At 56.2% G+C, this 52,060-nt stretch carries 47 protein-coding genes; 26 read left to right on the top strand and 21 right to left on the bottom strand.

Going from position 1 to position 52,060, the window contains the following annotated elements; genetic code table 11:
- Positions 1–18: 18 nt before the first annotated feature.
- The 5 genes from AB1644_13625 to AB1644_13645 all read left to right on the top strand — a co-directional run bounded on the left by AB1644_13625 (position 19) and on the right by AB1644_13645 (position 10,003).
- Complete coding sequence (locus AB1644_13625; protein ID MEW6052087.1) at positions 19–1,824, top strand: S8 family serine peptidase; 1,806 nt, start codon at positions 19–21, stop codon at positions 1,822–1,824.
- Between the two features lie 242 nt (positions 1,825–2,066).
- Entirely contained in the window at positions 2,067–3,050 is a 984-nt protein-coding gene (locus tag AB1644_13630) for a substrate-binding domain-containing protein (GenBank protein MEW6052088.1), read from the top strand.
- Positions 3,051–3,075: 25 nt separating this feature from the next.
- Positions 3,076–4,557, top strand: coding sequence for a sugar ABC transporter ATP-binding protein (locus AB1644_13635; protein MEW6052089.1), 1,482 nt, complete (start codon positions 3,076–3,078; stop codon positions 4,555–4,557).
- Entirely contained in the window at positions 4,554–5,903 is a 1,350-nt protein-coding gene (locus AB1644_13640; GenBank protein MEW6052090.1) for an ABC transporter permease, read from the top strand. The genes AB1644_13635 and AB1644_13640 overlap by 4 nt, the downstream gene beginning before the upstream one ends.
- 44 nt (positions 5,904–5,947) lie before the next feature.
- Positions 5,948–10,003 (top strand): glycoside hydrolase family 38 C-terminal domain-containing protein, encoded by a 4,056-nt coding sequence (locus AB1644_13645; GenBank protein MEW6052091.1) that lies wholly within the window; start codon positions 5,948–5,950, stop codon positions 10,001–10,003.
- A gap of 11 nt (positions 10,004–10,014) precedes the next feature.
- On the opposite strand, the gene AB1644_13650 is transcribed toward AB1644_13645, so the two are convergent.
- The 8 genes from AB1644_13650 to AB1644_13685 all read right to left on the bottom strand — a co-directional run bounded on the left by AB1644_13650 (position 10,015) and on the right by AB1644_13685 (position 16,083).
- A complete protein-coding gene (locus AB1644_13650) occupies positions 10,015–11,247 on the bottom strand; it encodes a hypothetical protein (GenBank protein ID MEW6052092.1) in 1,233 nt (410 codons plus the stop codon).
- A gap of 155 nt (positions 11,248–11,402) precedes the next feature.
- Positions 11,403–12,092 (bottom strand): aromatic aminobenezylarsenical efflux permease ArsG family transporter, encoded by a 690-nt coding sequence (locus AB1644_13655; GenBank protein MEW6052093.1) that lies wholly within the window; start codon positions 12,090–12,092, stop codon positions 11,403–11,405.
- A complete protein-coding gene (locus tag AB1644_13660) occupies positions 12,092–12,562 on the bottom strand; it encodes a nitrophenyl compound nitroreductase subunit ArsF family protein (protein MEW6052094.1) in 471 nt (156 codons plus the stop codon). Before AB1644_13660 ends, AB1644_13655 begins: the two co-directional genes overlap by 1 nt.
- Positions 12,563–12,577: 15 nt before the next feature.
- Positions 12,578–13,069 (bottom strand): nitrophenyl compound nitroreductase subunit ArsF family protein, encoded by a 492-nt coding sequence (locus AB1644_13665; GenBank protein ID MEW6052095.1) that lies wholly within the window; start codon positions 13,067–13,069, stop codon positions 12,578–12,580.
- 42 nt (positions 13,070–13,111) lie between these two features.
- Complete coding sequence (locus tag AB1644_13670) at positions 13,112–13,345, bottom strand: thioredoxin family protein (protein MEW6052096.1); 234 nt, start codon at positions 13,343–13,345, stop codon at positions 13,112–13,114.
- Between the two features lie 10 nt (positions 13,346–13,355).
- Positions 13,356–14,657 (bottom strand): permease, encoded by a 1,302-nt coding sequence (locus tag AB1644_13675; protein MEW6052097.1) that lies wholly within the window; start codon positions 14,655–14,657, stop codon positions 13,356–13,358.
- A 60-nt stretch (positions 14,658–14,717) separates the two neighbouring features.
- Complete coding sequence (locus AB1644_13680) at positions 14,718–15,044, bottom strand: metalloregulator ArsR/SmtB family transcription factor (GenBank protein ID MEW6052098.1); 327 nt, start codon at positions 15,042–15,044, stop codon at positions 14,718–14,720.
- Positions 15,045–15,222: 178 nt separating this feature from the next.
- Positions 15,223–16,083: a hypothetical protein gene (locus AB1644_13685; protein ID MEW6052099.1), complete on the bottom strand. Its 861-nt coding sequence runs from the start codon at positions 16,081–16,083 to the stop codon at positions 15,223–15,225.
- Positions 16,084–16,460: 377 nt separating this feature from the next.
- On the opposite strand from AB1644_13685, the gene AB1644_13690 reads away from it, so the two are divergent.
- The 9 genes from AB1644_13690 to phoU all read left to right on the top strand — a co-directional run bounded on the left by AB1644_13690 (position 16,461) and on the right by phoU (position 25,748).
- Positions 16,461–17,153, top strand: a complete 693-nt coding sequence (locus AB1644_13690; protein ID MEW6052100.1) for a response regulator — start codon at positions 16,461–16,463, stop codon at positions 17,151–17,153.
- The gene (locus AB1644_13695) at positions 17,150–18,934 is read left to right on the top strand and encodes an ATP-binding protein (GenBank protein MEW6052101.1); all 1,785 of its coding nucleotides are present in this window, start codon (positions 17,150–17,152) and stop codon (positions 18,932–18,934) included. Before AB1644_13690 ends, AB1644_13695 begins: the two co-directional genes overlap by 4 nt.
- 206 nt (positions 18,935–19,140) lie before the next feature.
- Positions 19,141–20,394, top strand: a complete 1,254-nt coding sequence (locus tag AB1644_13700; protein ID MEW6052102.1) for a porin — start codon at positions 19,141–19,143, stop codon at positions 20,392–20,394.
- 23 nt (positions 20,395–20,417) lie between these two features.
- A complete protein-coding gene (locus AB1644_13705; protein MEW6052103.1) occupies positions 20,418–21,269 on the top strand; it encodes a phosphate ABC transporter substrate-binding protein in 852 nt (283 codons plus the stop codon).
- Positions 21,270–21,445: 176 nt separating this feature from the next.
- Positions 21,446–22,297 (top strand): phosphate ABC transporter substrate-binding protein, encoded by an 852-nt coding sequence (locus tag AB1644_13710; protein MEW6052104.1) that lies wholly within the window; start codon positions 21,446–21,448, stop codon positions 22,295–22,297.
- A 35-nt stretch (positions 22,298–22,332) separates the two neighbouring features.
- A complete protein-coding gene (gene pstC, locus AB1644_13715) occupies positions 22,333–23,292 on the top strand; it encodes a phosphate ABC transporter permease subunit PstC (GenBank protein ID MEW6052105.1) in 960 nt (319 codons plus the stop codon).
- An 83-nt stretch (positions 23,293–23,375) separates the two neighbouring features.
- Complete coding sequence (gene pstA / locus AB1644_13720; GenBank protein ID MEW6052106.1) at positions 23,376–24,239, top strand: phosphate ABC transporter permease PstA; 864 nt, start codon at positions 23,376–23,378, stop codon at positions 24,237–24,239.
- Positions 24,240–24,309: 70 nt separating this feature from the next.
- Entirely contained in the window at positions 24,310–25,059 is a 750-nt protein-coding gene (gene pstB / locus AB1644_13725; GenBank protein MEW6052107.1) for a phosphate ABC transporter ATP-binding protein PstB, read from the top strand.
- 14 nt (positions 25,060–25,073) lie between these two features.
- Positions 25,074–25,748 (top strand): phosphate signaling complex protein PhoU, encoded by a 675-nt coding sequence (gene phoU, locus AB1644_13730; protein ID MEW6052108.1) that lies wholly within the window; start codon positions 25,074–25,076, stop codon positions 25,746–25,748.
- A gap of 57 nt (positions 25,749–25,805) precedes the next feature.
- Here the strand turns inward: phoU and AB1644_13735 are convergent, their stop codons facing one another.
- Positions 25,806–26,411: a hypothetical protein gene (locus AB1644_13735; protein MEW6052109.1), complete on the bottom strand. Its 606-nt coding sequence runs from the start codon at positions 26,409–26,411 to the stop codon at positions 25,806–25,808.
- A gap of 178 nt (positions 26,412–26,589) precedes the next feature.
- On the bottom strand, positions 26,590–27,147 hold the full coding sequence (locus AB1644_13740) for an RNA polymerase sigma factor (protein ID MEW6052110.1): 558 nt from the start codon (positions 27,145–27,147) through the stop codon (positions 26,590–26,592).
- Between the two features lie 115 nt (positions 27,148–27,262).
- Between AB1644_13740 and folE the strand changes: the two genes are divergently transcribed.
- From folE to AB1644_13755, 3 genes are read left to right on the top strand one after another with little or no spacing between them, the layout of a single operon-like run.
- Positions 27,263–27,832 (top strand): GTP cyclohydrolase I FolE, encoded by a 570-nt coding sequence (gene folE, locus AB1644_13745; protein ID MEW6052111.1) that lies wholly within the window; start codon positions 27,263–27,265, stop codon positions 27,830–27,832.
- Positions 27,833–29,065: a 6-carboxytetrahydropterin synthase gene (locus tag AB1644_13750; protein ID MEW6052112.1), complete on the top strand. Its 1,233-nt coding sequence runs from the start codon at positions 27,833–27,835 to the stop codon at positions 29,063–29,065.
- The gene (locus AB1644_13755; protein MEW6052113.1) at positions 29,050–29,742 is read left to right on the top strand and encodes an SDR family oxidoreductase; all 693 of its coding nucleotides are present in this window, start codon (positions 29,050–29,052) and stop codon (positions 29,740–29,742) included. Before AB1644_13750 ends, AB1644_13755 begins: the two co-directional genes overlap by 16 nt.
- On the opposite strand, the gene AB1644_13760 is transcribed toward AB1644_13755, so the two are convergent.
- Positions 29,739–30,257 carry a flavin reductase family protein gene (locus tag AB1644_13760; GenBank protein ID MEW6052114.1) on the bottom strand — a complete coding sequence of 173 codons (519 nt, stop codon included), beginning with the start codon at positions 30,255–30,257 and terminating at the stop codon, positions 29,739–29,741. The genes AB1644_13755 and AB1644_13760 overlap by 4 nt on opposite strands.
- A 204-nt stretch (positions 30,258–30,461) precedes the next feature.
- On the opposite strand from AB1644_13760, the gene AB1644_13765 reads away from it, so the two are divergent.
- Genes AB1644_13765 through AB1644_13785 form a run of 5 tightly spaced genes read left to right on the top strand, consistent with a single transcriptional unit; the run spans position 30,462 to position 34,965 of the window.
- Complete coding sequence (locus AB1644_13765; GenBank protein ID MEW6052115.1) at positions 30,462–31,595, top strand: branched-chain amino acid ABC transporter substrate-binding protein; 1,134 nt, start codon at positions 30,462–30,464, stop codon at positions 31,593–31,595.
- A gap of 3 nt (positions 31,596–31,598) precedes the next feature.
- Positions 31,599–32,495 (top strand): branched-chain amino acid ABC transporter permease, encoded by an 897-nt coding sequence (locus AB1644_13770; GenBank protein MEW6052116.1) that lies wholly within the window; start codon positions 31,599–31,601, stop codon positions 32,493–32,495.
- Between the two features lie 2 nt (positions 32,496–32,497).
- On the top strand, positions 32,498–33,478 hold the full coding sequence (locus AB1644_13775) for a branched-chain amino acid ABC transporter permease (GenBank protein ID MEW6052117.1): 981 nt from the start codon (positions 32,498–32,500) through the stop codon (positions 33,476–33,478).
- A 15-nt stretch (positions 33,479–33,493) separates the two neighbouring features.
- Positions 33,494–34,237, top strand: coding sequence for an ABC transporter ATP-binding protein (locus AB1644_13780; protein MEW6052118.1), 744 nt, complete (start codon positions 33,494–33,496; stop codon positions 34,235–34,237).
- 5 nt (positions 34,238–34,242) lie between these two features.
- Positions 34,243–34,965: an ABC transporter ATP-binding protein gene (locus AB1644_13785; protein ID MEW6052119.1), complete on the top strand. Its 723-nt coding sequence runs from the start codon at positions 34,243–34,245 to the stop codon at positions 34,963–34,965.
- Positions 34,966–35,042: 77 nt separating this feature from the next.
- On the opposite strand, the gene AB1644_13790 is transcribed toward AB1644_13785, so the two are convergent.
- Positions 35,043–37,274 (bottom strand): T9SS type A sorting domain-containing protein, encoded by a 2,232-nt coding sequence (locus AB1644_13790; protein MEW6052120.1) that lies wholly within the window; start codon positions 37,272–37,274, stop codon positions 35,043–35,045.
- 426 nt (positions 37,275–37,700) lie between these two features.
- Here AB1644_13790 and AB1644_13795 point away from each other — a divergent pair, with 426 nt between their 5' ends.
- Complete coding sequence (locus AB1644_13795) at positions 37,701–38,258, top strand: TlpA disulfide reductase family protein (protein ID MEW6052121.1); 558 nt, start codon at positions 37,701–37,703, stop codon at positions 38,256–38,258.
- A 76-nt stretch (positions 38,259–38,334) separates the two neighbouring features.
- On the top strand, positions 38,335–38,523 hold the full coding sequence (locus AB1644_13800) for a hypothetical protein (GenBank protein ID MEW6052122.1): 189 nt from the start codon (positions 38,335–38,337) through the stop codon (positions 38,521–38,523).
- Between the two features lie 79 nt (positions 38,524–38,602).
- On the opposite strand, the gene AB1644_13805 is transcribed toward AB1644_13800, so the two are convergent.
- From AB1644_13805 to AB1644_13845, 9 genes are all read right to left on the bottom strand, one after another.
- Positions 38,603–39,694: a VWA domain-containing protein gene (locus tag AB1644_13805; GenBank protein MEW6052123.1), complete on the bottom strand. Its 1,092-nt coding sequence runs from the start codon at positions 39,692–39,694 to the stop codon at positions 38,603–38,605.
- Entirely contained in the window at positions 39,691–41,166 is a 1,476-nt protein-coding gene (locus AB1644_13810) for a magnesium chelatase (protein ID MEW6052124.1), read from the bottom strand. The genes AB1644_13805 and AB1644_13810 overlap by 4 nt, the downstream gene beginning before the upstream one ends.
- A gap of 153 nt (positions 41,167–41,319) precedes the next feature.
- A complete protein-coding gene (locus tag AB1644_13815; GenBank protein ID MEW6052125.1) occupies positions 41,320–41,562 on the bottom strand; it encodes a S4 domain-containing protein in 243 nt (80 codons plus the stop codon).
- On the bottom strand, positions 41,562–42,866 hold the full coding sequence (locus tag AB1644_13820; GenBank protein ID MEW6052126.1) for a peptidylprolyl isomerase: 1,305 nt from the start codon (positions 42,864–42,866) through the stop codon (positions 41,562–41,564). The genes AB1644_13815 and AB1644_13820 overlap by 1 nt, the downstream gene beginning before the upstream one ends.
- A complete protein-coding gene (locus tag AB1644_13825) occupies positions 42,866–44,614 on the bottom strand; it encodes a peptidylprolyl isomerase (protein ID MEW6052127.1) in 1,749 nt (582 codons plus the stop codon). The genes AB1644_13820 and AB1644_13825 overlap by 1 nt, the downstream gene beginning before the upstream one ends.
- A 144-nt stretch (positions 44,615–44,758) precedes the next feature.
- Complete coding sequence (gene hprK, locus AB1644_13830) at positions 44,759–45,769, bottom strand: HPr(Ser) kinase/phosphatase (protein MEW6052128.1); 1,011 nt, start codon at positions 45,767–45,769, stop codon at positions 44,759–44,761.
- A gap of 50 nt (positions 45,770–45,819) precedes the next feature.
- Positions 45,820–46,968 carry a 3-oxoacyl-[acyl-carrier-protein] synthase III C-terminal domain-containing protein gene (locus AB1644_13835; GenBank protein MEW6052129.1) on the bottom strand — a complete coding sequence of 383 codons (1,149 nt, stop codon included), beginning with the start codon at positions 46,966–46,968 and terminating at the stop codon, positions 45,820–45,822.
- Between the two features lie 203 nt (positions 46,969–47,171).
- Positions 47,172–47,453: an RNA-binding protein gene (locus tag AB1644_13840; protein MEW6052130.1), complete on the bottom strand. Its 282-nt coding sequence runs from the start codon at positions 47,451–47,453 to the stop codon at positions 47,172–47,174.
- Between the two features lie 342 nt (positions 47,454–47,795).
- The gene (locus AB1644_13845; protein ID MEW6052131.1) at positions 47,796–49,904 is read right to left on the bottom strand and encodes a prolyl oligopeptidase family serine peptidase; all 2,109 of its coding nucleotides are present in this window, start codon (positions 49,902–49,904) and stop codon (positions 47,796–47,798) included.
- Positions 49,905–50,635: 731 nt separating this feature from the next.
- Between AB1644_13845 and AB1644_13850 the strand changes: the two genes are divergently transcribed.
- Both AB1644_13850 and AB1644_13855 read left to right on the top strand, forming a co-directional pair.
- Positions 50,636–51,688, top strand: coding sequence for a hypothetical protein (locus AB1644_13850; GenBank protein MEW6052132.1), 1,053 nt, complete (start codon positions 50,636–50,638; stop codon positions 51,686–51,688).
- A gap of 19 nt (positions 51,689–51,707) precedes the next feature.
- Positions 51,708–51,923: a hypothetical protein gene (locus AB1644_13855; protein ID MEW6052133.1), complete on the top strand. Its 216-nt coding sequence runs from the start codon at positions 51,708–51,710 to the stop codon at positions 51,921–51,923.
- Positions 51,924–52,060 lie beyond the last annotated feature (137 nt).

Genomic DNA, 52,060 nt, shown 5'->3' on the forward strand with positions numbered 1-52,060 from the left:
AAGGAATGGAGGTGTAGAATGAGGGTCGAGAGGTTCATCTGTTACTTGTCGGTCGTGATAGTAGTACTTGCGGCTGGCATTCGCGCGCAGTTCTATCACGGTACTGATGGAATGGTACCATTGGGGATCGACTCGACAAAAGTGGTCGTCAAATTCGATGCTGGGGCATCGCCGCAAGACGTGTCGTCACGGATTGCCCGAATTGTTGTGATAGTCCAGGATACCAACATGCTTCCGGGATTTGTGGCGTGTTCGTTGTCCGTTACAGATGGTTACATGGCATTCGTGGATTCGCTAAACAATGCCGAGGGGATTTACCTTGGCGAGCCATATTACTACTTTCCGAGTGGTCTGCCAGCGACGGTCGGCGAGACGTTTGTCGCGGCCTTCAACCTCGAACTGTCGGCATTTCAGATTGACAGCATCAACCTTCGGTATCGAGTTGTGATTGACCATGCCTTGGAGGGGATAGAGAACGTATTCATTCTCAGAAATACCGATTCTTCCGGCTATCGGCTTCTGGACATTACTAACCTTTACTACGATCTGCCGGAGACCCGCTATGCAGACCCACAGTTTGGCATCCGCGTACAGGCGATGTCTTACAAGCTGTTCGATTACTATCATCTATACCAGCCGCACACCAAGAAGGTGATCGGTACGTTCAATAGCACTTCGGTCTGGGATTTTGCAGGACTGAACAATCCCGATACAGTGGCCGTGATAGATGACGGTGTCGACACACATGAGGACTTGCCTGCATCCAGAATTCTTGCGGGGCGCGATTACTTTCCCCCAGATTGGGATCCCCGACCCGGGTCGCAGCAAAACCACGGTCAGTCAGTCGCCGGAACAGTTGGCGCTTCTCACACGACAGACAGCGTGTCAGGCTTACAGACAAGCAGCGGGATATTCTCGCTTAACCCAGGTGTAAAGATTCTGCCAGTGAAAATATTCTCCGATTTAGGACAGGGCATGCTCCCGGAAGAAATCGCTCCGGCCATCATTTGGGCATATGAAAATGGCGCAGACATTCTGTCCAACAGTTGGGGGTTACCACCTGGCTATATGGATGATCAGACGTTAAATGAGGCGCTTCAGGAGGCGAATACAATGGGGCGTTTTGGACGAGGCTGCCCTGTGATATTCAGTTCGGGAAATTGGGGAGGCAAATTCGCGGGCGTGGCATATCCGGCCAGATTACCTTATTGCTTCGCTGTCGGCGCGACGCATTTGGACGACACCCGATGGGAGTACAGCAGCTATGGGGCTGACCTTGACCTCATGGCGCCAAGCGGAGATACCGACTATCGCGGGGATGTCTGGTCACTGGACCGAATGGGGTCCCTGGGAAAGAACCCGAACGAGTACGGTGATTGCCCGCCGGTTGCCAACGATTTCGACTACAACTGTCATTTCGGCGGTACCTCCGCGGCTTGTCCGGTTGTGTCCGGCACGGCCAGCCTCCTTCTATCTCGCGATTCCATGCTGACCGCTGACGTAGTCTATGAAATCCTTCGCTACTCGGCAGTTCCCATCGGTGCCACGGTGCCGAACGACACGTTTGGTTATGGGCGGGTGGATGCCTTCAGGGCTGTGCTTTCCATCGCGCACGGCGATGCAACGAACGATGGGGCAATTGACATATCTGATCTCACCGCAGTTTACGAATTCCTTTGTTGCAGCGGGCCGGATTTCTTCCCTAGCCACCTGCTGGGAGACTGTGACTGTGACGGCTTTGTAGATATTTCGGATGTCGTGTGGCTTGTGGATATGCTCTTCGAAAACGGCCCAGCTCCGGTCAAGCCGTGCTATGAGTTCTGATTCTGGGCCTCCACTGGTGACGTGCCCTATTGCTCGCGCGAGGCGGCTATGGAATCCAACCTGCTGCGCTTCGTACTGCACACCTTCGGCGAGTTGCTTGCAGGATGCAGGGAAGGGGATCTCTGGGACTCTGACATAGGAACGCAAGCGTCTTCAAATCAATTGCTTCCCCGTGCAGATAGCCGTACCTTGCAGGCACGTACAGAAGATAAAGGCGTCCGTATGGATCGCACGAGGAAACCATGTCTCCAACCCGTTCTTTCTCGTGGGCGATTAGCGCCCTGACGGCGTGCGCCGTCCTGTGCGTCCCAGTCCTTCTCCCGGGCTGTGGCCAGAAAAACGAGTCGACCGACCAACCGGCCGATGCACGTCAGGCATCCGAGTTAACTATCGGCGTCTCTCTTCTCACCCGAACGCATCCATTTTACCAGGACCTTGAGGCGGGACTTCAGCACGCGGCGGCCTCCAATGGCTACAAGCTGCTCATCACGGCCGGGGAGTTCGATGTCGCCAAACAAAAAGATCAGCTTCAGGATTTCATCGTCCGGAAAGTGAACGCAATCATTGTCGCGCCGTGTGACTCCCGTTCGATTGGGACCTCGATTGCAGTGGCTAACGATGCCGGTATCCCGGTGTTTACGGCAGACATTGCCTGTCTGGCGGAAGGGGTGAAGATTGTCACGCACGTTGCTTCTGACAATGTTACGGGCGGGCGCCTGGCGGCGCAGGCGGTGGCGAGCGCGATCAACGGCGTTGGGAAAGTGGCCATAATCGACCACCCGGAAGTTGAGTCGGTGATTCAGCGAGTGAAGGGGTTTGAGGAAGAGATCGCCTCGACGCCCGGGATCACAGTAGTCGCAAAGCTTTCGGGGCATGGGACGAAAGACCAGGCGTTTCGCACGGCAGAAGATATGTTGCAGGCGCATCCGGATTTGGCGGCGATTTTCGGGATAAATGACGACTCGGCGCTGGGGGCACTGGCGGCGGTCGAGAAGGCTGGTAAGCTGGGGAAGGTGAAGATAATCGGATTCGATGCCGTCCCGGAAGCGCGCGAGGCGATCAAGGCGGGAAAAATCTACGCCGATGTAATTCAGAAACCGCACGAGATTGGGATGAAGACGATCGAGGCGGTGAAGGCATATATGTCCGGCAGTGTCGTGCCGCCGGCAACCCTTATTCCATGCGCGTTGTTCACGCAGCAGGATGCGACCAACGCAGCACAGTAATGCGCATCAAGGTAATCAGCCGGCCGTGAATCGTCCGATGCTGCTCAACATGAGCGGCATCCGTAAGGCGTTTCCGGGAGTGCTGGCGGTCGACGGCGGCTCGTTGGAGTTGGCGGCGGGGGAGATTCATGCCTTGGTCGGAGAGAACGGGGCCGGCAAAAGCACGCTCATCAAAGTACTCAGCGGCGTGCATGAGCCGGACGCGGGGGAGATTTCGTTCAATGGGGTGGCGGTTAGGTTTAAGTCACCGCTCGAGTCGCAACGAGCGGGGATTGCGGTAATCTATCAGGAGTTCACCCTCGTCCCGGCGCTTCCGGTGCACGCCAATCTGTTTCTGGGTCACGAGCCGATACGGCGAGGGATGATCGATGCCGACCATGAGCGGCGCGAATCGCAAAGGCTGTTGAAGCGACTTGGTGTCGAGATCAATCCTGATGTTCTCGTTGCCGAGCTCAGTGTAGCGCAACAGCAACTGGTGGAGATCGCTCGTGCACTGACTCGTGAAGCACAGATACTGGTGATGGATGAGCCTACGGCCGCACTGGCGCCGCAGGAGGTTGACGCACTGTTTATCGTACTCAGGGAACTCACCAGTCGCGGGATGGGAGTAGTTTTTATCAGTCACCGTCTCGATGAGGTGCTCGCAATTGCTGACCGGATAACGGTGATGCGGGATGGCCGGACGGTCGGTATGTGGAATGCGAATCAGTTATCCCGCGCGCAGTTGATTGAGCAGATGGTGGGGCGGCCGTTGGAGAGAGAGTTTCCCAAGGTGAGATTGCCTTCGGGCGACACAGTCCTTGAAGTGCGCAAGCTATGCTCCGATCGCGTGTACGACATTTCTCTTAGCGCGCGACGGGGAGAGGTGCTCGGTATTGCCGGGTTGATGGGGGCGGGGCGCACGGAGACGGCGAGATTGATTTTTGGGGCGGACAAGAAAACGGGAGGGGAGATACTGGTGGATGGAAATGTTGTGCGGGTCAATACTCCGCGCGACGCGATACGGAGCGGAATCTGTTTGCTCACCGAAGATCGCAAGCTTCAGGGTCTTATTCTCAAGGCGGCAGCGCGGGACAATTTTTCACTGCCGAATCTGGCGCGCTGGTCGCGTCTGGGATGGGTGCGGCGAAGTATGGAGCGGGCGCGATTTGAGAAGCGCATTGCTGACCTCAGGATCCGACTGTCCGGTCCTGAGCAGCCTGCCGAGGATTTGTCCGGCGGCAATCAGCAGAAACTGCTCGTAGCGCGTTGGCTGGAGACAAATTCGCAAATTGTCATATTCGACGAGCCGACGAGGGGTATCGACGTAGGGGCGAAGTACGACATGTATCTGCTCATCAATGAACTGGCGGCGCAAGGCAAGGCAATCATTATGATATCATCGGAACTGCCGGAACTGCTCGGCATGTGCGGCCGGATTCTGGTGATGCGCGAAGGGCGCTTATCCGGCGAGATTACGGAAGTGTCATCCGCATCGCAACAGGAGATCATGGTGTTAGCGGTATGAAGCAGACTGATATCAGAGCCACATTGATGCGACTGTTGGTCGAGTACGGCATGTTGATCATACTGCTCCTTCTGTGCTTGTTGTTCACGGTGTTGACCATGTCTAAGCAAGTACCGACCGGGCGGAATGCAGCCGAGGGGGTCACCGAGATACTGCATGAGCGACTTAAGCCCGGTGACAACCTGCTCATCGTCATACCCGATAACCCGGAGGATCATCAGTTTGTGGCCGGGCTGTCTGAACCATCGCCGTGGAGGGTGGCGGTGCTGTCCGGGGATCCGGTCCGAGTGCGTAGTATGCTCGGGCCGATCGTCGACACGCTACCGGTTGGGAGCGTACTGGTCACGACACGGACCTATGCGCCGCTGGTACAGGCAGTGCTGGCGGAATTTGGAAAGTCTGACGCGGTCGAGATTATCACGCCGCCTACCTATCGCTGGCCCACGTTTCTACTTGCCGAGAATATCAAGAATGTCGCTAACCAGATCACGGTGATCGCCATAATTGCGATTGGGATGACGATGGTGATTATCACGGCAGGGATTGACTTATCCGTCGGGAGTCTGGTGGCGCTGTCGGCAGTAGTCGTGGCATGGCTGATAGGCTGGTTTGGAGGGGATGGCGCATCGACAACATTGATGATCGCGGCGTGTTTAGGAGGGATAGTTCTGTGCGGAGTGATCGGTGCGTTCAGCGGCCTGATGATTACGGGGTTCGGCATTCCGCCGTTTATTGCGACGCTCGCAATGATGCAGGTGACGGCGGGGATTGCGTATATCATTTCGCAGGGGAAACCGATCTATCAGGTCCCGGAAGGATTCATCTGGCTTGGACGCGGCGCCGACCCACTGCTGGGGATTCCCATTGCAGTTATCCTCATGGTTATGTTGTACGTTGTCGCGCATCTGCTGATGTCTCGCACGACACTGGGGCGTTATATCTACGCCGTTGGCGGCAATGCCGAAGCGGCACGGCTGGCGGGAATTCGCGTGAAGCGAGTGCTGTTTTTCGTGTACGCGGTGTGCGGAATGCTGGCCGGGCTCGGCGGTGTGGTGATGGCCTCACAACTCAAGAGCGGCGCGCCAACTTATGGTCTTACCTATGAACTCTACGTGATTGCGGCTGTCGTAGTGGGTGGCACGAGTCTGAGCGGAGGCCAGGGACGGATACTCGGCACACTTATCGGGGCGTTTATAATCGCGGTGATTCAAAACGGCATGAATTTGACCAATGTCGAAAGCTATACACAGAAAGTTGTCCTGGGACTGGTGATCCTTGGCGCGGTGATGCTCGACCGACTCAAACAGCGCGGGCTGCACCGTCGCAAAAAGGCAGCGCCTGTGTGATCAATGGCGAACGAAACGCGAATGGTGGATAAGGGAACAGTGTCATGAAAAGAATGATCGTGGTTGTTGCGCTGATGACCGCAGCCTGCTTTGGGGCTGCGTTTGCCCAGGCGCCGACAGAAGAAAAGGCAAAGAAATTGTATGTGGTGGGGACATCGCACCTCGACACGCAGTGGCGATGGACCATTCAGAACAGCATCAACGAGTATATACCATCGACGTTTCGGGACAATTTCAAGCTATTGGAATTGTTTCCCAAGTACGTGTTCAGTTTCGAGGGGGCATTCCGGTATTCGCTGTTCAAAGAGTATTTTCCGGAGGAATACGCGAAAGTGAAACCGTATATTGAGGCCGGACGCTGGCGGGTGACCGGCAGTTGGTGGGATGCGGTGGATGTCAATGTGCCGTCGTTTGAATCGTTGGTGCGGCAGACGCTCTATGGCAACGGCTATTTCAAGCGGGAGTTCGGCAAGACGAGCCGCGATATCTTTCTGCCGGACTGTTTCGGGTTTGGTTATGCGCTGCCATCGATTGCGAGGCACTGCGGACTGGAGAGTTTCTCCACACAGAAACTGACCTGGGGTTCGGCGTATGGTGTGCCGTTCGATATCGGCAAGTGGCAGGGGGTGGACGGTTCCACCATTTTCGCGGGGATTCGACCGGGCGACTATGTCGCCAAGATTGGCGGTGATTTGAGCCGCGACACGCTGTGGGATGGGCGCATCACGCGGCAGGGGGACAGTACGGGTTTGTACGGCGCTTATATGTATTTTGGTACCGGGGATATTGGCGGGGCGCCGGAATCGCTATCGGTGGCATGGTTACAGAAATCGGTTGAGAGCGATGGCCCCATCGAAGTGAAGTCAGTCGGTGCGGATGATCTGATAGGACTGGCGAACTCATGCGACACCTCGCGATTGCCACGTTACAACGGGGAATTCCTTATGACCCGGCACGGAGTTGGTTGCTATACCTCGCAGGCGGCGATGAAACGATGGAACCGCAAGAACGAGCAGCTTGGGGACGCTGCCGAGCGGGCGTCGGTGATTGCGTACTTGGTGGCAGGACTGCCGTATCCGCGCGAGGAATTACGTGACACGTGGCAGCGATTCTTGTGGCATCAGTTCCACGATGATCTGACCGGCACGAGCATTCCGCAGGCGTATGAGTTCTCGTGGAGTGATGAGGTGCTCTGTCAGAACCGGTTTGCGCAGATACTGGAGAATGCGGTCGCGGCGACGGCGGTGCAATTGGTGACTCAGGTAAAAGGTACGCCGTTGGTGCTATTTAATCCCCTATCAATCGACCGGGCCGATGTGGTGGAGGCAACAATTGCGTTTCCTGAAGGTGCACCGAAGTCGGTGAAAGTGTTCACGGACAGAAAGTCTGAGGTCCCATCACAGGTCGTCACGCGATGGCCGGAGAGTCTGAAGGTTGTATTTCAATCGATCGTGCCCTCGGTTGGATACGCGGTTTACGATGTCCAAGGATCGAAGAAACCATCCGCGTTGCCGACTAATGTGAAGGCAACCGACCGGACACTTGAGAATGAGCGATATGTTGTGACGCTCAACGATGACGGCGATGTCTCATCGTTATTTGACAAGAACCTAAAGAAGGAATTGCTCACAGCGCCCATCCAATTCCAACTCCTAAGGGACAAGCCGAAAAGATGGCCGGCATGGGAGATCGATTACGAGGATATCATAGCGCCACCGCGAGCGTTTGTCGGCGGACCGGCGCAGATTCGTGTGCTTGAGAGCGGCCCGGCACGGGTGGCGCTGGAAGTTATGCGTAAGACAGATAAGTCATCATTCCGGACAGTGATCTCATTGGTGTCGGGCGGCAATATCGTGCAGCTTGACAACGAGGTCGATTGGTACGAACCGGAGACACTCTTAAAGGTCGCATTCACGTTGGCCTGTGCGAATGACAGCGTTACATATGATCTTGGACTCGGAACGATCAAACGCGGGCTCAATCACGAGAAGCTGTACGAGGTGCCGGGGCATCAGTGGGCGGATATGACAGCCCAGGACGGATCGTACGGTGTAGCGGTGCTCAATGACTGCAAGTATGGATGGGATCATCCCGATGCCGGTACGTTGCGCTTGACGCTCATCCACACGCCGGGCGTGTACGATAGTTGGTCGTGGGTAGGGGATCAGAGTTCGCAGGATGTGGGGCATCACGAATTCAGCTTCGCGATTCAATCGCACTCCGGTGATTGGCAGCGGGGCGGGGCGGCATTGGAGGCGGTCAAGCTCAATCAGCCGGTTAGTGTGTGGCAGACGGACCGGCATGCAGGTACGTTGGGACGGTTGTTCTCGCTGTTCCAATTGCCAATGATCACTGAAAAATCGGTTCGTACTCCTGATGGGCAATCACCTTTCTCCAAGAGTTATGAATATGGTGTTCTGGTTGAGGCCGGAAATCTTATCATGAATATTCCAGCAGACCGCAGACCGGGGCTCGATATCAGTTACATGACACCGCAATTTATGCTAACAGCGATGAAGCTATCTGAAAATACAGATGACGTCATTATCCGGCTGCGCAATCTGGTTCTCGCTCCGGCGGATTCGGTGCCCATACGATTCGGCCGGACAATCTCCTCGGCCACCGAAGTGAATGGTCAGGAAGAGTCAAAGGGAACGGCTCACTTCAGCGACACGATTCTCAAAGTAGCTGTAGGCCCATACCAGCCAAAGTCGTACGCTGTTAGGATGGTTGAGACCGCGCATGTACCGGTTGAGATAATATCACAATCGGTCAGCTTGCCCTTCGACCTTGATGGTATCAGCACTGATGCCGACCGAAGGGACGGCAATTTCGATGGTCACGGAAACAGTATCTCCGGCGACCTGCTGCCTGACACGCTGATTCATCTGAATATCCCGTATGTATTCGGTCCTAAAGTGAGCGGAGCGAAGAACGTTGTCAGTTGCACTGGACAGAAGATTACGCTGCCGCTCGGCGGGTATCAGGAGCTGTGCGTTCTCGCCGCATCTGTCGGTGGGCCGGCGGAAGGAACGTTTGTGATTGGCAAGGACTCAGTTCGCGTCTGGGTGCAGGACTGGGCGGAGCCGATTGGACAATGGAACAACCGATTGGTGGCCGGTAATCTGGTCACTGAGCCGGAACAGATTGCGCCGGGCTATATCAACCGTCAGCCGGTGGCTTGGTACGGCTCCCACCGGCACACTGCGGCAGGCGAGAACGAAGCGTACCGATTCAGCTATCTGTATCTGCTGACGTTCGATTTGCCGCCGGCGACCAAGTCGATCACACTCCCAAACAATCCGCGAATCAAGGTGCTGGCTGCGACCGTGGCGAAGAAACCGTATGAGGATGTCCGCGCGGCGACACCGCTCTATGACGTCACTAACTCCACACTGGCGAGGATTGTAGTAGACAGCACGAGTTTCCTTGGTCAGGCTACAATTACGATGTCATCGCCTGTACCCGGCTCGGTCGTGCATTACACTCTTGATGGCAGCGATCCGACTGCTGAATCGCCGGTGTATGTTGAGCCGATTAGGGTGAATGCCACCACGGCAATCAAAGCGCGGGCGATCAAAGATGGCGCGGATGACCACCATGTGGCATCGGTGACGGTGCACCAGTTGACGGCACGTGGGTCCTCGACATTAGTTAGTCCGGCCTACGGATTGAACTGCTCTTACTATGAAGGGGAGTGGAGCAAGCTGCCGAATTTCGATTCGCTGACGGCAGTGAGAGAAGTGGTTATGCCGGTGGTCGCAATTCCGCCCTTTGCCCGCAAGGAGTTGTATGGACTGGTGTTCACCGGATATATAAATATCCCCAAGGACGGAGTGTATGAATTCGCCATCAGTTCCGATGACGGCAGCCATTTGATAATCGGCGACACGCTATTGATCGACAACGACGGTCTGCATGGTGCCGGCGATGTTACGGGGTTGATCGCACTCAAGGCGGGCCCGCATAAGTTCGCCGTGAGGATGTTTCAGGCGAAAGGGGATCAGGACCTGGCGGTGTCGATCACCGGCCCGGGTTTACAGAAGCAGAAGTTGAACAAGGAGATGTTGTGGCATGGGGGGAAGCCGACGCGAAAGTGAGCTTCGATGGGCTAACAGCAAATAGGCAGTGTTCCGCCGAAAAACAGAAAGTCGACTAGTTTTTGAAGATCACTAATGTCAATGGTGCCGGAGATATCCATGTCGGCTTCGGCCGAGCAACTGGTGATTGAACCACCGAAGAATAGAAAATCAACTAACGCAGACAGGTCAGAGATGTCAATCGTCTCAAATAGATCTCCGTCGACATTACCGGACAGTGCATTACAGCAACCGCTCAGGCAGAACGGTCCTCGAAGCTGCGCGTACCAGTGCTTAGCTTTGTCGACAGCAGATTGGAGAATCTGAGATGTCCCATTGCGGATGGAAGCAAAAACGGAGTAGACGAGCATCGTGTCATTTGAGGGAAGTTTATAGTTGGTCATAAATGTGAGAACCGAATGAGCATCACCCGGCGGTTCCGAAATATAGAATCCTATGGAAAACACTCTGGTCATAAGAGAATCGAATATGAGCCCTGAAGCGGAGTCAACGAAGTGGTCGTTTGCGGCCGTATAGCCGCCGTGGACATCCGTTCGGAGACAACAATAGTCGAGTGCCACAAGGCTCTCAGTCTTCCATTCCATCAGCGCTATTCCGCCAAATCGCCTGTCGTTCTTCTGACACTCGAGCCCGACTTGTGACACGTATTCGAAACCCGATTGGTAAACCACTCGGTCATTGAATCCACCCCTATTCACAGCATCGGTGTCGCTCGGCACATTCCAATCCACAAGTTGGCCGACCGTCACACCAATATGTGACCGACCGTCAGATGGGAATATGCGCATGAACTGCACGATGAATTCGCAGCTATCGCCCGTCCGTGGTGCCCACCAGGTAATTTCCACTGCAAGAGAAGAGTCGCTTGTCAGCAACTGACCGGATTCGATGCGCTGGTAACTGCTGGTTGTGACGTTCGTATGGCTGAAGATTGGCGGGATGGTATCAATAATTGGTTTGAAGCCGTACGTAGAATCAGGTCCCTCGCCGAATACCGACCAACTGCCGACCAACGTTGTGTCATCTTTGCGGTCGATGATGATCGGGGAGCCGTCGAAGAGGTAGACATCGGTCTCGCCGGGAATCGAGTCGACCGTGTCGCAGTCGCCGAAATCCCAGTAATCCATGTTAACTTTTCCTTCCCCCATATGGCCGACATTGCCGTTGGTGCCGACGACCAAGCGAAGACAGCTTGTAGCGATGGTGTCATAGATGACGGGAGTGGACTGGGCAAATAGGGTCACGGGGAACAACGAGATGAGAAAACAAACAAAATCGGATGTTGAACGAGCGCGAATCATTGAGTCCCACCGTGTGTGGCGTATTTTTCGTCCCGATTGAATATACTCAACGCAGAGTCAGACGTCAATGATATTCGACTCTCGGTGCCGAACGGGTTTCAAAACAGCAGGAACATGTAGCGCAGAATGTAATAGACGCCGATCAAGATGAATATTGCGCCGGTACCGAAGCGCACGTAGCGTTCGATCTGCGTCAGGCGATTAAACAGGCGCCCGACCGAATTGATACTGAACGCCACCAGCACACCGAACAGAAGCACCGGCAGGCCTGTGCCGATGCCATAGAGGGAAGGAAGCAGGATGTATGACTGGTGCTGGACAGACAGCGGCACGAGACTCCCGAAAAACAGCGCTGCTGAGACTGGGCAGAACGACAGTGCGAAAAACGCCCCCAGAAGTCCGGCGCCCCATACGCTGCCCCGGGCGGCGCGTTCCTGAATCTTGTCACTCGGAGTGAGGCCGGGCAGCGCGACATTCAGCCAACCGAGCAGAATCAGTCCGACCAGGATGAGGATCGGTCCCAAAAGAGTATTCATGTACTTCTGCAAGAAGTTCGATACGCCGGGAATGGAAAGCAGGCCGGCTGTCACCACGGCGCCGATCACGACATAGGTCAGCAGTCGACCCACCACGTAACTGATGCCGGTCCAGAGGGCGTGACCGGCGCTTTCCATACGCTTGCCGATGAACGAAACCGCGGCTATGTTGGTGGCCAGGGGACAGGGACTTATCGACGTGAGAATCCCCAACCAGAGGGCGGAAAAGGCGGCCAGCATCAGTGAGTCCATCAGAGCCTCCGCAGATATTCCGAGACTTCGGCGTTCACGTAGTGCATGAAGGCCGGTTTATCGTCGACATATTTCCAAATGTCGTCGAGGCTTTTCCACTCCGACACCCGGCCATCGGCGGAATCCACAATGATCAGCGCCTGAGAATACAGTTGATAGTCGTCAACGAAATGCGTGTTTGGTTCAACTTCTCTGTTAATGACCCGCCATTCAAGCTTCCCATTTTCCATGGGTTCGGCGAACCGGCTTTTCAGGGTTTCATCGATATAGGCTTCGATAGTGAGGCAGGTCTGGCAGCGTACGTTGCCGTGAAAATAATATGCGATGATGCGATGCTCGGTGCGGGAGCTTCGGCCGAGTGATGTCTCACTTCCTGCAGAAAGCCAGCCCATCTGACGGCCGGCAAACACGAGGATGCTGGCCGCGACCAAAAGCAGCAGGGCGAAGGTGGCGATTTTTTTTGGCGTCATGGATGCTCCGATCGGTTACTTGGCGGGGTCAAGGAACAGTCGCACTTCGCTCTGGATGTACTCAGTGAACTTCGCCTTCGCACCCGATAAGAGCCACACTTTGTCGAGGTTTGTCCAGCGAGTCTGTTCCCCATTATGGATGTCAGCAAGGACAACCGAGCGCGTGTACAAAAGGTACTCTTCGATGTAATGCTTGTTCGAGTCCTGGTCCGTGTTAACAACCCGCCACTCCAGGTCGCCGCGTTCGAGTTCGGCCGTGAAAGCGCTATCGATCGCTTCTTTCGTGTAGGCTTCGATCTTCCGGCAGGTGGCACAGCGAACGTTGCCGTGAAAGTAATAAGCGACCACCTTGTGCGGTGCGACCGTGCTGTCACCGGTGTCGGCTCTGCTCGCTTCGACGGCGGCCTCGTCACGGGGCGTCTCGCCGGCGCGAGCTATCAGCCAGCCGCCTATCCACAAAAGGGTGATAGCCGCACTCATAGCGGACATTTTCAAGTGTTTATTCATTATCTGTTTCTCCCGGAATGAGTCGATTCAACCATAGAGAGTTTATGCCAACAGTAGTTTGAGTTCTTCGATGGATGGGACCTTGCCGGACAGAATGACCTTGCCATCGATTGCAAGGGCCGGAGTCATCATGACACCCATATGCATGATGGTGTTGATATCCGTCACTTTGAGCACCTCACATTCCAAGCCGATCTGCTGCACAGCAAGCCTGGTGTTCTCTTCGAGCTTCTTGCACTTGGGACAGCCAGTTCCCAGAATTTGAATCAGTTTCATTTGGCATCTCCTATTCAAAAGAGTATCCGTAGATCATGCCGGTAATCGTGGCCATGACAACGACGATACTCACAAATACCACGGTCTTTTTCATTCCCATGATGCTTCGCAGTACCAGCATGCTTGGCAACGAAAGTGCCGGACCAGCGAGCAAAAGCGCCAGGGCCGGGCCTTTGCCCATGCCGCTTCCCAAGAGGCCCTGCAGAATGGGGATTTCAGTCAGCGTCGCGAAGTACATAAACGCGCCTGCAACCGATGCGAACAGATTTGCCCAAAGGGAGTTACCGCCGACTGAACGGCTGATCCACTCCGAGGGAATAAGCCCCTCGTGGCCGGGCCGGCCCAGGAGTAGTCCCGCAATGAGCACGCCTACGAGCAACAGGGGTAGAATCTGCTTGGCGAATCCCCAGGTCTGTTCGAACCAACTGCCCATCTCGCCGTCATCGTTGCTGGTGATGAGCGACAGGCCGACAAAGCCTGCGGCGAAGGGAATTAGCGGATGCTCTCGGAAAGTGAGCCCAAGCGCCACTACTGGAATTGCCGCAGCGAAGATCTTCCACCACCGCATGCGAAACCAAGTGATCAGGATAAGCCCCAGCGCAATTGCCGAAAGACCGGTGAGGTGCCACTTGAGTTCATAGATGGCGTTCCATATCCCTGCCGGCTCGCTTGACCTTCCCCAGTTGGCAAATACGAGAATCGCGATCATAGAGGCAAAATAGAGCACGGTCTGCCACAACGGACGGGCAGCCGGCGGATCAGGCAGCGCAAGCTGAGCATCAGCTTTGGCAGATTCTTCCTTTCGATATATGAAATGCATGATCAGGCCGACAACGACACTGAACATAACCGCTCCTATCGTGCGGGCGAGTCCCATTTCTATGCCAAGGATGCGAGCCGTTAGAAATATGGCCAACACGTTGATCGCGGGTCCCGAATACAGAAAGGCCGTGGCGGGGCCGAGTCCGGCGCCCATTCGGTAGATGCCCGCGAAAAGCGGCAGGACGGTGCACGAACAGACTGCAAGGACTGTCCCCGAGACAGATGCTACCCCATACGCCAGCACCTTGTTGGCTTTCGCGCCAAGATACCGCATGACCGATGCCTGGCTGACAAAGACGCCGACAGCACCTGCGATGAAGAAGGCCGGTATCAGGCAGAGCAGCACGTGCTCCTGGGCATACCATTTGACAAGTTGAAGGGACTCGGCGACGGCATTGTCGAAGCGCGGTGATCCGACCGGCAGGTAGAAGCTGATGAGGAAGGCGGCGACAATCACCGCCAACGGCTTCCATTCTCGTTTCCAATCCATAGCCGGTTCTTTCTAATACGTGGTCATTTGGCAAAATCGCCAAATATGGACCCAAAAAAACTACTTTCGTTCCGCCAGGGCGACTTGCTCCTTCGCCGATAACTTTTGCACCTGTGACACACATCCGAAGAAATTCAGAATACACGGCACTTTCAATGAATAGAAGACCTGCAGGCCCCGCTTTTCATCCTGCACGATTCCGGCGGCTCTCAATATCGAGAGATGTTTGGAGACGGTAGAGGTATCCGCGCCGATCATCTCCGTCAGTTCGCAGACACACCGCTCCTTCCTCGACAACTCGTCCACTATGAACAACCTGGTCGGGTGGGCCATCGCTTTGATTATTCTGGCCTTGGCTTCAAAGTGCGCTTTGGTCTTGTTGTCCATAGTTGTTTCAATGCCTGCAGTCGTTTATACGTGGCAATATCGCCAAATAGCCAAAAAAATCAATGATTTTTTAGAGATTGTACAGAGTATCGTGACCGGCAGTGCAACAATCTGTTACGCATGGCCGACTGTCGGTCGAATTGTACTTGATGTGGATCTAAGAGACCACGAAACTCAGTTAGCGCAGAAGAGAAGCCTGGATATTGCCGCTCACCACACTCAATGATGCTTCACATTCGTAACAGAATGTGCAACTGATCTCCAGCACTGTGGTAACCGGCTGGCCGTTAATGGTCTCCGGCGTATACCTGCCTCTCTTGAGGGCCTCAATAAGCAGGTCAGGGTAGACGCTGTTGGCGGGATAAACTTCCGTAACCGCCCAAGATATCCGTCCTTTCGGATCAATGGTAACAAGCGCCCGTACGAATCCAGTGTCGGTTTTCCGCTTGATGGTTGGCCAGCGTGGCGGCGGAATTTTGGCGACGGCCGGCAACATGGCGCCGGATCTTCTCTGATTGTTCGGGGAATAATAAGGAATCGGCGAAACCGGCGTGACATCGATGGGAAAGTCCGGTATGTCGTAGTCAGCAATCTCGTTGTTGCTGGTACCGGAAGTAGTAATGATTTCAGGTCCGTTCTCCGCACTTTCGCCCGGCACAGTTGCCATTTCGTCGATTCTGGAGACCGGGTGCCATTGCGGCCGGATCGGGACTCCGAAATCGTGCACAATCTTGATCTTGGATGCAAAGCCACCGGCAAGAAATTCAGTTTGCGTCCTTGCCGCATCGGCCACTTGGCGACCGATTGGGCTTATGGCCCCCGCAGCATTGCCCGTCGAACCACCGATGGGAAGCTCTGGTGCGGAGGGCGTATCACCTATGTTCTTGCGGGTCGGTAATGCTAACCATGAAATCGTAATGATAGCGATGATGCTCACGCCGTACACGACGACCATAGACCGAACGAAGTTCGTCTGATAAGCTCGTTTGAGATCAAGCCCAAGCCAGTTCCAGTAAACCGGTGACGGACTATACCCCATATAACCCCGCACTTTTCTACAAATAAGTACGCGATTAGAACACTATATGTTCAGAGTTATGATTTCTGGGCGGCGACTCACCACGGTCCGGTCAGCACGTGTCGCTGGTTATTCTCATGTACTGCAGTGACTTATATCCAGGCGAGACAACAGGAAGCAAGCTGCGCCGAGTAAGAACCGCTCTGGTAGATTGTTGTCGGGTGGGGCCAGAATACTCTATATTACGGTCAGGCTTGGCAGGTTCATGACGTGAGAAACGCGGATACCATAGGAGATTATCTTACCGAAGCTTCACCATTCCCTAATGGAACGCTAACGTTTGACTTTGTTCTAATGAGCGCGGTTGAACAATGTCAAACCCAGGAGAGAAGCGAATCATGGCTAAAGAAGCGATTCTGGTAATCGAGGACGAAGAGGACATTCAGGAACTGGTCAACTACAACCTGACCAAAGAGGGATACCAGGTTGCCTGTGTGGGATCTGGCGAGGAAGGCGTGCGCAGCGCCAAGGCGCGACTCCCACATATCATCATTCTCGATCTGATGCTTCCGGGCATTGATGGACTGGAGGTCTGTCGGATTCTCAAGAGTGAGCCGAAAACCCAACACATTCCTATCATCATGCTGACTGCCAAGGGTGAGGAGAGCGATGTGGTGACCGGTCTGGAACTTGGGGCCGACGATTATCTCACCAAGCCGTTTAGTCCCAAGGTGCTGCTGGCGCGGATGCGAGCGATTCTCCGTCGCAAAGCCAAGCAGACGACAAAAGACGACACAGTCATCAATATACACGACATCGTCATTCATCCGGGACGGCACGAGGTGCTCATGCAGGGGAAGTCGGTCGACCTGACGCTGACAGAGTTCCAGATCCTGCACCTGTTGTCCCGCCGTCCGGGTTGGGTGTTTGGCCGGTACCAGATTGTCAACGAGATTCGCGGCGACAATGTCCTGATCACCGATCGGGCGGTCGATGTGCAGATAGTCGGCCTCCGCAAGAAACTCGGCACACGCGGTCGGTATATCGAGACGGTCCGCGGCGTGGGGTACCGTATGAAGGAGACGGCATGAGCCGCAATCGCGTGCTCTGGTACCTTCTCGCGTCATATTTCCTCGTTCTCATCCTGTCGTTAGGGGCTGTTGGCTGGCAGATTTCCGTATCTTTCAAGCGATCGCAAATCGACCGTGCCGCTGAAGATCTCAAAGTTCGCGCCCTCCTGGCGACCAGCCAGCTTCAGAGCAGTTTTGTCACTAACGACTTTACCTACGCAGATTCTCTTTGTCGTACGCTCTCGGCTCGTGTCGGCGCACCAGTGACTATTTTCCTGCCATCTGGCAAACCGATCGGCAGCTCCGAAAATCGCGAGTTGGACGCCGACATAGAGTCAACTCGCCCGGAGGTGAAACAGGCGCGACTCGGGCAGATCGGCACTGACGTTCGGTTCAGCCGTTCCTTGGGTCAGGAGGTCATGTTCGTAGCGCTGCCGGCGGCAAACGACCAAGGCGTGCAGGGGATAGTGCGCATGGCGTTTCCGGTCGGGTATATCGACTCCGGTATCAAGGACCTGCGCATGAAGCTCGTGATCGCGGGGCTGCTGATCGGGCTCCTTGCGATCGGCATCAGCGTGGCGATCACCTTTCGGATAGCGCGGCCGATCGAAACTCTCAAGAACGGGGCGACCCTTTTTGCAGCCGGTGACCTCGATCAGAGGTTGCCAGTGTCTGGCTTTGAGGAAACCCGCAAACTGGCCGCCGCGATGAATGACATGGCCGAGCAGCTCGACCGTCGCATTCGTGCCATCACGCACCAGCGCAACGAACAGGAAGCGGTGCTTGCAAGCATGATAGAAGGAGTTATCGCGGTCGATGCCGACGAGCGGGTGATGAATCTCAATCGCGCCGCCGCGCAGCTGCTTCGTGTGCCTCCTGAGGCGACGCTCGGCAGGACTATCCAGGAAGTCGTGCGTAACACCGAGCTTCAGAAATTAATGAGCCGAACGCTTGCCAGCCGCGCCCCGGTGGAAGGGGAGTTTATACTCACCGAACACGGCGAGCAGTTCATCCAGGTACATGGAGCGCAGTTGCCGGAGTCCGAGGGAAAGAACCCGGGCGCGGTGATCGTCTTACACGACATCACGGCACTGCGACGACTCGAGAATCTACGCCGTGACTTCGTGGCCAATGTGTCGCATGAGCTGAAGACCCCCATCACCTCTATCAAAGGATTTGTGGAGACGCTTCGGGACGGGGCGGTGGAGCACGCCGAGGACGCCCGCCGTTTCTTGGGAATTATCGAAAAGCATGTCGATCGGCTGAACAACATTATCGAGGACCTTCTTACGTTGTCGCGGATCGAACAAGGGACCGAGCGGGCGGAGATTCTTCTGGAGGATGGGGATGTCTGCGAAGTCTTGCGCGGGGCACGCGACCTGTGTCTGGTCAAGGCCACCGAAAAGCGGCTCACGCTTGAGGTTCGATGCGATACGTCCCTGAGAGTTCGTCTCAACCCTGCGCTGCTCGAACAGGCAGTGGTAAACCTGATTGATAATGCCGTGAAGTACAGTGAGCCGGACCGACGAATTTCCATATCAGCTTCGGAGATGGAGGGGCGCATCACTATCGAAATTCGGGACGAAGGGTGTGGTGTTGCCGCCGAGCACTTATCGCGTCTCTGGGAGCGGTTTTATAGGGTCGATCGCGCCCGTAGCCGCAGCCAGGGTGGGACTGGCCTCGGCCTTGCCATCGTCAAACATATCGCGCTGGCGCACGGCGGGAATGTCAGCGTGGACAGCATCCCCGGCCAGGGAAGCACCTTTCGCATTCATCTTCCGAGCGGTACTGCGCGACCTTAGCCATCACCTTAAGATTCAGCCATCATCGTTCGCGTACTCGTTGTCCGGGATCGTGATGCGCCTGAGCACCGCCTCCAGTTCCACCCCTGACTCCACAGGGAAATATTAACCGGCCCCTAACGAAATCCTAACTGGTGGCCGGTTTAATTGTTAGGAAGCTGGAGAGAGGAATCCAGTTAGGAACATGGACAGAAAGGGAAGAGAACGTGAAACCACTCAAGCTTGGCTTGAGCCTGGCCGTCCTGACACTGGGCGTCATCGGCCGGGTGAACGCACAAAACGCCGACGATAGTCTCAAGGCCGTGGTCGATGAAACCAGGCAGCAGGTTGAAGGGATGGCCGAGAACATGGCCATTCTGACCGGAGATGTGGAGAAACTGAAACAACTGAAAGTATCCGGGTACCTTCAAGCGCGTTATGAACTCAACGACAGCTCACGGTACGGCATCACCGGCGGCTACGATGCCACCAAGAACCTGAACGCGAACAACATCTATATCCGTCGCGGCCGTATCAAATTTCAGTTTCAACCGAACGCCTCCAGCCGGTATATCATCTACTTTGACGCCTCGAAGGATAAAGTGTCCTTGAAAGAGGCATATGTGGACCTCAGCCACCGATTCAAGGAACATGCATTCACGCTGACGGCCGGGCAGTTCAATATTCCATTTGGGTACGAGATTGAATACTCGTCATCGAAACGGGATTTTCCCGAGCGAAGCCTGACCGAGCGGACGCTGTTCAAAGGGGAACGGGATCGCGGGGTCAACTTGAGCTGGACACTTCCAAAGAACGTCCAGTTCAATGCCGCCGTGCTTCAAGGATACGGTATAGAGGACAGCAAGTTCACCTGGTTTGACCCTACCAAACAGAAGGACGTTCTCGGACGCGTGAAGGTGAAGCTGGGGATGGTCGACTTTGGCGTGTCGGCGTATCACGGCAAAACATATGTACCGGGTACAGCCGCGGTGGCTCCGGTGACCACGTACATAGATGTGAACGGCAATGGTCTGGTGGATGCCGGTGATTCGGTGAGGACGACGACCGGCTCAGCCGCAACGCCGGCGGTCGAATACGACAAGAACCGGGTGGGCATCGATGCCCAGTTGTATCTCGATGTTCTGCCACTTGGCGGCACGGGCGTGCGGGCTGAGATGATCGGTGCCCGGGACAAAGGGAAGATGGAACGCGGCTGGTATCTGTGGTTATCGCAGGCTGTGTACAAGAACTTCGGCGGGGCGGTGCGATACGATTATTTCGACCCAAACACCAGCGACGCTGCGAAGAGTGACGCCACCGGCACGCTTTCCCTGGCAGCACACTACTACTGGGATGCCAATGTCCGGTTAACGGCGGCGTACGATATGCCGCGACTTCTGAAAGATAACTCGATCTTCTCCAAAGCGTCCGGCGACAAAAAGGACAACACGTTCACACTGCAGTTTCAGTATTCGATGTAGCGAATAACAGGAAAGGATTGACGATGAAACGGATCATCTTACGCACCAGCGCGCTGATCGCGATTGTCACGGCAATTGTCATTGGCGCCAACTATCTCGGGATCGCAGCGGGCCAGGCGATATCGGTGAAGGGCTCCGACACGATGGTGTTGTTGGGCCAGCGCTGGGCCGAGGCGTTCATGAAGCAGAACCCGGGTATCGTGGTTCAAGTGACCGGGGGCGGTTCCGGAGTGGGGATCGCAGCGCTCATTAACGGCTCCACTGACGTCTGCGAAGCCTCGCGTCCCATGAAAGCCTCGGAGGTTGATAAACTCAAAGAGCGCTTCAATTCTCCGGGCGTGGAAATCCCCGTGGCACGCGACGGGCTCTCCGTCTATCTGAATGATCAGAACCCGATCAGCGAACTCTCGATCGACCAACTTGCGGCCATATACAGCGGCAAGGCAACGAATTGGAAAGAGTTCGGCGGAAATGACGCCCGGATCATTCTGTATGGCCGCGAGAACAGTTCCGGCACCTACGGATTGTTCAAGGACGAGGTCCTGAAGGGGCGCGACTTCGCACCGCAAACCCAGACGCTACCCGGAACCGCGGCTGTGGTGAACGCTGTGTCAAAAGACCCCAACGGGATCGGTTACGGCGGCGCGGCGTATGCCAAGGGCGTAAAGGACGCCAAGCTGAAACTGGATGCCAAGTCGACGGCGTATCTGCCCACCGAAGAGAATGTCAAGAGCGGCGTCTATCCGCTTTCCCGGTATCTCTTCTGGTATCTCCGCAACAAGCCGATGGGCGATACCAAAAAGCTGGTTGATTTTGTGCTGTCCGAAGAGGGCCAGAAGATCGTGGCTGAGGTCGGCTATTACGGTTTGAAGTGATTCAATTGCTGTGCGTCCGGGAGAGATACTGGTATGGCCTCTCCCGGTCGCGTCTTCAACACGGCTCATGTAATCCTTGCATAATTCTAACAATTTTCTAATATCGCTGCAGCGATATTGGAAATTACCTGTTCGGGATAAACGGGAAACCTCGAAACGCCGGTAATGGAACTGAGATGACGCACAGTTCGGCAGCTATATCAGGGTTACTGTGTTTGGTGGCGACGACCATTGCGGGTGAGACTATAACGATTAAAGGTTCCGATACGATGGTCCGACTCGGACAGCGCTGGGCTGAGGAATACATGGCACTCAACAAAACAGCGGTGATTCAAGTAACGGGCGGTGGCACTGGAGCCGGCGTGGCGGCGCTTCTCAACAGCGGCACCGATGTCTGCCAGGCCTCACGCGATCTAAGCGCTCGTGAATTCGAGCTGGCATCGAAAAAGCGAATTGCTCCCCTCCGGATCACTGTTGCTCTTGATGCGGTCGCCGTGTATTTGCACAAGGCGAATCCGGTCGAGAGTCTCAGCCTGGGGCAACTCAGGGGAATCTACACCGGAGCCATCACCAGCTGGCGCGATCTGGGCGGACCGGATCATCGCATCGTGCTATACAGCCGGGAAAACAGCTCGGGGACCTATGTTCTCTTTCGTGAGGTGGTGCTCAAGAACCATGATTATGCTCCGGAGGCGCAGACACTTCCCGGGACCGCCGCCGTGATCAATGCGGTCGCGCACGACCGATATGGTATCGGCTACGGCGGCATTGCCTGGGAGAGCAATGTCAAGCATGCGATGGTGAAGCCGACCGACACGAGTGCGGCGGTATCGCCGACCGACGCGAACGTATCGCGGGGAGAGTATCCGATTGCGCGCAAGCTCTACTGGTTCACCAACGGCGAGCCGACCGGTGAACTGGCTCGGCTGCGGGATTTTGTGTTGTCGGATACCGGGCAGCAGATTGCGGCACACGCAGGTTATTTCCCGTTACTGACCAACGTGGTCGAGAAGACTGAAATGAAGTAAGACGAGACGGCCGGCCACGGAAGATCGGCGCAAAAATGAAACCGCTCACATTCAAACCCAAATCCCGCTGGCGGGAATTTATCGGTGAGAAGGCGATCTCCATGAGCGCTTACGCCGCCCTTGTGGCTATCTTTCTCATTTTCATTTTCATCTTCAAGGAATCTCTCCCGATATTCACCGACCCCAAAGTCCGGCAGGAGGCAAGTCTTGATCGGTTGTTCCTGAAACAGCCGTTTTATGAAGACAGCGAGCGACTCTGGGTGTGGCAACCGACCTCCGACGAGCCAAAATACTCGCTCATGCCGCTGTTTATAGGCACATTCAAGGCGGCATTGATCGCCATGTTGTTTGCAACACCCCTGGCGGTTCTGGCCGCCATATATACATCCGAGTTTGCGTCGAAACGGATGCGGGAGATCATCAAACCGACTATCGAACTGCTGGCCGGACTCCCATCGGTGGTGCTCGGCTTTTTTGCCTTGATAGTTCTGGCTTCTATATTGCAGGACACGTTTGGACTGGTTTTTCGTCTCAATGCTCTTAACGCGGGGCTGGCGCTGGGGATTACGGTAATCCCCGTGATCTTCACCATCGCTGAGGATGCGATGTCCGCAGTGCCTCATTCGCTTCGCGATGCCGCCACTGCGCTCGGTGCAACTCCCTGGCAGGTGTCCCTCACGATGGTGCTTCCGGCGGCGCTCCCCGGCATTGCGGCCGGTGTCGTGCTTGGATTCGGGCGGGCTATCGGCGAGACCATGATCGTCCTCATGGCTTCAGGTAACGCCGCCATAGTGTCCGGCAGTCTCACCGACTCGATCCGCACGCTGTCCGCGACCATTGCCGCGGAACTGGCCGAAGTCGTGTTCGGGAGCGGTCATTACAGCGTGCTGTTTTTCATCGGGACGCTGCTGTTCCTGTTCACGTTTCTCATCAACCTTGGCGGTGATCTGGTATTGCACCGGCTAAAAGAGCGGCTACAGGGGAGAAGTTCATGACACCCATCATCGAAACGCCGCACGGTACCGTTCAGAGGCTCGAGTTCGGCAGGAAAGGGACTGCCGTCATCCCTCGCGTGCTGATGTTCATAGCCGTCGTGCTGATCATGCTGATGCTGGCGCTGATCGTGGGGAATATCGTGTATAGTGGCTTGGGCTCGATCACCTGGACATTCCTGACCAGTCCGCCGGAACAGGGGATGGAAGGGGGCGGTATCTTTCCAGCGATTTTCGGTACTCTGCTTCTGGTCATACTCATGGTTATCGCGGTCGTACCACTTGGCGTGTTGACTGCCATTTATCTGCAGGAGTATACGCGCCCGGATTCGTGGGGGACGCGATTGATACGCCAGGCCATCAACAATCTCGCCGGTGTGCCCTCAATCGTCTTCGGGTTATTTGGCTTGGGATTCTTCATCGGGTTTCTGGGAGGCGGTATCGACAAACTGTTTTTCGGAGGGGGGCGTCCGGTCTGGGGACAACCGGCGATCGTCTGGGCGTCGCTCACCATGGCGCTGCTGACGCTTCCCGTTGTGATCGTCTCAACCGAGGAAGCGTTGCGGGCAATCCCGCGCGAGCTCAAAGAAGCCAGTTACGCGCTGGGTGCAACCAAGGTGCAGACCATCTGGCGGGTGATCATTCCCCAGGCGCTGCCCGGGATCTTCACCGGCGCCATATTGGCTGTCGGACGAGGGGCAGGTGAAGTAGCCCCCATTATGTTCACCGGTGCGGCATACTACCTGCCGTACCTGCCGACAAAACTCACCGACCAGTTCATGGTGTTGGGGTATCATATTTATGTGCTGGCCACTCAGTCGCCCGATGTCGAACGGACAAAACCGATCCTCTATGGAACGGTCCTGGTGCTCCTGGTGTTGACCTTCTTATTGAACTTCATCGGGATATACATTCGCTCACGTATACGAACGAGACGTGTTAGTGCATAAAGAACCATCAGAAATCGGCACCGGGGCCTCACGGCCGGCGCAGCCCACCACGGCAGTCAAAGGACCCGATATCACCATAGCGGTATCGGACCTGAACTTCTACTACGGCACGAGTCAGGCCCTGTATGACGTGACGCTCGATGTCGACCGCAAACAGGTGACGGCGCTCATTGGTCCATCCGGGTGCGGCAAGTCGACCTTCCTGCGGACGCTCAATCGGATGAACGACACGATCCCGGGAACGCGCCTGACCGGTCTGGTGCGGCTCGACGGTGAAGATATCTATAAGGAGATAAAGGACATCTCCTCCCTGCGGACGCGGGTAGGGATGGTGTTCCAGAGGTCAAATCCGTTTCCCAAGTCCATCTTCGACAACGTGGCGTACGGTCTGCGTGTGAACGGCATCAAGGACAAACGGTTTATTACCGAGGCGGTTGAGGAGACGTTAAAGAAAGCGTTCCTGTGGGATGAAGTAAAAGACCAGTTGGATAAGAATGCGTATATGCTTTCTGGTGGCCAACAGCAGCGCCTGTGTATCGCCCGCGCCCTGGCCGTTCGGCCGGAAGTGCTGCTCATGGACGAGCCGGCCTCGGCGCTCGACCCACTTTCGACGTCGAAGATCGAGGACCTGATAGGAGAGCTGAAAAAGAACTACACTATCGTCATTGTGACCCATAATATGCAGCAGGCTGCCCGCGTCTCGGACAGCACCGCGTTCTTCTACGAGGGGAGGATGGTCGAGTATGGTCCGACCAAGAAGATCTTCACTAAACCGGACCAGACGAAGACCGAAGATTACATTACAGGGCGGTTCGGATAAGAAAGGGTTCGGGCATGTCGGTTCATTTGCGCAAAGAGATTGACAGACTCAAAAAACAGATCCTTACCCTCAGCGCCGCCGTGGAAGAATCGGTCCAGAAGGCCGTTAAAGCCATGGCCGAGCGGGACGACCGCCTGGCTCAGCGGGTCATCGATCAGGATATCGACATCGATGAGATGGAAGTTGAAGTGGAGGAGGAATGTCTCAAGATCCTGGCGCTGCACCAACCGGTCGCAATAGATCTTCGCTTCATCATCGCGGTCCTGAAGATCAACAACGATCTGGAGCGGATCGGTGACCTGGCGGTCAATATCGCCGAGCGGGCGTTGTTTCTGTCACGGCAGGAGCCGGTACCGATGCCGTTCGATTTTCCGACCATGTCTGCCCTGGCGCAGTCCATGCTGCATCGGAGCCTTGATGCCCTCGTCAATATGAACAGCACGCTGGCGAGCGAAGTCTGCCTGGCCGATGACGATCTTGACGCTATGAACCGGGAGATGTACTCACGAGTGCATGATGGTATACTGGCGAACCCGGACCGGATCGACTGTTTCATCCAGCTCCTCGCCACGTCGCGGCAGCTCGAGCGCATTGGGGATCACGCCACGAATATCGCTCAGGATGTCATTTACATGATCGAGGGGAAGATCGTCCGGCACCGCATGGGGGAATACGCCTCCGGAAAATGAACCGAGGCGCCTTTGGGAGCGTCTCGGTGGGTCCGAAATTGAACGGTAAGTTGGGAGCTATTTGGTCGAGATATCGTCGACCTTTATGGTAGCCCCGGTCGGCGAGGATTCATCCCGCTGCATTTCGATCTGGATCTGCTTGCTGCCATCGGGATTGGTCGTGATGGAAACCTGGCTGGCCGTAAAGCCGGCGCCGACCAGCCTGGCGGCGATTTCGCTCTCTATCTCGGCATCGGTCTTCCCGGCACCGTCCACCTCCACAGTGGTCATCCGATCCCGTACCTGTGCATACAGGCTGCCTGAGACGGTCTTTCGCACAGCTTCGATCACTGGTGTTGCGGTGGTCCCGGTAACGAACCGAAGGGCGCCGGCAACTTCGCGGGCCGCCTGCATAGTGGGGAGTCCGGAGATCATGTAGTTGATTCCGGCCGAGTTGCCGGTGTAGCTAACCGAGCTGCCGGAGTACCCCAGGAGTTCCACCGCCTCGGAAATCTTGGCCGGCGAAACCAATGAGGATGACTCTGCCTTGAGACTTACCGAATACCCAACGGTCTGTTCATACGGGAACGGGACGATCGTGACGAAGGCGACCAGCGCCACGAGGAGGGCCAGGCTGGTGGTCATGCGAGGATGTCCGACAATATGCTGCTTCAACGCTGCCATGAGAGGATGCTCCTTTTCAGTTTTTGAGGCCGCCTGTGCTTCCACCTTGGTTCGCAGGAACGCCGGGGGAGTTGCGTTCTCGGGGCATTCCGCCCGCAGGTGACTGAACGCTTCGGCCAACCGTCGCTCTGCGTCCGCTTCCGCGAGTCTGGGAAAGCGTTGGGAACGCGCCCGGTCTCTATGGAAGAGGTTTCTGAGGTTGTGGTACTGCATACGGCGCCTTACTTTCGCTGTGTGTTTTCAGGTTGGGCGTCTCGACGGCGGTCAGTGCGGCCACCATCTTTCGCCGTGATCGGGACAGCCAGGACTTGACGGTCCCCTCTGACCGGCCATACATCGCGGCCAACTCGTGAACGCTCCATCCCTCCAGTTCGTAGAGCACCACCAGAGTCCGGCGCATCGGTTTCAGCGCCGCCAATGCCCTCGCCACTGTCCGTTTCGCGGCGTACGCGTCCGCCGGATTATGACCAGTCACGTCATCGGTCAGCTCGGCCGATTGGAATTTCCTGTTCGAACGGCACCGGTTCTGGTAGGTATTCACCAGGATGCGGTACAACCAGGGTCGAAATGACGACTCATCTCGCAGGGTGCCGAATCGCCGGAGCGCTGTCAGCAGCCCATCCTGGTACAGATCGCTCCCCTCGTCGCGGTTCCCCGCCAATCGCCGGCAGAATGCCTCCGCCTTTGGGTGTTCCGGCTCCAGGAGTCTCCAGAATCTATCCGATCCGCTGTCCATCTACAGGTAAGACACTCAAAACAGGAGTTTGGTTGCACTCGACCGTGTCGCCGATTGACGGAAACCGTTTGCCTTGGGCCTTTGTTCTGCCCTATGTTTACTCAGGAGGTCTATATTGGAACAGTCTACGCCTGTCACGGATCGGCTTTCGAAACTCTATGCTCAGTTGCTCGACGCCATCGGCGAGGATGTTTCCCGTCAGGGACTGAAAGACACGCCGGCGCGTGCCGCCAAGGCGCTGCAGTTCCTCACGCGCGGATACCAGCAGGACGCCGATGAGGTGATCAACAACGCTGTTTTCGACTCGGATATCAACGAGATGGTGCTGGTCAAAGATATCGAGTTGTACTCGCTCTGTGAGCACCACCTGCTTCCGTTTATCGGCAAGTGCCATGTCGCCTATCTGCCCAACGGCAAAGTACTGGGGCTCTCCAAAGTAGCGCGAGTAGTGGATATGTTTGCGCGTCGCCTGCAAATTCAGGAGAAACTGACCAAACAGATAGCGGAAACAGTGCTCAAATATACTGGTGCTCACGGTGTGGCGGTGGTGATCGAAGCGCAGCACCTCTGCATGATGATGCGCGGCGTGGAAAAGCAGAACTCGGTCATGAAGACATCCTGTATCCTGGGTGAGTTTTGTCAGAACTCCAGCACCCGCGCCGAATTTTTCAGCCTGATCAAGTGAATGTACCTGACCCTCTCCAAGCGGTTTGAGATATCAACTTCGGTGTCACTGGCACGAGGCGATCGCACTGATGCCGAAAATCGCCATTGGTACGGCCCGGCCTCGGCCAGTCGACTTGGTCACGGCTACAACTATGTGTTGTACGTTGTCTTTCACGGCGAGGTCGACCCTGCAACCGGTATGATGATCAACGTGAGCACCGTCAAAGAGAGGGTGAACAAGCTGCTGGGGGCCCGGTACGATCACAAGTACCTGAATGTCGATACAGCGCCCTTCGACCGGATCGCGCCGACACCGGAAAATATCGCGAGACAGTTATCTGATGAGATACGGCCGCTGTTTTTGGGTGAGCGCGCATGTCCCGTGGCCGTTCATGTTGCCGCCACGCCGGATGACGCCGCCACTGTCTATGGGGACGGACGAGTTGAGAGACATCTGTTTGTCGAGTTCTCGGCTGCGCGTCGTACCAATTCGCCGCATCTGTCTGATGCTGAAAACGATGCGCTCTTCGGTCGCGCGGCCTCCAAAGCCGGCCACGGCCACAACTACCGCCTTCGCGTGACACTGAGCGGCTCGGTCGACGACGACTGGGGAGCAATAGCGCCATTTGAACGTACGGACAGCGCCATGAGGTCACTTCGCGAGTTGCTTGATCACAGGAATCTCAATGACGAAGTCAGGGCGCTGCATGGAAAACCGATCACGACCGAATCCCTCGCCCGCTTTGTTCTTGAGCAGGTAAAGCAGACCTTGCCGGTAAGTCGTGTTCGACTGTGGGAGCTTCCGCATTTCTCGGTAGAGTATGTATCCGGAGCGCGGTTCATGATGACACTCGAGAAGTCGTTTCATGCGGCGCATCGGCTTCACAGCAAGGCGTTGGATGAGACGCAAAACCATGAACTCTACGGCAAATGCAACAACCCGGCAGGGCATGGTCACCAATACCGAGTTGAAGCGTCGCTGGTTGGACCCTACGACGAGCGAACCGGGACCATGTGTAATCTGCTGGAATTCGACAATGGGTTCGAGCAGGCGCTCGCACCCTGGAGGTACAAGCATCTCGACCAGGAGGTCGCAGACTTTGCCGAACGACCGAGCACGGGGGAGAACATCGTCGACGCGCTCTGGCCGCGAGTGGACGTGGCCATGCCCGGTAACTTGCAGCGCCTGCGGCTCTGGGAAACTCCAAACAACCGGTTTACCTTGCGGAGGGCGTTATGGAGCGTTGCCTGATCACGGGTGCGAGCGGTGGTATCGGACGGGCTGTCGCACTGCGTTTGGCCTTGAAACAACGACTACTGCTGCTTCACGGCCGTGACCGGGCGAGACTCGGTGAAACCGCCGCACAGGTCGCTTCACAAGGGGGGCAATCGCGGCAATTGGTCGGCGATTTGGCCGACACCGCCGCTGTCGAGCGAGTGATCGCCGATATCGGCCACGAACCGCTCCAGATGCTGGTCCACAGCGCCGGTATCGCCATCGTAAAGCCGATGGACGAGCATTCGGTTGAGGAGTGGCAGCAGGTACTCGCCGTCAATGTCACAGCGCCGTTCCTTCTCACGCAAAAGTTGCTGCCGCTCATGCCGCCCGGAGCGAGCGTCGTGAACATACTCTCGGTCGCTGCCAAGGTTCCTTTCGCGGGCTGGAGCAGCTACTGCATGAGCAAGTTCGCCCTGGATGGTTTTATGAGATCGGTACGCGAGGAAGTCCGCTCTCGGGGAATTCGCGTCATCAATATCTATCCGCAAGCAACTGCCACCGCGATCTGGAACGGTGTGCCGGGAGACTGGCCGCGCGAGCGGATGATGGCACCGGAGCAGGTGGCCGAAGCGGTAGCGTTTGCGCTTAGCCGTCCAGCAGACCTGCTCGTGGAAGATATCTCGCTGGGGAATCTTGGCGGTAACCTTTAGCTCTCCCGCCTGATAAGGCACTGGACTACTTCTCCGACATACATCCGGTGATAGTCTTTCTTCGGATAATTGTCATGGATGGAAGCGTCCAGAAACTGCGAGGGTATGATATCCTGATAGTACACTTTCCGGCATTCGATCACCATTCTAGCCTCTGCGAAATAGACTAAACCGGTTGTGCCGGTCACAGGTGTCAGACCCGCTTTCTCCGCTTTGTTCATATCCCGCCCCGATACCCGGCCACAGAAATTGAGGATCGGGCGAAGCTTCTCCTCGAAAAACGACAGCGTGAAATACTCGGACCGTTCCATAAATTCATAGGTGTAGCGAGTCGGGCGGACAAAAACAAAGCAGACCTTCTTGTTCCACAGTTCGCCCAGCGCCCCCCATGATGCGGTCATGGTGTTGAACGACTCCGGCGTTCCGGCGGTGATGAGCATCCAGTCATCAGCTATGAGCTTGAACGGGTTGTCGGTCATGGCATACAGATCAAGGGGTACAAACTCTGCTTTCATAGAATCTCTCCATCGTATCTCCGATGGTACGGTACATGAACAGTGGCCATTTCGCAATGGCAATGGTCTGCCGTTGGTCCGGCAATTTGAACGTTGACACTGGCATCGCCCGACGCCATCTTGTAAACGAACTGCCGGTCCAGAAGCCGGTGTACTCCGAACGGTGCTTGACCGACACTAACTGCCTATGTGAGGAGCGTTCCCATGCGACTACCTGCGATCATCATAATCGTATGCCTGTTACTCATTGGTTTGATAGGCTGCGGCGGCCAGTCCGAGAAGGTGGTAAGAATAGCGTTGGCCGGACCACTCACCGGCGATGACGCCACCCACGGCCAGGGAATGAAACGGGCCATGGAGATCGCAGTCGAGGACGCCAACGCCGCGAAAGTGCTTGGGGATATCAAGATCGAGCTTGCCGTGTTCGATGATCGCTCCGATCCGAAAGAGGCGGTTACGGTGGCCAATCAGATCATCTCCGACCGAAAGATCATCGGTGTCATCGGGCATTTTAATAGCGGCTGTTCCATCCCGGCCAGCCAGGTGTATGCCCGCCGTGATCTGGTCATGATCACGCCTGCCTCCACCAACCCCAAGCTGACTTTGCAGGGGCTCAAGAATGTCTTTCGGGTCTGCGGCACTGACGATCTACAGGGGATATACGGTGCGAATTATCTGTATGACACATTGAAAGTTCATCGTGTGGCGGTCATCCACGACAAGACCGCTTACGGGCAAGGGTTGGCCGAGGAATTCCAGAAACAGTTTCTGTCCCGTGGCGGCACGATCACCAGTTTCGACGGCATCGACCGGGGGGACAAGGATTTCAAGGCGCTGCTAACGCGGATACGGGCCGACAACCCGGAGATCCTCTATTTCGGCGGCTTGTATGCGGAGGCCGGCCTGATGTCCAAACAGTGCAAGGACGTTGGGCTCATGGTGCCGCTGTTTGGGGGTGACGGTATCCTCACCAACGAATTTGTTCGCATCGCTGGCCCCGTTTCGGAAGGGGACTATTCCTCCATGGTGGGCCTGCCGCCTGAGAAACTCCCCGAAGCTAAGGACTTCCTGGACAAGTATGCGCGCAATTTCCCCGGTCTTGATGTCGAGCCGTTCGATCCCCTCACGTATGAAGCGGCCTCCCTGTTGCTCGATGCGTATGCCAGGGTGAACCAGGACCAGTCTAAGCTGATTTCGCAAATCGCATCGGGCACCTATCACGGGATTCTTGGCGAGACCTCGTTCGATGAACACGGCGACAACCGTCTCAAGCTGGTGAGTATTAACCGCGTGATCAACGGCAGGTTCCAGTTCTACGAACATCCCGCAGCTCTGTAAGCGATGTTCCTTCAGCAACTCATCAACGGCCTGACTCTCGGCAGTATCTACGCCCTGTTTGCCCTCGGCTATACGATGGTGTACGGTGTACTATTGATGATCAACTTCGCCCACAGCGAGATATTCATGGTTGGCGCCTATCTGGGGTTCTGGGTGTTGTCGTTACTCCCCATGCTCATGGCCCCGTCGCTGCCGGTCTATCTGATGGTTATTTTTGTAGTCGCCATGCTCGGGACCGGCGCCCTGGCCGTGGCGGTCGAGCGAAGTGCCTACCGTCCGTTGCGTCACGCCCCTCGTCTGGCGCCCCTCATCAGCGCCATCGGCGTTTCCATATTCCTGCAGAATCTCGTCATGTTGACCGTCGGCGCCGACTCAAAACCGTATCCGGCATTGTTTACCGGCGCGCCCATCGAGTTTGGCGGCATTCGCCTTACGTCCCTCCAGATTCTGATCTTCGGCCTCGCCGTGGTGTTGATGATCCTGCTGCAACTGTTTATCACCCGAACGAGGCTCGGTACCGCCATGCGCGCCGTGGCGCAGAACCATATCGTCTCTCAACTCATGGGCATCAACACCGGCAATATCATCGCGTTGACATTCTTCATCGGCGGCGGGCTGGGGGGAGTGGCCGGAGTGCTGAATGGCCTCTACTATGGAAGCATCAAATACAACATGGGATTCATCCCAGGTATCAAGGCGTTCACGGCGGCGGTACTTGGCGGCATCGGCAATGTCAAGGGAGCGATGGTTGGGGGATTTCTACTCGGTGTTCTTGAAGCGCTCGCCGCCGGCTATATCTCATCGGAATACAAGGACGTGATCGCATTTGTTGTCCTCATCCTGGTACTGTTTTTCCGGCCCACCGGCATATTCGGTGAGGCGGTGACCGAGAAGATATGAACATGCCCCGACGCTCAGTCCTGATCTGCCTTGTTCTGGCAGTCCTCATCGCTCTTCCCATCGTGCTGAACGCCCTCGGAAACTACTACATCATTCATGTTGCGGCGCTGGTGGGGATCTATTGCATCCTCTGCCTGGCGCTGAATATCACCATCGGCTATACGGGTCTGCTGGACCTTGGCTTCATGGCGTTTTACGCCATCGGCGCGTACACTGCGGCGCTCCTGAGTGTTGTGGGAGTATCGTTCTGGATCTCGCTTCCGGCGGCGGTAGTGGCGGGAGGATTCTTTCGATATGTGATCGGTGCACCGGTGCTTCGCCTGCGCGGTGATTACCTGGCGATCGTCACACTGGCGTTCGGCGAGATAGTCCGCCTCATCCTGAACAACTTTGACCTGCTGACGAACGGCCCGAAGGGACTGCCGAGGGTCGGCGAGACAATGACGCCGGTACGGCTGGGTCTCTGGCGGCTCGATAACGATGTTCATTATTTCTACCTGATACTGTTTTTCGTTATCGCGGCGGTCTTTGTCAGCTATCGATTGGAGCACTCGCGGCTGGGGCGGGCGCTGGTGGCGATCCGGGAGGATGAACTGGCTGCGCAGCTCTCCGGTATCAACGTAGCTCGCACCAAGGCTGTCGCATTTGTCCTGAGTGGCATGTTCGGCGCGCTGGCCGGTGCCATCTATGTCCACTGGATCGGGTTTATCACACCCGACATGTTCACGTTCTGGGAGTCGGTCCTCCTGGTGTCCATGATCGTGGTCGGCGGCATGGGAAATATTGCGGGCACGCTCCTCGGCGTGTTGCTGTTGGTGGGAGGGCCGGAACTGCTGCGCTCGACACTGGGCACGCGGTTCGTCGATTATCGCCTGCTGCTGTTCGGGGCAGTGATGATCCTGGTGATCATTTTTCGTCCGCAGGGGTTGTTGCCGTCGCGACGCCGTGCGCTTGAACTGCACCGCACCGATACTGGGTCCTGACCGATGCTTCTGCAAATGCGGAACATTTCAAAGCGGTTTGGCGGCCTGAATGCGCTGTCCGAAGTGAATGCGGAGGTCGATATCGCTGGCGTGCTCGGTCTCATAGGCCCGAACGGTGCCGGCAAATCGACCCTCTTCAATGTCGTCACCGGCGTTTATCCGCCCGATAACGGCGCCGTCCTGTTCCGGAACCAGTCCATTGACGGATATCCGCCCCACCAGATCGTCAAACTGGGGATCGCCCGCACGTTTCAGAATCTCCGCTTGTTCAACAACATGACTGCCCTCGAAAACGTGATGGTGGGCCGGCACTCGTGCACCCATGCCACGCTTCTCGATGCGCTCCTCCGGACCCGTCGGGCGGCTCGCGAGGAGCACGAGATAGTCGACCGCGCGCGAGCTGAGCTTGAATTCGTCGGTCTCCTGCCGATGGGGAATGAACTGGCCAGGAATCTCAGTTACGGCAACCAGCGACGGATCGAAATTGCCCGGGCGTTGGCTTCCGATCCGGCACTGGTGCTCCTCGATGAGCCCACTGCCGGCATGAACCCGCGCGAATGCAACGAACTCATCGAACTGATACAGAAAATTCGCACTCGCAATATCGCCGTGATCATTATCGAGCACCGCATGCACGTGGTGATGTCCATCTCCGAGCGAATAGTTGTGTTGGACTACGGCGAGAAGATCGCCGAGGGAAGACCTGAGGAGGTGCAGCGTGACCCGAAAGTGATCGAGGCGTATCTGGGGACGCAGTGAGCTCGATGGATACAGGCACCCGACTTCTCGAAATCAGCAATGTACATCTGCTCTATGGTCAGATCGCGGCGCTCAAAGGGGTTTCCCTTCACCTCGAGACGGGCGAGATCGTGGCGATCATTGGCGCCAACGGAGCCGGCAAGACCACGCTCATCAACACGATCTCCGGGGTGCTCCATCCCAAGGAAGGCGAGATCCACTTCAGGGGGGAGATGATCAGCGGGCTTCCGGCCCACGCGATCGCCCGGAAACGGATCGTACAAATTCCGGAGGGCCGGAAGGTGTTCGCGAAGCTGACGGTGCTGGAGAATTTGCAGATGGGGGCATTTGTCGTGCGGGACAAAGTCAGGATCCGGGCAGACCTTGAGGCTATGCAGACGCTGTTCCCGGTTCTGGCGGAACGACGCCATCAGCTTGCCGGTACGCTCAGCGGCGGTGAGCAGCAGATGCTGGCGATCGCGCGCGGTCTGATGGCCGGCCCTGAACTGCTCTTGTTCGATGAACCGTCCATGGGGCTGTCTCCCGTGATGGTTGAGAAGGTGTTCGGAGTTATCAATGACATCAACGCGCGCGGCATTTCCATCCTGTTGGTCGAGCAGAACGCGCGCAAATCACTGCAGATCGCCCATCGCGCGTACGTGCTGGAGACCGGTCATATCGTGCTGTCCGACCGGGCGGATCGTCTGCTCGAAAACGACCAGGTTAAGAAAGCGTATTTGGGGGCATAGGGCAGGCCCTGATAGCAAAAGAATGCCCCGGAGGGAACTGCCCTCCGGGGTCTTGTTTCTGACTGAATATCCTCTCGTTATTTCATTAGAATCATCTTCTTGGTGGCGACGAATTCGGACGCTTCGACACGATAGATGTAAACGCCCGAAGCGATATGGGAGCCGTCAAACTCAACCTCGACAGTCCCGGGGCCGCTCGTACCGGAGTATTCCTTCACCACCTGACCGCTGATATTGAACACGGTGATCCGCCACGACGTCGCCCTGGGCAAGTCAAGACTGATAGTGGTTACCGGGTTGAACGGATTCGGATAGTTCTGGTTGAGGGCGAAGTCAGTGGGAAGACCACCTTCAAGTTTGGAAATCCTACCTTCTGGATCCCCCTCGGGCTGCACAACACCGCAGCAGTTGTTGCCTGGCGGGATACACCTTGCCGTTGCTCCTCCATTCACCTTTAGGGCATACTGCGGCTGACCACCGACCGCGTAGGCGTGCTCGTTAGACAAAGTGGCGCCCACTGAATAGTTCATCGGCTTGAACGAACATGTCAGGTTCTTGCCGACGTTAATACGTCCGAAGGCGACATAATCGGTAGACGGGTTCATGCCGGCGAAGCTGGAGTTGGTTGTGAAGCGTACGACATTGCTTCCCGGGTAAGTGACGACGACTCCTGTTGGTGTGCCGGTTACCGAATTGATGCACCAGCCGGCCGTGATGGCCACATCCAGGATAAATGAGTCGAGCAGGAAATTGTTCCTGACCTTCATGTCAAAGTACGTACAGGCGTTCGTGGAGTTGAAGCCAAACGCCTTGAAATCGGCCATCAACACCTCAATCGCATCATCGAACGACCCATAGGTCAGCAGCGATGTGTCGTTAGACCGGAAACAGTGAACATCGGGTACTGCCGTTGCGGCCGGGGCACCCGCAAACGTGGCGATGAAGGCAGGTGTGATAAACCTGTTTGCCCACGTGGGCGTTCCGAACAGAGCGGGCGTCCAGTCCATGCTGAGCGTCAGCAGGTGGGAAGGCGCGTCGCTATACGGCACCGTGTCGACTATGGTGTCCTGCTGGTACAAGCTGTTGTATTGATTGCTCGAGGTTGTGTAGCCGTACTTAAGTCCGTGTGTCTCTGTTGCCGGAACAGCGGAGAATCGCAACGCCTGGGTGTTCGTATTGACATTGAATGTGATGCCGTAGGTCTGGCCGCTTCGCAGCCCGGCCGTGAAGGTGTTGATCATGTTCACATGCCACTGGACGGTGCTGGAAGCATACATGCTCACAGTTCCGCCGCTGTTCAACGTGGCCGCGAAACTGGCGTGATCGTCCAGCACCACACCGCCGTTGCCATAAGTCGGGCCCGGATTCATACTGCATGGGGATGGCTGTACGGCACAGCTATCAGTCCAAAAGGTGATTGGAACAGTTCCGTTGACCTGCGGCGAATCGCACATGACCGTGAACCAGAGGCGGTACAGCGTGTCCCCGTCGAACTGCGGCATCTTGGCGGAGTTTATAGCGAGAAAGTCAAGCGTATCGGCTGCGTAGTATTGCGCGAATACAAATCCGATTTCAGGCCCATGAGGAATGGAATCCAGACGCAGCTTGGTCTGGTCCCACACAAGGAAATGTTCGAACCAGTAGGTCTTAAAATCGGTCGTAGCGGTGACCGGTATCATGACCTTCTGACCAACGCCCCCCACCAGCGTGTCCGTGCCGATGGCATAATGGGCTACATAGTCGTTTACCGATACCCGACCGTCAACGTAATTGCCCGCGACTGGCGCAACGGTCGGAAAGCCGGTAATTGTGAGCACGTTTTCCATGTTCGATTTGAAAAACAGAACGGAGTCGATACTTCCTTCGGCCTGGCATAGCGGCCGGAATTTCAGCGCAACAACGTCTCGGTACGAGCTCGGTACGGTCGCTGTGCCGCCGTACAACTCGAGACGGACCCAGGTGAGCGTATCACCCACGGAGTCGGTCCTGATAACGTCATTGGGGAACCCGGATCCTGTTACCGTATCGGCGTCAAGCAACTGCAGCTTGGTATGGTCGAATTTGATCCTCGCGATGGCATTCGTGAGGGTGACACCGTTGTGGGCGGGATCGGTGTCCTTGAAACTGAAGTGCACCGTGGCCACGGTCTCGTTCGTATCCATGCGGGTGCCGCTGATGAACGCAGACGCCGAATCAATGCGGAAAAAGACATATGGGGACTCCGTGGCCATCGGGTTGGCCTCCGCGATGCCCGCTGTGACCAACATGATTCCCATCAATAGCGCAATGCACATGAGTAACCTGCGCATAACTCCTCCTTTAGAGTTGGTTACGGTTTCGTTGGCGGCGGCAGAGTGTCGAAAAATACTCGAATTATGTTACGCTGAACAGCCTCACCCCCCTTCACACATGGAAGAAGGTTCCGGTTATGTTTATCCCTACTGCTGCGATAGATGATGCGCGGTCGAAGTACCCATATCATACATCGCATGCGAACGCCTGTCAAGTGATTTCATGCGTCCGCACACGCGCGTGGCACCCCGAGACGGACGACGATGGCGTTTAGACGGAGGAGCGCCCTGCTTTGGTATCGGAACGGGCAAGCCGGAAATCGTGAAAACGCGACTTGACATCCTTCGGCCGAAAGGCCTATGATAGATGGTCATGGCGCCAATCATTGCCGGCGCGATACTCGTAAAATATGTCTGACTGACGGTCAGGATCCGAGCATCGGTATGCAAACGCAGCGCACAGTCATCATTCTCCTGGCGATCATCGTCCTCATGGCCATCGAGATCGTCTATTTGGTCCTTCAGAATCGGCAATTGCGCGCAGTGGTTGCCGAAACGACGGCAACGTTCAACACGCTCCAACAGAGCCAGCATGTCCCCGGCCTGACCGGACAGGACCTGCAGGGTAACCCGTTGCGTGTACACTATTCGGCGGATGCTCCCCGGACTATTCTCGTGATGTTCTCTCCCGGATGTTCGGCGTGTAAGGATAATACGACATTCTGGCAGGAACTGTTTGAGCGCTCTGCATCGTCGCGTTTCCGATATCTCGGCATGTGCGTGGGAACGGAGGATGACGCCAGAGCGTACGCCACCGAACATGGTCTGACATTCCCGATCCTTGCTGTCACCGATGAGCGCCTGATAGGCGCATATAATGGGCACGTGCTGCCGCAAACGGCGATCGTCTCCCCCGAAGGAACTATCGTCAAGTCCTGGCCGGGAACACTCGATGAAACGGCGAAGAGTGAGGTTGTTGCAGGGGTGAAGAATCTCCAGTGATCAATGCGCGCCGCCAAGGCGCATAAAACCGTTCGGTGCTTAGACGAAACCGCAACCCGAAAGGAGGTGACATAGAGTGACGAGATTCAAAATCGTGAAAGCGTTGGTGCTGTTGCTCGCGTTCATGGTGCTGTTCCTGGGCGGTTTCAGCATTACCTCCGCCGGCAAGGTGGAGGCGGCCAAGTGCTGTTGGGTGATGGTCTGTACTGTAAACCCGCCGATCGTGTGCTGGGAAGTTTGCAAGCCCTGCCCGAGATTCCCGTAGACCCGGCTCTATTTCAGGAGCCGCGTGAGCAACGCAGGTTAAGAGTGAGCGCACGTCGGTCTGGATCGAGGTGCGCCGTTCATTGCCGTTTCTTCCGATTCGCTACGAAATCCCAGAACACATACTTGCCCAGATTGTCGACTGAAGCGAAATATGCACGCCCCCGGTTCAATTCCGTCAGACGAGCCACAAATTGCTGCAGGTACGGGTCGTCAGTGACCATGAACGTCGTGATGGGGATTTTCTTCTTGCGGCAGGTGACCGCCTCGTCGAGCGTCCGGTTCACGATACGCGGGTCCAAACCCATCGGGTTCCGGTAGATTTGACCGTTCGCGCGGGTGATCATGGAGGGTTTGCCGTCGGTCACCATGAATATCTGCTTGTTGGCGTGTTTTTTGCCCAACAGGATCTGTCGCGCCGTGCGAAGGCCCGCCTGAGTGTTGGTGTGATACGGCCCGGCGCCGATATAGGGGAGATCTTCGATAGCGATCTGGCGGGCATCGTCCCCGAACAACACGATCGACAGATCATCCTTGGGATATTTTGTGAGAATCAACTCCGTGAATGCCATGGCCACCTGTTTGGCCGGCGTGATCCGGTCCTCGCCGTACAGCACCATCGAATGCGATATATCGATCATCAGCACGGTCGCACAGGAACTTGTCTTCTCCGATTCGAACACTTCGAGGTCATTCTCGGTCAGTTCGAGGCCAAGGTCCCCAGTGCGGCTGACGGAATTGAACAGGGAAGATGTGAAATCGATGTTGCGCGGGTTGTCCCCAAAGGCGAATGCTCGCTTTTCGGGAAGCGGCTCTTCGGAGGCGCCCCCCTCGTACGGGAGCGGGTGATCCCCCTTCCCGGAGGACCGCAGGCGGTTGAATATCTGGTCGAACGCGTCTTTGCGGAGTGTCCGTTCTCCTTTGGCCGAAAGCCGCATGCCCGCCTGTGTTTCCCGCACCAAATTGGCGTTTTTCAGCGCTTTGCGAAACTCGTCGAGGTCGTATTTTGAGTCGAGAATCCCCTGCTGCTGCAAACGCTGCATCAGGCGCAAGGTCTCCTCCACATCACCGTTCAGCCGCATCAACAGATACTGATAGATGGCCATCAGGTCGGTGAGGTTCTTGACCCGGGCGAACAACTCATCATCCCATTTCTGGTAGACGAATCTCACCGCGATCCCCCCAGACCTTTCAGCATGTCGGAGAACACGTCGGCATAGCGCACGATGGCATCGACCTCTTCACGGGCGATGATATTATTGTGGTGCAGCCCCTCAAGCACCAGTTCCAAGCGCAGCAGCAACTCACGTTCGTCGGCGATATCGAAATACTGCCGCACGACCTCTTTCAGGCCGGCTACACCCAGCAGCCGTTTGCGGTACTCGGCAAATGGCAACTCATCGGACAACTCCAGCTTCTTGCCGGCTGAAAAATAGTCCGTGATCGCCTCGTACGGATTCTGGGGCGCATGCTCTCCGCGCGGTTTCTCTTTCGTCGGTGTGGGGAAGTGCCGTAGGAACAGTGCGTTGATCGCCTTTCCGATCAGATTCTGGGTCACCAGGATCGCCCCCTCCTGTTCCCCCTCATAGACCAGCTCGATCTTGCCGGTGACCGAGGGAACGATCGCATATAAATCGCACACGCGGGGGAAGAGGTCGTTGTCGCTATTGCGTAGCGCCCGGCGCTCGATGTTGGACAACAGATTCTCATACGCCGAAATCGACACACGCGCCGACACACCAGAACTCTGGTCGACATGCTCGCTGGAGCGCGCCTGAAACGTGACCTCCTCAATGATGTCCTTCACGAATTCGGGGATCCGGACCGGCTTGTCCTTGGCGCTTTGCTCGCAGTCAGTAATGGCGCGGGCATCCTCGATCGAACGCGGGTAATGGGTAATGATCTGCGAATCGATGCGGTCCTTCAGCGGTGTAATGATGTTACCACGGTTGGTGTAGTCTTCCGGATTGGCCGAAAACACCATGACCAGATCGAGCGGCACGCGCAGGGGGAATCCGCGCACTTGGATATCGCTTTCTTCGAGTATGTTCAGAAGCCCCACCTGAATGCGCGGCTGGAGGTCCGGCAACTCATTGATGGCGAAAATACCGCGGTTGGTGCGCGGAATGATCCCCCAATGGATCACCTCTTCGTTGGAAATATCCAACTTCTCCCGCGCGGCCTTGATGGGGTCGATATCGCCGATCAGGTCGGCGATGGACACGTCGGGAGTAGCCAGTTTCTCGTGGTACCGTTCGTTCCGGTGCCGCCATTCGATCGGCAATTTGTCTCCCCATTCGGCCAGAGCGGCTTTGGCGCGAGGGGAGATCGGCTTGAATGGGTCCTCGTTGAGATAGGTGCCGGCAATGACCGGCTGCCACTCGTCCAATAGATTCGTCAACAGACGGAGTATTCGGCTCTTGGCCTGGCCGCGCAGTCCCAGCAGAATGAAGTGATGACGGGACAGGACGGCGTTCTCGATCTGCGGGATGACCGTCTTTTCATAGCCGACGATCCCCGGAAAGGGCCTTTCTCCGGACTTGATCTTGGTCAGAAGATTTTGACGCATCTCCTCTTTGACCGGGCGGCTTTGCCAACCGGATTTCCGCAATTCGCCGAGCGTCCTGGGCAATGTATTCGTCACACCGTCTCCTTTAATGCTATCGCGCGTTATGCCCGTGTCCGGGCCTGTATAGGTAAACAGTGGTGCGGGGCAGTTGGTTCGTAAGATGGATGAGTTTGGCCTACGGCATTGCGAAAATGGGAAAGCAAGGCGACCGCTGCCTGGCCGGGCGACTTACCCGAGCGGCCGGAAATAGTTCCCGCGGGAAGCTTTCGCCACCGACCCGCTCGGCACGGCGAGCACTTCGGCCTTGAACGGATGGCTCCCTTTGATCACGATAATGTCATTGGGACTGACGATGAAGGAGGCTTTCACGCGCCTCCCATTGACCTCGACCAAGCCGTTGTCGGATAGCTCCTTGGCCACGGCACGGCGTCTGACGATGCCGACTGTGGAAAGATAGTCGTCGATCCGCATCAGCCTTCAAGTCGATTATCGATGTAGGTCCGTGTCTTGATCTGCGCCAACCATTTGTCCACCAGTTTGCCGGTCTTGTCCTGGCGGGCGAGCTCCTTGATTCTGTCGAAGTCGGATTCGAGCGTGTAAGTCTTCGACGGCTGGTATTCGAGCAACTTGAGGATGTGCAGGCCATACTGGGACTTCACCGGTCCACGGTATTCGCCGGCGGTCTGCCATCCTGACACCGTCGCCACGAAGTCAGGGGGTAGCTGGCTGATTGCATACCACCCCAGTTCGCCGCCGGTGGCGCGCGTATCGTTGTCATTGGAAAAGGTCTTGGCCAGTTCGCCGAAATCGGCGCCCCCCTGTACAGCTTTCAACAGTGAATCGGCAAGCTGCATTGTGCGAGCCGAGTCGGCCGCCGACGGCGCCACGGCAAGCAGCACATGACGCAGCCGCAACTTGTCGTCCTGTCTCCCTTCGCACTTGATGATGTGATATCCGAATTGGGTCCGGATGACACCGCTGATCTCGCCTGGGTTGAGCGCGAAGGCAGCTCGTGCGAACTCGGGGACAACGTCGTCCTTGCCCACGTAGCCCAGGTCTCCGCCGTTGGCCCCCGCCCCGAGACTGGAGAATTGCGCGGAGATCGACGCAAAGTCCGCCCCCTCGAGAATGCGCTGGCGCAGCTTCTCGGCGGCAAGTTTTACCGAGTCCTCGACGACCGGCGATGCGTGGTACGTCAGTAAGATATGAGCCAGCTTGACACCCTCCGGCTGGTTCGGTATCGAATCCTTGAACTTGTGGTAAAACTCTTCCACCTCGTGGCGGGATACGGACACATCGGCTAGTTTTTTCTGTATCAGCCGCTGTTTGAGCATCTGATTCTCGAGATCACCCCGGTATCGTTTTTTCAAATCACGTAGCGTCAGCCCTTCCTGCGCCAGTGCCGTCAGGAACTCTTCGTTGGAGTTGAACCGTCCGGCCACCCGAGCTACTTGTTCGTCAAGCGCCTGGTCCACTTCTTCCGGTCGTACGCTGATAGAGGTGTCCTTCCTGGCCTCGATCAGAAACAACTGCTCCGAGATCATCTGGTCCAGCACTTCCTTCTGCATGGCCGCGAACTCGGCGTCGTTTTTCGGACGACGACCCGATTGAAATGCCGCCATCTGGACCTGAGTGGTCAGCTCGGACGACAGTATGACTTCGTTCCCTACGACGGCGACGATCTTGTCGATCATCTCTCGCTCCGCATGGGCTGCGCCGGTCGCAGCGAACAGCGCCGCCAGGACAATCAGACAATGTGTCAGCGTGCGGCGCATCAGTTCCTCTGCGCGGTGGTGCTGTCGGCCGAAGCATAGCGAGTTTTGTCGACCGTGCTCCACAGGACATCGTCGTTGACGGCTATAGTCAGGCTGCCCTTTCGGTCCGCCACCCACTGCTGGAACTCCTGCACTTTCTGGTCGCTGCTGAGCTTCTGGATGATGGTTCGCTTGACGCCCAGGTAGTCTTTCAACTCGGCGTTCATCTTGTCGATGACATAAAAGACCGAATAGCGCCCCAGCGTGACGACCGGGCCACCGATCTCACCCACCGGCGTCTTCCAGGCCAGATCGAACACCTCCGGGAACCACTTCCGCTCTATATAGCCCAGGTCGCCGTCACTGCCGCGCTTGGCGGGACGCTCCGTGTATTCGGCAGCCTTCTTCTTGAAATCGTCGAGCGACCGGATCTGCTTGGTCAGTCGCCCCGCCAGGAGTTCATCAGACACCAGGATCTCGTACACGTGCACTTTGGCCGGATTGGTGTACTCGTCCGGGTGCTCGTCGTAGTACTTCCGCACCACGGCATCATCAGGTATGGGCAGGTGCGGGATCGAATCGTTTCGCATCATATCCGCCATCGTCCATTCCTTGAAGAGCTTTATCTTCTTCTTGAACAACTCCTCGTTCTCGATGCCGGTCTGGTTGGCTTCATAGATGAGGATATCGTTCAGTTTTATCTGGAAGACGAATGACGCCAGAGAATCGTACTGGTCGAAATTGGGACGCATGGCCGCCGGGGTCTGCTGTTGGCGGGCGAGTGTCAGGTACTCGTACAGTGTGACCTGCCCGCCCGGCCAGGTGGCCATCACCAGTTCACGTTCGTTCCGGTCAAGCTGGGTATCATCGAAGTCGTTCCTGGGCAGTGTCGCCAGCAACTGGGGCGGATAGAGCTCCTCGCGCTTGTGCATGACATAATCGCAGGTGGTCCGGTCCACCGTCATCGGGTACTTCTTCTTGAGCGCGTCAAGATAATCCGACATCAGCTTCATCCGCTTGCCGCTGACCACCCTGTTGAACAGGTCCTCTTTCATATCGTTGTATGAGGCCCGCATGTCGTTCGGCTGGCGATCCACCAGCTTGATAACATGATAACCGTAGGGTGATTTGACCGGCGGAGAGATCTCTCCGGGCTCCAGTTTGAATACGGCCTGCTCGAACTCGGACAATTGAGGCGGAAATGCGCCCCAGGTAAAATAGCCAAGGTCACCACGGTTCCGCTTGGCCGACGGATCCATCGAATAGTCGTAGGCGAGTTGGTCGAAGTTCTCTCCTGAAGTCAGTTTGGTGATAAGTATTTGCGCCGTGTCCTGCGACTTCACAAGGATCTGCGAGGCGCGGACCTTGTATTCGAGATGATTCCAGAAGTCCTTCATTTCGGCATCACTGACCGGCGACTTCTGCACGATGTTCTTGTCATACAGGACGTCCAGAAGAAACTTGTCCTTGTTGGCCAGCACCACGCGGGCTATCTCCTCGGACTTGTCGAGCCCCTTTTCATATGCAGCCTGAACCAGCATCCGGAGGACCATCAGGGTGTCCAGCAGTTCGCGCTTCTTGTCGAACTCCTCCTGGGCGTTCCGGTACGTGAAATGCATGTTCTCGATGTAATCCTTGAACTCGTTGACGGTGATCTCCTCGTTGCCAACCTGGGCGATCGTCTCGCCGCCATTCTTACTGCAGCCGGTCATAAGACCTGCTGCCAGTCCGAGCGCCAGGAGGGAACTGAACATATATCGTTTGCTCATATCAGACTATGACCTCCACATCATCGTGTCTTGTACCAAGGGTGCATGCCCGGGGTTCCGAAGGGTACCCTGGCGGTAAAGCGGCCCAAGATAACAGCCGTGACCCGGTTTGCCAAGCGGTTTTGGGAGATGAAACGACCAGTGCTATTCGTAGTCGGACTCGAGATATTCCTGAGTGCTGGACTGGCGCACCAGCCGCTGTGAGAGCTTCTTGGTGAACTCAAGCGCCGAGTTCTCGCCATACACCTTGAGCATGTGATTCATGGCGATAACCTCTGAGATCACGGTGATATTCTTCCCCGGCGAGATGGGGACATTGATCTGCGGGATATTCACCCCAAGCAAAGTGGTGTGATAGTCTTCCAGCCCGAGCCGCTCGTACTGGGCGGTCTCCGACCACAGGGTGAGATGGACCTCCACCTCGATCCGCTTCTGCAGACGAATGGCCCTGATGCCGAACAGCTCCTCGACATCGATGATCCCCACGCCCCGAATCTCCATGTGGTGACCGAGCAGCTCCGATCCGGAGCCGATTATGACGTCGGGCGCTACACGCGTGACGCGCACGACATCATCGGCCACAAGGCGGTGGCCGCGCTCAACCAGGTCGAGGGCTACCTCAGATTTGCCGATACCGGATTTCCCGGTATAGAGCAGTCCCACCCCGTAGACATCCACCAGCGTGCCGTGCACGTTGATGGTGGGCGCAAAAGTGTGATCGAGGTAGGCCGAAAGTCGCTGGCTGAGGTCGGCGGTCGTTAACCGGCTGGAGAAAACGGCGGTGTTGAATCTGTCACCGACAGTGATGAAATCGATCGGCGGCGTGATCCCCTTGGAGATGATCACCATCGGCAGGTCCTGCCCGAACATTTTTTCGGCGATCTCGATGAGTCGTTCCCGGGATATTTGGCTCATGTAAGTCATTTCGGTCTCGCCGAGAATCTGTATTCGTTTGTTGGCGAACCGCTCGAAAAATCCCGTCAACGCCAGCCCCGGCCGGTGCAGCTCGGCGTTGTGGACGATCTTCTTCATCCCTTCGCCGTTGCCGGACAGCAGTGTGAGTTCAAGGTCCTGGCTGCGCGCCTGGAAGATCTTATCGACAGTAACGGTGGCCATGAGGTGATAAATATAGCCCGACCGGAAACGGTCGGGCAAGCTTGAAATCGGATTTTCGAGTCACCGCTCGTACGAAACGGCGCCAGAACTTAGACTGAGATGACCGCCGTCAGGGGGTGTTTGACCTGTCCGAGCACCGCACTCGCCGAAAGTCCGCCGCCGAACGCAAACCACACGAACCGCTTGCCCATCGACAGCGCCGCCGCGTTCAAGGCGACCGCAAGTGGGATGGATGCGGAAGTCGTATTGCCGAACTGACCCCCGGCATCGAGGACCGTTCCCTGGAAACCGTTCCGCTTCCACTGTGTGATGATCTCCTGGTTCAAGGTCAGGTTCGCCTCGTGAAGTGTTGCCAGGTCGATATCGCCAAGTGTCCACCCGGCCTTCTTCAGCGCCGCCTGTATCCCCGGGCCGCCGATGAGCGGAACCATCAACTCCCGCACCATGGCGCCGTCCATAGTGAGCCGATTCTGATACTCACGGATCTCCCGCTCCGTCTGGATCGGTCGGCTGGAGCCGCCGGCCGGTGTGATGATCACGTCGCCGTCCTTGCCGCTGGCCCAGCTCCAGAACTGCTTGGGCGAAAACCAGTCCTCCTCGGGCGGTACGGCAATGCACCAGGTGGCGGTGCCGGCATCGCCCAAAACGCAGGCGAACGCGCGGTCGCGCCAGTTGATCGTCGTGCTCATTTTGTCCGCGCCGATGACCAGCACGTTTTTCGCCATGCCCGATGAGATCAGCATGTAGGCATGGTGCAGACTGGTGACCCAGGTGCTGCAGGCGAGCGAACAATCAATACAATGAAACTCGCGCGGAGACTCGCCGATATGGGTGGGGATGCCGAGGCGATCCTGAAGGATAGCCGCATCCGGCGGGCTGTTCAAGTATGATGGTGTGACCGTGCCAAAGACGATACCATCGATCTCGGCCGGTCGAAGTCCTGTTTCGGCCAGAAGCGCCAGTGCCGCTCGGGCGGCCAGATCGATCGTCCCCTCGGCATCAGCGGCGAAACGCCGCTCCGAAAAGCCGATAAACCGCCGGATCCACCGATCGCTGGTTTCGAACTGTTTCTTCTGTTTGCGGTCGAGCACCTCGTGGCCGTTGCGGCGCTGTTCGGCCGCGATACTCATGCGCTCTTTGCGAAGGCGCGCGGCGATACGATCGTTCGAAATGCGGTGGCGTGGCGCGTACGCGCTGATGCCGCCGATCCGCATGCCAAATCTCTGATAACTGCTCATGCCATCTTTCCGTCCGGCGGTCGGCCGATACCGATACCGTTATACCTCATCCATGTACCATACGATGCAGCCCGGTCAGTCAATGGCGACCGGAGGCGCTGTTGCCGCAACGAGAGCGCGCGGGCGCTCTCGTTGCGATGGATTTGCGCTCAAGCAGCAATTCTCCGGTCAACTACCGAAGCGCTGCCTGAGTTTGATACGAACTACCAGCGATTCGGCCGGCGGTTGTTCATCAGTTTGCTGCCGCGCGGTTGGGCCTCGCTCACCTTGAGCGTACGGCCGTCAAGATCCTGGCCGTTCAGGCCGGCGATGGCCGCCTGTCCCTGTTCTTTCTTCGGCATCTCGACGAAGCCAAAGCCGCGGGGCTGACCGGTCTCACGGTCGGTGATGATGGCGACCGACGATACCTCGCCGAACCCCTCGAACGCCGCACGCAGTCCCTGCTCGGTCGTTCCGTGTGACAGGTTGCCGACATAGATGTTCATAAGAACCTTTCGTGTTTGTTCATTCCTGCCACGCCCTTGCCGTGTGTGACACCAGGTCGAACGGAATAAACGGTTATTTCCGGGCTTGTGCCCTGAGCCGACTGTGAAGATTTTTGGCAAGGGTTAACTTCGTGAGCTACGACTTGCTAAAAGATCAACGGGCGGCCGTATGTCTTGGTGCCAAGAATAGCATTGCTGCCGGGGCAAGTCAATAATTTTCTGGGAGCACGGAATGTACCGGGTACCCCACCGGCGTCGTCCTGAGCGTAGACGAAGGATTGCGGTGGGTTCGATGGCTTCCCGGCCGGTGGCCCACCCGCTTGCGGGTGGAATCCGATGTGATTACTTTAGCATCCTCCACAGATACGCGTACTCAAGCGCAATCACCCGCGCCCGCTGTTTGTTGTCCGCGCCGCTGGCGTGACCGCCGCTCAACTCCTCATAGAAAAATGTCTTGTACCCCATCTGCTCCATCCTGGCTGCCATCTTCCGGGCATGCCCTGGATGCACGCGATCGTCGGCGGTCGAGGTCCAGAAGAACACTTCAGGATACTTCACCCCGCTCTTGAGATTCTGATATGGCGAATACTTCTCGATGTACGCTCGCTGCTCCGCAATCTCCGGATCACCATACTCACCGATCCACGAGGAGCCTGCCCCCATCTTAGTGTAGCGCAGCATATCCAGAAGCGGTATCTGGCAGACCACCGCCTTGAACAGATCGGGCCTCTGCACAAAACAGGTACCGACCAGCAGCCCGCCATTGCTCCCACCCATAATGCCAAGATGGGCCGGCGAGGTTACACCACGACGAATGAGATCCTCGGCAACGGAAATGAAATCATCGAATGCCTTCTGTCGATTCTCCTTGAGGGCGGACTTATGCCATCGGGGACCGAATTCACCACCGCCCCGAATATTGGCCAGAACATATACTCCGCCGTTGCTCAGCCAGACCTTGCCGATGGTACGGGAATAGGACGGCAGCTCTGACGCACGAAATCCGCCGTATCCATACAATAAAGTGGGGTTATTTCCGTCAAGTTTCAGGTCTTTCCGCGAGACCATGAAGTATGGAATGGCAGTGCCGTCAGTGCTGGTCGCAGAGAATTGCTCGACCTTCAGATTGTCGCTTGAGAATCCTGCCGGAAGCGACTTTATCTCCCTGGGCGCAGCCGTGGGATCATCTAATAAATACAGCTTCGTTGGCGTGAGGAAATCGTCATAGGAAATCATCATGGTGTTGGAAAAACTGTTGGCGGATTTGATAGAGATCTGGCCCAGATCGGGGAGATTTATACTACCGTGCCCCCACGTGTCCTCGTCTGCCGACTCTTCAGGCCAATAGTAGAGTGCCTTGGCTCGGACGTTCTCCAGCACCGTTAGCAGAACAAAATCCTTGATGGCAGTAACACTTTGCAGCACGGTCTTGTCATCCGGCGTGAAAATGACATTCAGTTTGGACTTGAGATCAGGCGATTTCAGATCGGCGGTGCGCATTGCCACAAGTGACCCTTCCGGAATCCCCAGCCATTCGGAGTTGAGACGAACCAGCAAATGCCCCTTGAACGGGAAGACATAGGAGTCTCTCGGGAACGGCAGTTCGAACTTCAGTCCGCTCGAATCAACCAGCCAGTCTATCGAGTCCCAGAAATCGAGCGACTTGCTGAGCATCAGTGTATTCCCCTCCGGGCGAAATGACACAGAGGCACTGACCGATACATCGGTGCTGTCGCCTTCGATGATCGTGGTCGCTGCCGATAAAGGCGTTCCCCGATCCCACTTCTTGATGATCCGCGGGTATCCCGACAATGTCATGGAACCGGGCCCAAAATCGGTACCGACAAGGAGCGTGTTGGCATCATACCAGGTGACATCGCTCTTGGCTTCCGGCATATAGAAGCCGTCTTTGACAAACGCTTTTGTTTTGAAATCAAACTCGCGGTACTCCGCCGCGTCGCGGCCACCGATCGACAGCGCGATCATGCTCCGGATCCTCCCGGGCGGAAGATTGGCCGCACCGGCATAGACATAATTCTTCCCTTCATCAGCGCTCAGCTTGTCGATATCGAGCACCGCTTCCCACTGAGGATCTTTCTTGAGATATTCTGCAAGCGGGGTTCGCCGGATGATCCCTTTGACGTGTGTTTCATCCTGCCAGAAATTGTACACCTGCCCCTCGTCCAGAGTCCCGTACGGGATCCGGTCCTTGGCATTGAGAATGGTCAGGATCTCATCTTGGAATTTCACGAAATTGGGATCGTTTTCAAACGCCTTCAAGGTCAGTTCATCTTGAGCCTTCACCCAGTTCAGGGCGGTGCTGTCCTGAGCATTCTCGAGCCAGATGAATGGGTCGTCGTCGGCCCCGTTGGCTGTCTGTACGTAGATTGGATTGATGATAACGGCGACAGTTATCGCCAGTGCCAAAAGCAGTGCGGCTCTGATTCTCATACTACCTCCGAGGGGGTAAAGCATCTATTGCTACCGTAAATGTCTATCGTCAGAAGAGAAGCCGCAAGTGGATATTTGGAGGTCAGGAGGCCGATGTTGCCGCTGGTTAAGGACCCTTTCGGTTGATAATGCTTCTGCTTGTTGGTGCCTTCGACTGAAGATGCATTCGGTTGATGTTTCCTTGGGCTGCCGTAGGGCGGAACCGCTTCTGGTTCCGCCACTCATCTACCGGGTGTCGGGTTTCATGCTGAGGATACAATGCCACTCCGGTCTGCCCTCGTGGTGAATGTGGTAGCTAATTTAGCATGACTCTCTGACATTGAACGCATGAAACAGTGTCCTAAGAGGCTTGTGGTACGGCATGCGTTGATATGCGCGTACCAGCCATAACGGAATTCATCACCCTTCGGGTGTTCTACGGGTTCCAAGCCCCCAGCCACATTTGAGTGGGAGTAGGGGGCGCTCTCGAATTCCAAGCACTCCCCACTGACAGAAACTGTCAGTGAACCCTATATTCTGGTTGTTGCAGAATAAATTGCGGCGAAAGAGACGGCGTCGACAATCTCTTCGCACTGACAGATTCTGTCAGTAACTGACAACTCCTGCCTGCAAGCCTGATCAGCGGCAAAAGTGTTGCATGGACAACAAAATCTCACTTTTCTTCTTGACACGCGGGGGGGGGGTATTCGTTATAATTGAAACAAGACGAGGGAAGCACCTCGGGAGGTTTAATGGACATGAGAGTGAAAGAACTGAGCGCGGTGTGTGTTCTGCTGTGTAGTGCATTCGGGCTATTCCTGTCGATGTGCACCGACCACGGGACTGATCCAAAACCAGAGGGGCCGAAGGACTATGCGGTGTTCTTTGGTGACTATACTGTACCGCCATATGAGCTTTACCGGTATCACGTCGTTTCTGGTAAGCTGGATTCGACCACTAGTCAGCCACAGTCGCTGATTTCGCCGACTGCAGTTTCTGCAGATGGAAAGCGCCTTTACTGGTATGACGGAACAGTGATGGATGCTGAGACATTCGATGTATTGACACCATTGCCACATCGTGGTTATGTGGCTCCATCCCCGGACAACCAGCTACTCGCCGTGTGTGACACTGACCTTTTCATCCTCCGCACTTCGGATTTCTCGGTGGTCTATCATGACACGGATGCTGTCGCGAGCGGAACCTTCAGCGGCAACAGCAAGAGATTCTATGGCAAGAAGGCCGCAGTAGGTGATTGCTACCCTATGTACAAGCTCGATCTGGAACAAGCGAATCAAGTGACCTACTCGTGCATTAAGGGTGGAATGGGTCTCGAACCATTGGTTATTTCGCCGGACGAGACTAAGCTGTATTTGTATCGCAAGTATGCCACGTTCCTTTGTTCCTTTGACGTCTACGATTTGACTCTGGATTCGACTACGTTTAGTGAGCCATTGATTCCGGGCGGCGGAACGCTGGCGCAAACACCGGACGGCAAAGATGTGTATTTCACAAACCCCGGTGATCTCATCTCGGGTCCCCCGCCCCCATACTCGCTGGCGGTCTATCATGTGGAGACAATGAAGATCGATACCGTCATGGACTGGGGTTTGGTGTGCTGGTCAGACAGCAGCCAGTTCTTGGGGTACAAACACATCGTTATCACGGCCGATGGCCGATGGCTTATGGGCACTACCATGGCTGACGGGACCATTATTCGCAGAAATCTGCAGGACAGTGGGACAACAACGCGATGTGTGTTCGGGGCATGGCTCAAGTTCCCCAGGACTCAGAACGGACTGTAATTTTCGATGGAGGATTTTAATGAAGAAGCATGGCGAGATCGTTACAATGGTCGCAGTTCTGATCATCTGTATGGTCGGTTCACTGCATGCACAATTCTATTACGGCAAGTATGGGCCAGTGTCCATTACGGAGGACTCCAATCGGATTATCCTCAAATTTGAGATCACCGCCGGACAGGATAACCGCACGGAACTCTTGGCACAGTTAGCAGGAGTGCTGCAACTAGTGCTATAGCAACTATTAGTTGCCAATAATATTTAACAAGTGCATATTGATTCCTCAAGGAGGAATTGATATGGCACGTCCGGTGCGGATTAGATTGCGTCGGCTGCAGAAGGCAGAGCGACGGTTGTTACAGGGTAAATTGAGGG

This window comes from Candidatus Zixiibacteriota bacterium (assembly GCA_040753875.1).
Taxonomy (GTDB): domain Bacteria; phylum Zixibacteria; class MSB-5A5; order GN15; family FEB-12; genus DATKJY01.

Coding starts and splice junctions, on each gene's coding strand:
- AB1644_13855 (MEW6052133.1), top strand. CDS start 51,708: ATGAAGAAGCATGGCGAGATCGTTACAATGGTCGCAGTTCTGATCATC.
- AB1644_13710 (MEW6052104.1), top strand. CDS start 21,446: ATGACGCACAGTTCGGCAGCTATATCAGGGTTACTGTGTTTGGTGGCG.
- AB1644_13685 (MEW6052099.1), bottom strand. CDS start 16,083: ATGGGGTATAGTCCGTCACCGGTTTACTGGAACTGGCTTGGGCTTGAT.
- AB1644_13790 (MEW6052120.1), bottom strand. CDS start 37,274: ATGCGCAGGTTACTCATGTGCATTGCGCTATTGATGGGAATCATGTTG.
- AB1644_13655 (MEW6052093.1), bottom strand. CDS start 12,092: ATGGACTCACTGATGCTGGCCGCCTTTTCCGCCCTCTGGTTGGGGATT.
- AB1644_13750 (MEW6052112.1), top strand. CDS start 27,833: ATGTACCTGACCCTCTCCAAGCGGTTTGAGATATCAACTTCGGTGTCA.
- AB1644_13735 (MEW6052109.1), bottom strand. CDS start 26,411: ATGGCAGCGTTGAAGCAGCATATTGTCGGACATCCTCGCATGACCACC.
- AB1644_13665 (MEW6052095.1), bottom strand. CDS start 13,069: ATGAATAAACACTTGAAAATGTCCGCTATGAGTGCGGCTATCACCCTT.
- AB1644_13645 (MEW6052091.1), top strand. CDS start 5,948: ATGAAAAGAATGATCGTGGTTGTTGCGCTGATGACCGCAGCCTGCTTT.
- AB1644_13765 (MEW6052115.1), top strand. CDS start 30,462: ATGCGACTACCTGCGATCATCATAATCGTATGCCTGTTACTCATTGGT.
- AB1644_13850 (MEW6052132.1), top strand. CDS start 50,636: ATGGACATGAGAGTGAAAGAACTGAGCGCGGTGTGTGTTCTGCTGTGT.
- AB1644_13775 (MEW6052117.1), top strand. CDS start 32,498: ATGCCCCGACGCTCAGTCCTGATCTGCCTTGTTCTGGCAGTCCTCATC.
- AB1644_13820 (MEW6052126.1), bottom strand. CDS start 42,866: ATGCGCCGCACGCTGACACATTGTCTGATTGTCCTGGCGGCGCTGTTC.
- AB1644_13690 (MEW6052100.1), top strand. CDS start 16,461: ATGGCTAAAGAAGCGATTCTGGTAATCGAGGACGAAGAGGACATTCAG.
- AB1644_13660 (MEW6052094.1), bottom strand. CDS start 12,562: ATGACGCCAAAAAAAATCGCCACCTTCGCCCTGCTGCTTTTGGTCGCG.
- AB1644_13815 (MEW6052125.1), bottom strand. CDS start 41,562: ATGCGGATCGACGACTATCTTTCCACAGTCGGCATCGTCAGACGCCGT.
- phoU (MEW6052108.1), top strand. CDS start 25,074: ATGTCGGTTCATTTGCGCAAAGAGATTGACAGACTCAAAAAACAGATC.
- AB1644_13825 (MEW6052127.1), bottom strand. CDS start 44,614: ATGAGCAAACGATATATGTTCAGTTCCCTCCTGGCGCTCGGACTGGCA.
- AB1644_13740 (MEW6052110.1), bottom strand. CDS start 27,147: ATGGACAGCGGATCGGATAGATTCTGGAGACTCCTGGAGCCGGAACAC.
- AB1644_13840 (MEW6052130.1), bottom strand. CDS start 47,453: ATGAACATCTATGTCGGCAACCTGTCACACGGAACGACCGAGCAGGGA.
- AB1644_13770 (MEW6052116.1), top strand. CDS start 31,599: ATGTTCCTTCAGCAACTCATCAACGGCCTGACTCTCGGCAGTATCTAC.
- AB1644_13640 (MEW6052090.1), top strand. CDS start 4,554: ATGAAGCAGACTGATATCAGAGCCACATTGATGCGACTGTTGGTCGAG.
- AB1644_13625 (MEW6052087.1), top strand. CDS start 19: ATGAGGGTCGAGAGGTTCATCTGTTACTTGTCGGTCGTGATAGTAGTA.
- AB1644_13705 (MEW6052103.1), top strand. CDS start 20,418: ATGAAACGGATCATCTTACGCACCAGCGCGCTGATCGCGATTGTCACG.
- AB1644_13755 (MEW6052113.1), top strand. CDS start 29,050: ATGGAGCGTTGCCTGATCACGGGTGCGAGCGGTGGTATCGGACGGGCT.
- AB1644_13760 (MEW6052114.1), bottom strand. CDS start 30,257: ATGAAAGCAGAGTTTGTACCCCTTGATCTGTATGCCATGACCGACAAC.
- pstA (MEW6052106.1), top strand. CDS start 23,376: ATGTTCATAGCCGTCGTGCTGATCATGCTGATGCTGGCGCTGATCGTG.
- AB1644_13630 (MEW6052088.1), top strand. CDS start 2,067: ATGTCTCCAACCCGTTCTTTCTCGTGGGCGATTAGCGCCCTGACGGCG.
- AB1644_13670 (MEW6052096.1), bottom strand. CDS start 13,345: ATGAAACTGATTCAAATTCTGGGAACTGGCTGTCCCAAGTGCAAGAAG.
- AB1644_13780 (MEW6052118.1), top strand. CDS start 33,494: ATGCGGAACATTTCAAAGCGGTTTGGCGGCCTGAATGCGCTGTCCGAA.
- AB1644_13785 (MEW6052119.1), top strand. CDS start 34,243: ATGGATACAGGCACCCGACTTCTCGAAATCAGCAATGTACATCTGCTC.
- AB1644_13795 (MEW6052121.1), top strand. CDS start 37,701: ATGCAAACGCAGCGCACAGTCATCATTCTCCTGGCGATCATCGTCCTC.
- AB1644_13835 (MEW6052129.1), bottom strand. CDS start 46,968: ATGAGCAGTTATCAGAGATTTGGCATGCGGATCGGCGGCATCAGCGCG.
- AB1644_13845 (MEW6052131.1), bottom strand. CDS start 49,904: ATGAGAATCAGAGCCGCACTGCTTTTGGCACTGGCGATAACTGTCGCC.
- AB1644_13695 (MEW6052101.1), top strand. CDS start 17,150: ATGAGCCGCAATCGCGTGCTCTGGTACCTTCTCGCGTCATATTTCCTC.
- AB1644_13675 (MEW6052097.1), bottom strand. CDS start 14,657: ATGGATTGGAAACGAGAATGGAAGCCGTTGGCGGTGATTGTCGCCGCC.
- AB1644_13680 (MEW6052098.1), bottom strand. CDS start 15,044: ATGGACAACAAGACCAAAGCGCACTTTGAAGCCAAGGCCAGAATAATC.
- pstC (MEW6052105.1), top strand. CDS start 22,333: ATGAAACCGCTCACATTCAAACCCAAATCCCGCTGGCGGGAATTTATC.